The sequence below is a fragment of the Pseudomonas sp. B1(2018) genome, assembly GCF_003097365.1.
Lineage (GTDB): Bacteria > Pseudomonadota > Gammaproteobacteria > Pseudomonadales > Pseudomonadaceae > Aquipseudomonas > Aquipseudomonas laurylsulfatiphila.
In genome coordinates this window covers 1-40,932 of the sequence record NZ_PYUK01000033.1, presented here as the reverse complement: position 1 = coordinate 40,932, position 40,932 = coordinate 1, and the positions used below count along the sequence as shown (strand labels likewise).

Annotated in this window: 40 protein-coding genes and 2 pseudogenes; 27 read left to right on the top strand and 15 right to left on the bottom strand. The window is 58.4% G+C overall.

Annotated features, from left to right (window positions below):
* The coding region (locus tag C9422_RS31145) for an AMP-binding protein (RefSeq protein ID WP_165824832.1) at positions 1-595 on the bottom strand (595 nt) is incomplete at its 3' end.
* A 484-nt stretch (positions 596-1,079) separates the two neighbouring features.
* On the opposite strand from C9422_RS31145, the gene C9422_RS31135 reads away from it, so the two are divergent.
* From C9422_RS31135 to C9422_RS31095, 9 genes and pseudogenes are all read left to right on the top strand, one after another.
* On the top strand, positions 1,080-1,343 hold the full coding sequence (locus C9422_RS31135; RefSeq protein WP_116583306.1) for a DUF2790 domain-containing protein: 264 nt from the start codon (positions 1,080-1,082) through the stop codon (positions 1,341-1,343).
* A gap of 189 nt (positions 1,344-1,532) precedes the next feature.
* On the top strand, positions 1,533-1,886 hold the full coding sequence (locus tag C9422_RS31130; protein ID WP_116583305.1) for a hypothetical protein: 354 nt from the start codon (positions 1,533-1,535) through the stop codon (positions 1,884-1,886).
* Positions 1,887-2,413: 527 nt separating this feature from the next.
* Positions 2,414-3,661, top strand: coding sequence for a ribonucleotide-diphosphate reductase subunit beta (locus tag C9422_RS31125; protein ID WP_007978181.1), 1,248 nt, complete (start codon positions 2,414-2,416; stop codon positions 3,659-3,661).
* A 406-nt stretch (positions 3,662-4,067) separates the two neighbouring features.
* Positions 4,068-4,601 (top strand): Bro-N domain-containing protein, encoded by a 534-nt coding sequence (locus C9422_RS31120; protein ID WP_116583304.1) that lies wholly within the window; start codon positions 4,068-4,070, stop codon positions 4,599-4,601.
* Positions 4,602-4,717: 116 nt separating this feature from the next.
* Positions 4,718-5,431: an HNH endonuclease gene (locus C9422_RS31115; RefSeq protein WP_116583303.1), complete on the top strand. Its 714-nt coding sequence runs from the start codon at positions 4,718-4,720 to the stop codon at positions 5,429-5,431.
* A 737-nt stretch (positions 5,432-6,168) separates the two neighbouring features.
* Positions 6,169-7,143, top strand: a complete 975-nt coding sequence (locus C9422_RS31110) for a TauD/TfdA family dioxygenase (RefSeq protein WP_116583302.1) — start codon at positions 6,169-6,171, stop codon at positions 7,141-7,143.
* 11 nt (positions 7,144-7,154) lie between these two features.
* Positions 7,155-8,030, top strand: a complete 876-nt coding sequence (gene murI / locus C9422_RS31105) for a glutamate racemase (RefSeq protein ID WP_116583308.1) — start codon at positions 7,155-7,157, stop codon at positions 8,028-8,030.
* Positions 8,031-8,176: 146 nt separating this feature from the next.
* Positions 8,177-9,394 carry an MFS transporter gene (locus tag C9422_RS31100; RefSeq protein WP_116583301.1) on the top strand — a complete coding sequence of 406 codons (1,218 nt, stop codon included), beginning with the start codon at positions 8,177-8,179 and terminating at the stop codon, positions 9,392-9,394.
* A 243-nt stretch (positions 9,395-9,637) separates the two neighbouring features.
* Positions 9,638-9,808 (top strand): annotated as a pseudogene (locus C9422_RS31095) (HNH endonuclease); the annotation flags it as partial.
* A gap of 306 nt (positions 9,809-10,114) precedes the next feature.
* Here the strand turns inward: C9422_RS31095 and C9422_RS31090 are convergent.
* Both C9422_RS31090 and C9422_RS31085 read right to left on the bottom strand, forming a co-directional pair.
* On the bottom strand, positions 10,115-13,618 hold the full coding sequence (locus C9422_RS31090) for an alkaline phosphatase family protein (protein ID WP_116583300.1): 3,504 nt from the start codon (positions 13,616-13,618) through the stop codon (positions 10,115-10,117).
* Between the two features lie 151 nt (positions 13,619-13,769).
* Positions 13,770-15,536 (bottom strand): SulP family inorganic anion transporter, encoded by a 1,767-nt coding sequence (locus C9422_RS31085; RefSeq protein ID WP_116583299.1) that lies wholly within the window; start codon positions 15,534-15,536, stop codon positions 13,770-13,772.
* Between the two features lie 258 nt (positions 15,537-15,794).
* Here C9422_RS31085 and C9422_RS31080 point away from each other — a divergent pair, with 258 nt between their 5' ends.
* The 4 genes from C9422_RS31080 to C9422_RS31065 all read left to right on the top strand — a co-directional run bounded on the left by C9422_RS31080 (position 15,795) and on the right by C9422_RS31065 (position 17,919).
* Positions 15,795-16,760 (top strand): hypothetical protein, encoded by a 966-nt coding sequence (locus C9422_RS31080; protein ID WP_116583298.1) that lies wholly within the window; start codon positions 15,795-15,797, stop codon positions 16,758-16,760.
* A gap of 119 nt (positions 16,761-16,879) precedes the next feature.
* The gene (locus tag C9422_RS31075) at positions 16,880-17,197 is read left to right on the top strand and encodes a hypothetical protein (RefSeq protein ID WP_007978167.1); all 318 of its coding nucleotides are present in this window, start codon (positions 16,880-16,882) and stop codon (positions 17,195-17,197) included.
* 46 nt (positions 17,198-17,243) lie between these two features.
* Complete coding sequence (locus C9422_RS31070) at positions 17,244-17,606, top strand: type II toxin-antitoxin system RelE/ParE family toxin (protein WP_116261923.1); 363 nt, start codon at positions 17,244-17,246, stop codon at positions 17,604-17,606.
* Positions 17,599-17,919 carry a helix-turn-helix domain-containing protein gene (locus C9422_RS31065; protein WP_116583297.1) on the top strand — a complete coding sequence of 107 codons (321 nt, stop codon included), beginning with the start codon at positions 17,599-17,601 and terminating at the stop codon, positions 17,917-17,919. Before C9422_RS31070 ends, C9422_RS31065 begins: the two co-directional genes overlap by 8 nt.
* Positions 17,920-17,942: 23 nt before the next feature.
* Here C9422_RS31065 and C9422_RS31060 read toward each other — a convergent pair whose 3' ends face one another.
* The gene (locus C9422_RS31060; RefSeq protein WP_116583296.1) at positions 17,943-18,998 is read right to left on the bottom strand and encodes an MBL fold metallo-hydrolase; all 1,056 of its coding nucleotides are present in this window, start codon (positions 18,996-18,998) and stop codon (positions 17,943-17,945) included.
* A 215-nt stretch (positions 18,999-19,213) separates the two neighbouring features.
* On the opposite strand from C9422_RS31060, the gene C9422_RS31055 reads away from it, so the two are divergent.
* The 3 genes from C9422_RS31055 (at position 19,214) to C9422_RS31045 (ending at position 21,667) form a co-directional block, all read left to right on the top strand.
* Positions 19,214-19,822, top strand: coding sequence for a TetR/AcrR family transcriptional regulator (locus C9422_RS31055; protein WP_007972233.1), 609 nt, complete (start codon positions 19,214-19,216; stop codon positions 19,820-19,822).
* 156 nt (positions 19,823-19,978) lie between these two features.
* A complete protein-coding gene (locus C9422_RS31050) occupies positions 19,979-21,046 on the top strand; it encodes a diguanylate cyclase (protein ID WP_116583307.1) in 1,068 nt (355 codons plus the stop codon).
* Positions 21,047-21,127: 81 nt separating this feature from the next.
* A complete protein-coding gene (locus C9422_RS31045) occupies positions 21,128-21,667 on the top strand; it encodes a DUF1003 domain-containing protein (protein ID WP_116583295.1) in 540 nt (179 codons plus the stop codon).
* A gap of 6 nt (positions 21,668-21,673) precedes the next feature.
* Here the strand turns inward: C9422_RS31045 and C9422_RS31040 are convergent, their stop codons facing one another.
* A complete protein-coding gene (locus tag C9422_RS31040) occupies positions 21,674-22,615 on the bottom strand; it encodes a LysR family transcriptional regulator (protein ID WP_116583294.1) in 942 nt (313 codons plus the stop codon).
* A gap of 15 nt (positions 22,616-22,630) precedes the next feature.
* Between C9422_RS31040 and C9422_RS31035 the strand changes: the two genes are divergently transcribed.
* Both C9422_RS31035 and C9422_RS31030 read left to right on the top strand, forming a co-directional pair.
* Positions 22,631-23,335, top strand: coding sequence for a CTP synthase (locus C9422_RS31035; RefSeq protein ID WP_116583293.1), 705 nt, complete (start codon positions 22,631-22,633; stop codon positions 23,333-23,335).
* Positions 23,335-23,658: an antibiotic biosynthesis monooxygenase gene (locus tag C9422_RS31030; RefSeq protein WP_116583292.1), complete on the top strand. Its 324-nt coding sequence runs from the start codon at positions 23,335-23,337 to the stop codon at positions 23,656-23,658. Before C9422_RS31035 ends, C9422_RS31030 begins: the two co-directional genes overlap by 1 nt.
* 119 nt (positions 23,659-23,777) lie before the next feature.
* Here C9422_RS31030 and C9422_RS31025 read toward each other — a convergent pair whose 3' ends face one another.
* Positions 23,778-24,104, bottom strand: coding sequence for a DUF2025 family protein (locus C9422_RS31025; protein WP_116583291.1), 327 nt, complete (start codon positions 24,102-24,104; stop codon positions 23,778-23,780).
* A 211-nt stretch (positions 24,105-24,315) separates the two neighbouring features.
* On the opposite strand from C9422_RS31025, the gene C9422_RS31020 reads away from it, so the two are divergent.
* Complete coding sequence (locus tag C9422_RS31020; RefSeq protein WP_116583290.1) at positions 24,316-25,443, top strand: glycerophosphodiester phosphodiesterase; 1,128 nt, start codon at positions 24,316-24,318, stop codon at positions 25,441-25,443.
* Positions 25,444-25,690: 247 nt separating this feature from the next.
* Entirely contained in the window at positions 25,691-25,996 is a 306-nt protein-coding gene (locus C9422_RS31010; RefSeq protein WP_007974512.1) for a PepSY domain-containing protein, read from the top strand.
* Between the two features lie 52 nt (positions 25,997-26,048).
* Here C9422_RS31010 and C9422_RS31005 read toward each other — a convergent pair whose 3' ends face one another.
* Complete coding sequence (locus C9422_RS31005; RefSeq protein ID WP_116583289.1) at positions 26,049-27,674, bottom strand: methyl-accepting chemotaxis protein; 1,626 nt, start codon at positions 27,672-27,674, stop codon at positions 26,049-26,051.
* 272 nt (positions 27,675-27,946) lie between these two features.
* Here C9422_RS31005 and C9422_RS31000 point away from each other — a divergent pair, with 272 nt between their 5' ends.
* Together C9422_RS31000 and C9422_RS30995 are read left to right on the top strand one after the other, a co-directional pair.
* Positions 27,947-28,969 carry a transporter gene (locus tag C9422_RS31000; RefSeq protein ID WP_116583288.1) on the top strand — a complete coding sequence of 341 codons (1,023 nt, stop codon included), beginning with the start codon at positions 27,947-27,949 and terminating at the stop codon, positions 28,967-28,969.
* Positions 28,970-29,124: 155 nt separating this feature from the next.
* The gene (locus tag C9422_RS30995) at positions 29,125-30,735 is read left to right on the top strand and encodes an inorganic phosphate transporter (RefSeq protein WP_116583287.1); all 1,611 of its coding nucleotides are present in this window, start codon (positions 29,125-29,127) and stop codon (positions 30,733-30,735) included.
* A 122-nt stretch (positions 30,736-30,857) separates the two neighbouring features.
* On the opposite strand, the gene C9422_RS30990 is transcribed toward C9422_RS30995, so the two are convergent.
* On the bottom strand, positions 30,858-31,754 hold the full coding sequence (locus C9422_RS30990) for a LysR family transcriptional regulator (protein ID WP_116583286.1): 897 nt from the start codon (positions 31,752-31,754) through the stop codon (positions 30,858-30,860).
* Between the two features lie 122 nt (positions 31,755-31,876).
* Here C9422_RS30990 and C9422_RS30985 point away from each other — a divergent pair, with 122 nt between their 5' ends.
* The gene (locus C9422_RS30985; protein WP_116583285.1) at positions 31,877-32,635 is read left to right on the top strand and encodes an SDR family NAD(P)-dependent oxidoreductase; all 759 of its coding nucleotides are present in this window, start codon (positions 31,877-31,879) and stop codon (positions 32,633-32,635) included.
* Between the two features lie 132 nt (positions 32,636-32,767).
* Here C9422_RS30985 and C9422_RS30975 read toward each other — a convergent pair whose 3' ends face one another.
* Positions 32,768-33,202, bottom strand: a complete 435-nt coding sequence (locus tag C9422_RS30975) for a multidrug/biocide efflux PACE transporter (RefSeq protein WP_116583284.1) — start codon at positions 33,200-33,202, stop codon at positions 32,768-32,770.
* A 90-nt stretch (positions 33,203-33,292) separates the two neighbouring features.
* On the opposite strand from C9422_RS30975, the gene C9422_RS30970 reads away from it, so the two are divergent.
* Positions 33,293-34,147 (top strand): LysR family transcriptional regulator, encoded by an 855-nt coding sequence (locus C9422_RS30970; RefSeq protein ID WP_007974505.1) that lies wholly within the window; start codon positions 33,293-33,295, stop codon positions 34,145-34,147.
* A gap of 124 nt (positions 34,148-34,271) precedes the next feature.
* Here the strand turns inward: C9422_RS30970 and C9422_RS30965 are convergent, their stop codons facing one another.
* The 3 genes from C9422_RS30965 to C9422_RS30955 all read right to left on the bottom strand — a co-directional run bounded on the left by C9422_RS30965 (position 34,272) and on the right by C9422_RS30955 (position 36,345).
* Positions 34,272-35,507, bottom strand: a complete 1,236-nt coding sequence (locus tag C9422_RS30965; RefSeq protein ID WP_116583283.1) for an RNA polymerase sigma factor — start codon at positions 35,505-35,507, stop codon at positions 34,272-34,274.
* A 1-nt stretch (position 35,508) separates the two neighbouring features.
* Complete coding sequence (locus tag C9422_RS30960) at positions 35,509-35,853, bottom strand: YciI family protein (RefSeq protein ID WP_116583282.1); 345 nt, start codon at positions 35,851-35,853, stop codon at positions 35,509-35,511.
* Between the two features lie 66 nt (positions 35,854-35,919).
* Positions 35,920-36,345: a nuclear transport factor 2 family protein gene (locus tag C9422_RS30955; protein WP_007974498.1), complete on the bottom strand. Its 426-nt coding sequence runs from the start codon at positions 36,343-36,345 to the stop codon at positions 35,920-35,922.
* Positions 36,346-36,486: 141 nt separating this feature from the next.
* Here C9422_RS30955 and C9422_RS30950 point away from each other — a divergent pair, with 141 nt between their 5' ends.
* Positions 36,487-36,972 (top strand): N-acetyltransferase, encoded by a 486-nt coding sequence (locus tag C9422_RS30950; protein WP_116583281.1) that lies wholly within the window; start codon positions 36,487-36,489, stop codon positions 36,970-36,972.
* Positions 36,973-37,073: 101 nt separating this feature from the next.
* Positions 37,074-37,148: pseudogene (locus tag C9422_RS30945) on the top strand (GNAT family N-acetyltransferase); the annotation flags it as partial.
* A gap of 92 nt (positions 37,149-37,240) precedes the next feature.
* On the opposite strand, the gene C9422_RS30940 reads toward C9422_RS30945, so the two are convergent.
* The 3 genes from C9422_RS30940 to C9422_RS30930 all read right to left on the bottom strand — a co-directional run bounded on the left by C9422_RS30940 (position 37,241) and on the right by C9422_RS30930 (position 39,043).
* Positions 37,241-37,729, bottom strand: a complete 489-nt coding sequence (locus C9422_RS30940) for a GNAT family N-acetyltransferase (RefSeq protein ID WP_116583280.1) — start codon at positions 37,727-37,729, stop codon at positions 37,241-37,243.
* 98 nt (positions 37,730-37,827) lie between these two features.
* Positions 37,828-38,313, bottom strand: coding sequence for a GyrI-like domain-containing protein (locus C9422_RS30935; RefSeq protein ID WP_116583279.1), 486 nt, complete (start codon positions 38,311-38,313; stop codon positions 37,828-37,830).
* A gap of 67 nt (positions 38,314-38,380) precedes the next feature.
* Entirely contained in the window at positions 38,381-39,043 is a 663-nt protein-coding gene (locus C9422_RS30930) for a LysE family translocator (RefSeq protein ID WP_116583278.1), read from the bottom strand.
* Positions 39,044-39,182: 139 nt separating this feature from the next.
* On the opposite strand from C9422_RS30930, the gene alaC reads away from it, so the two are divergent.
* Positions 39,183-40,391, top strand: coding sequence for an alanine transaminase (alaC, locus tag C9422_RS30925; RefSeq protein WP_116583277.1), 1,209 nt, complete (start codon positions 39,183-39,185; stop codon positions 40,389-40,391).
* Positions 40,392-40,932 lie beyond the last annotated feature (541 nt).

Here is a 40,932-nt window from a genome sequence, read left to right as displayed (position 1 = left end):
TGAGCGGGATCTTCTTGCCGGCACGAATGCCTTCGTCGGCGGTGATCACCACTTTGGATTTGCAGTCGATGATGCGACCGGCCAGGGCTTCCGGCGAGAAGCCGCCGAACACCACCGAGTGAATCGCACCGATCCGGGTACAGGCCAGCATGGCGACCACGGCTTCGGGGATCATCGGCATGTAGATCGTCACCACGTCGCCGCGGTGCACGTCCTGACCACGCAGGGCGTTGGCGAACTTGCACACTTGCTCGTGCAGTTCGCGGTAAGTGATGTTGCGGCTTTCGGCCGGGTCATCGCCCTCCCAGATGATCGCGACCTGGTCGCCGCGCTCGGCCAGATGACGGTCCAGGCAGTTGTAGGACACGTTCAGGGTGCCGTCGGCGAACCACTTGATGTCGACATGGTGGTCATCGAAGGAAGTCTGCTTCACCGTGGTGAAAGGCTTGATCCAGTCGAGGCGCTTGGCTTGCTCGCGCCAGAAGCCGTCCGGGTTGACGACCGACTGCTGGTACATGGCCTTGTAGGTCGCCTCGTCGGTCAGGGTGTTGGCCAGAACCTCGGGACGAACGGGATACAGGGAAGCCGCACTCATCTTTCTTACCTCGGTGGAATAGTTGTTTTTGTATGGCCCTGTTGTAGCCGGGCCGGGCCTATAGAACCATTCGACGATGGTAGTAACAAGTCCCTACAAAATGCTCTGAAATACCCATTCACCCTGCCACGCCCGGAGCCTTGCGTCGTACCCCAAACGGGGTAGGAGCTGCCGAAGGCTGCGATCTTTTGACCTTGCTCTTAAAAATCAAGATCAAAAGATCGCAGCCTTCGGCAGCTCCTACATGCGCGCATCGCCTGGTTTTTCGGGGATTGTTACGAAATCTGTCAAAGGTGTTTATCAAAACTACGGCTATATGATCCAAAGGCCCGCGCCTAAAATCTGCCACGCCAACAAGGCAACCTGATTAACCAAGTTACAGCCCCCACGAAGGCAGTTAATCAAACACCCAGGTACTGAAGCTCCACACGCAATCTCAAAAGGATTGCGTGCCCCCTCTCGACCTTAGAAAGGTAAAACTCAAATGAAAGCTTTATTGGTTCTGGCTCTCGGCAGCGTGTGCGTAACCGCCATGGCAAGCGAGGTCCCGACTGATGTCGCGCAGCAACAACCGCCTATTGAGGAATACACTTACTCGATGAATCTGGACATCGTCAAAGTGATCTCGATGAGCGAAGCGCCGAATGTTTGTGAAGTTGTCCCCATGAAAATGGAATACGAAGATTCCAACGGTCAACGGCATATCCTGCGTTACAGCGCGATGGGCAACGGTTGCTCTAACGGCTGATCCCTGCTTCACCCCTCCCCCAATAAGGTTCGACCCACCCGCCACGATCAGGCAGATGAAGCGCCGAACCTTAATGATCTAATAATTCGATTATTTTAAGCATTTATTTGCGCTTTTTAATCGAATTAATCGGCGTAGCATCCTATTCAACCCAAGACAAACAACGCCCACGAATCCGGAGCACTGACCATGAAAACCCAACTGATCCTCGCCCTAACCCTCTCCGTCCTGGCTGCCAACTCCTTCGCCGCCGATGGTTACGACCGCACCGGTTCGGCCGCCTACACCACTGAAGCGGCTGTCGCTTCCGACGGTTACGACCACACCGGTTCAGCCTCTTTTGCCGCCGACGGCGCTGACCATGTAGGCGCCGGCAAACTGGCTTCCGACGGCGCCGACCACACCGGTGCCGCCCGCCTCGCCGCGGATGGCGCAGACCACGTGGGCGCCGGCAAAGTGGCTTCCGACGGCGCTGACCACACTGGCGCCGCCCGCCTCGCCGCCGATGGTGCCGATCACGTCGGTGCAGGTCGCCTGAGCTGATCCACCCGTGTGACTTCACAGCCCGGCTTCGGTCGGGCTTAGTTGTGTCTGGAACCTGAGAAAACCCCACAGAAACACAAGATGTAGTGAAAAAAGCCTTTTTTGGTTATTTCTTGTACAAAAAATTCCCGGGGCAAAAAATCAGGAAAAAAAATCTTCCCCCGCCAATGCCCTTCAAAGCCCTGTAAACCCTCGCTCCGACCGAAATACGGCCCCTGTCGACCGATCCGTGAGCCATTTCGCCGCACCACAGCACGCAAAACTTCCCTATAATGCGGCCTTAAACGGGCCTGCAATATCCCCTTACAGGGATGAAAAGCCAGTCTGAAGCCCCGCACAGGCGCTTGCCGCTTGCTGCGCCCATCAGTGGCTCTCGGAACCCCGTACAAAATTCTGTTTGATGCCTGCGTATAGCTGCTGCAAAAAACGATTCCTTTAGATCCAACGCGGCCAGTAAGGCCGTGTGAAAAACCAACCTATCCATTTTCACACGGGCACTCTGGCCCTCACGCAGGAGACGACACGTCATGCTGAGCTGGGACGAATTCGACAAAGAAGACACGGAAGTAGCAGTCAAGAGCGCCAACGCTGGCCACGCCACCGAAGCCAACATGGACCGTCTCGACAGCGCCGGCGGTGCCGCCGCCCTGGAAGCCCGTGCCGTGACCGCCGCTGACTCCGCCGCCGTTGCCCGCGCCAAAGCCGCTCTGGATTCCCTCGACGTCGCCGAAGGCCTCGCCGAACTCGAAGGCGCCTCCGCCCGTGTCGCCGTTGACGAAAAGCGCATGATCAACTGCCGCGCCGACCTCAACCAACTCGTACCCTTCAAGTACGACTGGGCCTGGCAGAAGTACCTGGACGGCTGCGCAAACCACTGGATGCCGCAAGAAGTCAACATGACCGCCGACATCGCCCTCTGGAAAAACCCGGAAGGCCTGACCGACGACGAGCGCCGCATCGTGATGCGCAACCTCGGCTTCTTCTCCACCGCCGACTCCCTGGTTGCCAACAACCTGGTCCTGGCCGTGTACCGCCTGATCACCAACCCGGAATGCCGCCAGTACATCCTGCGCCAGGCCTTCGAAGAGGCGATCCACACCCACGCCTACCAGTACTGCATCGAATCGCTGGCCATGGATGAAGGCGAAATCTTCAACATGTACCACGAGATCCCATCGGTCGCGAAAAAAGCCACCTGGGGCCTGAAATACACCCGCTCGATCTCCGATCCGAAGTTCGAAACCGGCACCGTCGAAACCGACAAAGAACTGCTGCGCAACCTGATCGCCTACTACTGCGTCCTGGAAGGCATCTTCTTCTACTGCGGCTTCACCCAGATCCTCTCCATGGGCCGCCGCAACAAAATGACCGGCGTCGCCGAGCAGTTCCAATACATCCTGCGCGACGAATCCATGCACCTGAACTTCGGCATCGACGTGATCAACCAGATCAAAATCGAAAACCCGCACTTGTGGGATGCTGAAATGAAGGAAGAAGCTTCGCAGATGATTCTGCAAGGTACTCAGCTGGAGATCGAATACGCGCGTGACACCATGCCTCGTGGGGTATTGGGCATGAATGCGGCGATGATGGAGGACTACCTGAAGTTCATTGCTAACCGTCGTCTGTCGCAGATCGGTCTTAAAGAAGAGTATCCAGGGACTACTAACCCGTTCCCTTGGATGAGCGAGATTATGGACTTGAAGAAGGAGAAGAACTTCTTTGAGACTCGCGTGATTGAATACCAAACCGGTGGTGCGCTTAGCTGGGATTGATTCCCAAGCTAGCCGCGATTTGACGACTTGAATCGACAAATCGAACATCTGAAAGCCCCGATCTGATCGGGGCTTTTTTGTGGGGTAGGAAAACTCTTACTCGCAATCTCAGTAGTAGTTAAACCTCCTACATGTATTCCAGCACCGTCTGTATTGAGGGCCATTCAATGCGGCCCTAAGCTCTACTGCAGGTGCCTAAGAAACGCCCAACGTAGAAAGCTAGCCAATTACACAGACGAGCAGTCACCCTTGGTGATTAATCGTACGGCTGTGTGAGGCTTTTGCTCGTTGGAGCTTCTTATGTCCACTCTACGTTGGGGTCAGGTCCGCAAAAGTCCAAACGTAGAGGTAATGGATATGCCTGAACACAACCTTCTCGTCACTCTCCGAACCATGGAGATCGACCATGTCTGATCTCTTTTCTGTAACAGTCTTCACCCGCCACAACCTCCCTCTCCATGCTCTCCTCCTGGAAAACCAACCGTGGTTCTGTGCCCGCGATATCGGTCGCTTAATGGGTTTCCATCTAAGTGAACGCATGGTCAACAAACTGGACAAGGACCAACACCGCCCGTTGTGGATTGAGTATTACCGGCAACCGGAAAAACAGCTGATGCTCAGTGAGTCCGGTGTCTATGCGCTGCTGGTCTATCACTACGCACCAGGAAATCGCTTGCTGCGTGAGTGGATAACCCATCAAGTGGTGCCGGCCTTACGTGATGCGAAGCAACCGGACAACTCGGATCGGCCGATGCTGAGTTTGTTGGACTGGCCAGAAATGTCGCTGAGCCTGCTGCATTGGCAAGATGAAGGTTGGATTCGGTTGCGGGACATGCCTTACCTGTTGCTCGATCACACGCCGCAGAGGGCGCCGGGGGTTAATCCTTGGTGGCGTAAGGTTGCGCGGGTGTTTAAGTCGTCGAAGCACTCGATGGGTTAGGTTCCTAGCATGTAGGACCACCTGCAAGAATCTTCTCTTCTTTGTGTAGGAATTTTCGTAGACAGTCGTAGTGGCCACTCAGTATCGTCCGAGGGTATTTAACCCTCGGCGATTGTATGGATACGGAAAAGAGCAACGGCGATTGGAGTGAGGCAGAGATCCAGGCTGCGGTGGATGCCTATCTCAGCATGCTGTCTCGCGAGCAGAACGGTCAGGCGATCAACAAGGCTCATGAAAATCGCGTCCTGCGCGAGGGTGCTTTGGCGGGTCGGACCAAAGGTTCTGTTGAGTTTCGGATGCAGAACATTTCTACCGTGTTGGTTGAACTCGGGCGTGATCGCATTGAGGGCTACAAACCCGCCAAAAATGTCGGCGCCAATGTTGCGAAGAGCATTCGTGAAGCACTCCATGCTCCAGGTCCAGTAACCCCCGAAGACTTTGTCCCGACAGCGGACGAAACGACGCTCGAGCAGCGAGCTGCAAAGCTTGAGCGACAACCGATCAAAGTCGAGCCGAAGGGGATTGAGAAACCAGAGCAAACTCAGTCCAGCGGAAAGTCGTATGTTCGTGATCCTGAAGTGAGAGCGTGGGTGCGCCAACAGGCTGAAGGTAAATGCGAAGGCTGTGGCAACCCTGCTCCGTTTGAAAAGTCAGGCAGGCCATTTCTTGAGGTTCATCACGTTAAACATTTAGCCCAAGAAGGTTCGGACCGTCCGAGCAATGCTGTAGCGCTGTGCCCGAACTGTCATCGACGTTGCCACCATTCGAGTGATCGGGATGAGTTCACAGCGTTGCTTTATAAAAGGGTTGGACGGTTGATTCCGGAATAGTCGCATATTTACTTTGTCCGACTCAGTCATATGACACTTCCATAGAGAAACCCAAGGTAGTTGAAACCTAAGATTTCAAAAGGTAAGGCGCTAATTCAACCGACGCAAAAATTACTTTGAACTCCCTTGCTGCAGTTCAAAAAAATCCGGATCGGATGAGTAATGCCTCCGCACTACTCAAACTGCCATGGTCTGTTGCCCACACATAAACAACCGTACCGACCAAATCGGAGCGCTTTGTTTCATCATCAGAGCGCTTTCGCACACCATGAAACGCTGATCTCTTTTGCGCCAACAATAAAACCAGAAAATTCCTACAAGCTAGAAAGTTGACTCCCCCCACCAAAATTCATACCCTATTTCGCAGTCCCCTGGGATAGCACCGTCGCTAATATTTTTCATAACAATCAACTCATAACAAAAGAAGAAAGTGCAAATCGAGTGACATGCAACACATTAAGCCACCCATTCCAACTCAACCGCCAGACACGCTTACCAACCTAATTTAAATCCGAGCAAAACCTCTGCCACTGATTTTTATGCCCACCCACAAACTTAAGGAACCGACTTCTTTTGTTAAAAAAATAACAACACAAGCAAAAGAAACACCCCAACAATATGCCTAGCTGCATGAACTTTAGCAGCGAAACATACTGCCTTATGCAAACCTCTGAGAATTTGCAAATTAAGAAAAACTTAACCACTGACAACAACCATAAATTTCATGGGGCAATACCATGGCAACATTAGTCAAAACAATAATACTTTCCAACCAAGAAAAACAACAGATTCGCGGCTTGCTCGACGAGATCATCCGAATCCCTACAATGGCGAATCAGTACAATTTCATCGAAAAGGCAGTTCTGTACGCTCAGGAGCTTCCGCGAAGAATCCGCCAGGAATTCTATGACTTCAAGCGCAATGAGGAACTTGCGGCTCTATTGATTTCCGGCAGTCCTGTGCTTCTTGACGGCGCAGGTCCAAGTCCCTCAAGGTACATTGAGTTAGATGATGACTACTGTTTAAATGACGCAAAAATTCTACATGGACTATATGGTTCACTGCTTGGCGAAGGAGTCGGATTTACTTCGCAACGTAGTGGCAGTCTCTACAACAACATTATTCCACTTAAAGAACTTAGCAAAGTTTCGAATTCGAGTAGCGGATCTGCCCTCGACTTTGGATTCCACGTGGAAGATGCCTTTCACCCCGCACGCGCCGAATACTTGGGACTCGTCTGTATGCGCAACAATGAACGTGCTGCGACCACTATTTCGTGCATCGACGGCATCAAACTTAGTGCCGAGGAGAAGCAAATACTATTTGAGCCGAGGTATAAAATCTGTCATAACCCAATCCACAGTACTACTGACATAGTAGAGGAAATCTCCCAGCCCATCCTATTCGGTCACAGCAACGCGCCATATGTCAAAATTAATGCTGCCGCATTAAATATTGATGAGTATAACGGCATCGAACGTCAAGCCTTAGAAAAACTTCTACGTCACTTTGCAGAGAACCGCAAAGCGGTCGTGCTCGAAGCTACAGATTACTTTTTCATAGATAACTACCGTTGCGTCCACGCACGAGACTCATTCAAGGCAAACTACGGCGAGGGTGCTCGATGGCTCGCAAGAATAGTATTCGCTTCGAGCCTGAGAAAATCACGCGAAATGCGAAACTCGGTAGAAACTCGCGCCATCAATGCGTAAGGGGAATGTCGATGGACGCTCACAATTCAACATTAGCAACCACCCCGAAATTCTGGCTAGGTGACGAGACGGCGTTTGATAGTGCGCAACTTATAAACTCTAATCGCCCGATTGTCGTGTTCGATTCAGGTGTGGGTGGCTTAACAGTAGCACGGCAACTGGAAAAATCACTTCCCAACGCAAACATTCTATATGTGGCGGATAACGATTGGTTCCCTTACGGTAATAAGCTTAGATCTGCGGTAGCTCAACGGGTCGAGCAGTTGCTCGATGAACTTTGTACGCAGGTAAGCCCTTCAGCGATAGTCGTAGCGTGCAACACAGCTTCTATCGCGATTATAGAGAACGGTCTCGATCAGTTTAGGCACAATTGCTTTTTTGTCACGCCACCTATAGATGAAGCGCTTGAAATTTCCGAGAGCAAAAATATTGTTTTGCTTGCTACTCCCAGCACTCTTGAAAGCAGACACATCATTCAAAAGATAACCAAAGCTAAAATGTACGCAAAAATATGGCCAATCGCGACCCAAGCGTTAGTAACACTATCCGAGACTAAATTATCAGGAGAGAATCCAAGTTTCGCTAATTTTGCTGAACTGATCGATAATCACCTTACCAAAGAGCAGCGATTATCAGTTGACACAGTTATTCTAGGCTGCACGCACTTCCCTCACTTGATCGATGACTTGCGCAAGATCTTTCCAACTGCTGGAAACTGGATTGACCCCGCCAAAAAGCTTGCTTCGCAGGTAGCATCTTTAACGGAAAAAAAAGCAGCATCCATTACCCCCCCCTTTAAAATCACCACATTCACAAGCAAGCACGGATTGACCAAATACCACAAGGCATTTTCGAATAATGGATTCAGCATAAGCCCCCATCATTAGAGATACAACTTTACAACCAAGCCATCCATCTGATCACTTAGTTACGTTTAACTACACTGTGCCATTCTCTACACAACTACCCCAGCTCATCTTACCTTTACGCAACATATCCCCACCCTGTCTTCTCAAGAATGGAGATCAAGCATATGAAAACGCTTACCAAGGAATATCGGTGGGTAATTTTAGCTATAGCCACATTAGCTCAAGCGTGCGCTTGCTTCTTTGTACAAGGATTTGGAGCCATTGCAATACATGTAAAAAATGAAATGAGCCTCAGCAACTGGCAGATAGGCATACTAGTATCAGCAGCGCAGTTCATTCCTCTTATTGGACTTTTGGTCGCTGGCGAACTGCTGGACAAGTACAGCGAACGGTTTGTTGTAGGAATGGGAACGGTGATCGTCGGTGTCGCATTGTGTGGAGCAGCGCTAGTTAATTCTTATACAGAGCTACTTATACTTCTTACAATATTGGGCCTTGGATACAGCACTGCTCAGCCTGGAGGAAGCAAATCAGTATCAAATTGGTTTGCAGGTAATCAGTTAGGATTCGCAATGGGAATCCGACAAGCTGGATTACCACTTGGCGGCGCAATTGCAGCGCTATCGCTTCCACTTATTGCTACCCGCTACTCGATTCAAGCAGCCTTCCTAACGGGAGGTTTGGTCGCCTTGTTTGGCGCTACTCTATTTATGCTCCTATACAAGTCTCCTGAGCGACAACACCGCCCCCCCAAAAAACAAGTCGACTTAAGATCAGCGATTGCATCACGTTTTATGATGGCAAAGGACCCATCCATGAGAAATATTATGCTGTCGGGCGCTAGCCTTACCGCTTCGCAGTACGCCATCTCAGTCTTTCTTGCCTTGTACCTTCATACTTCGCTTGGACTTGATAGTTTCGTTGCGACAACGATGTTCTTTGTAGTGCTTGGGGCAGGCATAACTGGAAGAATTATACTTGCAGCTTGGAGCGACCGTTGCAAGGCTGGCAGGTACTTCCCTGTGTTAACTTGTTTGGGTGCCGTCACTGTATTTCTAACACTACTGCCACTTTTGGAAACCAAAAATCTGGCGATCGTCAGTGTATTTATGGCTCTGATAGGATTTTTCGCATATGGGTGGTACGGCCCCTGGGTTGCTTATGTAGCCGAGACCGCTCCCGCTGATCGCAAAGGCTTTGCGCTCGGAATGGCTATGACAGCTAATCAGATTTCCGTCGTATTGGTGCCACCAATTATTGGTCTGTCAAGAGATAGCCTTGGAACCTTTGCTTATGGCTGGGGGGTATTGGCAATAATCTCTGCCATTGTGTTGTTTATTACCAGCAGGAGAAAAAAGGAAATAGTAATGGCCTCTGGATAGTTTTGTTTAACACTTGCGTGCCTCTGAAGATCTATGCACGGCGCATTACGTTTCACTCTTCAACAGGTTCGAGTATCTATAGGACAATAAGGCGCTAATTTGCTGGGGTAAGATCAAGGGTCACGCACCGAGCTTTCGTATCGATTCCGAACAGAAGGCCTGATTCAAGCAAGCAGATCAAGTGAAGAAGTAGCTTTTAAGGGTCAATGGAATGTGTCTGATCCGTTTGAAAAGTAGAGCAAGCCATTTCTTGAGGTTCATCACGTTAAACATTTAGCCCAAGAAGGTTCGGACCGTCCGAGCAATGCTGTAGCGCTGTGCCCGAACTGTCATCGACGTTGCCACCATTCGAGTGATCGGGATGAATTCACCGCTTCGCTTTATACAAAGGTGAAACGCCTGAAACCCGAATAACCGAGCAAAACAGAACCCGTGGCGAGGGGGCTTGCCCCCGCTCGGCTGCGCAGCAGTCGTCAATCCGCATCATTCGGTTTGTCTGATATTCCGCGAGTTACAGATTTTAGGGCCGCTTCGCAGCCCAACGGGGGCAAGCCCCCTCGCCACAAGGTTGGTGGCTAGCTTGGTTGTTGTGTTGATCTTGCGAATCGCGAGCAAGCTCGCTCCCGCAGGGGGTCGGCGGCTGGCTTGGGAACGTTGGTGTTATCAGGGCCGCTGGATTTTTCAGCGGCCCTTTTCTTTGCCCGCGATAACGCTAAAGCATCATTTCCCCAACCCACTAATCCGCCACGGACACACCGCCGCCCTCACCCCACTCGGCCCAACAATCTCCGGCGTCTGCCCCAACGACCTCGCACTCAGCACACTCCCCACCCGCTCAATCAACTGATCAAACCCCAACGTCGCATCCTCCTGATGCAACTTGCGCAGTTGTTCGACCAGGGCATAAGTGAAGGCGCCGTAGCTGTTCGATCCCACCTCATACTCATTGGCTTTTTCGTTTTCTCTCGCGGCGTAGAGCATCAGCGGCATATAAGGCCCATGGTGGCCGTAGAGTTTGCCCTGCCGCAGCAGTTGGGCTTTTTTCTCGGGGCGAAGGCCCGTGGCGGCGCCTTGGGTGGTGCGGGTGCGGGTGAGGCCGCGGGTTTTGTTGTCTTGTTCGCTGAAGTCGCGGCGGTCGGTGTCGACGGCGTAGACGCGGCGGTCCCAGTCGCCGGCGTAGGGGTCCCAGCGCAGCATGCGGTGGCGGATGTCGCTGGGTGGGGTGATGCCGCGCACGCGGCCGTTGCCGCGGGTCATGCCGCCGGCGTAGCAGCAGTCGAACATGACGGTGAGTTTGGCGCCGTGGCCGTCCGGGTCGAATGGCAGGTGGCTGTAGAACTGGCGGAACAATTTGTCGGTGAAGTGGGTGCTTTCGTCGTCCCAGTCGAAGTCGTGGAGCACCAGGGTTTCGTCCATGCAGTCGGCTTCGCCGCTGCTGCTGTACACCGGCAGTTGGGTGCCGTGGCCGGAGTAGAACAACACGCGCTCGTCGCCGGCGCGGGCGCCTTCCACCAGCCATTCGAGGCGCTCGACGAAGTTGGCCCGGGTCGCTCGGGCGTCGTGCAGCAAGCGGATGTCACCGGCGTCGTAACCGCTTTCCTGGAGCATGCGGCTGATCAGGTAGGTGTCGTTGATGCAGCCATCGAGGCGTGCGCTCGGGTCGAGGTAATCGTTGATGCCGACCACCAGCGCGCGGCGTTTGCGTTGGCCGCTGCGGGACAGGAACGCCGGCACTTCCAGTGCCCGCGCGGCCACCACGTCGCGGGCCAGTTGTGGCCACAGACCGGTCTGGCTGGTGGCTGACGACAAGTAGGCCTGGGCGGCATGATTGAGGTCGAGCAGGTCATCCCGCAGTGGCACGCTGAACTCGGTTTGCAGGTCGACCCGCGCCGAATCCGGTGAGGTGATCGGCCGGCTCAGCAGGCCGTCGTTGGGGTTGTAGAGGTGGAACCAACGGCGGATGCCTCGGCCGTTTTCGCTCAGGCGCAGGACCCGCCCGCCCCACACTTCGCGCATCACCAGCGGCAGTGCGATCGGTGAACCGAAGCTGACGAACACGCGGCCATCGATGCGCTTGAGCGCCGAACCTTTTTTCACCACTGACCGGCGCAGGGCGTCGTAGCCGATCAGGCTGCCCAGACCTTGGGCGAAGATAATCTGCGGATTGAATGCCTCGATCTTCGCCAGCAGATGTTGAGTCAACGCCGTGCGCAACTCGGCGTCTTCGATCCATTGCACGATGGCGCCCACCGTGATGCGCAACATCTGATTGACCGGCAGGCCCCAACTGCCGAAATTCTCGTCGGCCTTGCCGCTTGCGTCGGCCCTCAGCATCGCCAGGCCTCGGGTGATCTGGGCGAAGTCCGGCCCGTCCTTGAGTTGATCATCGAAAGACAGAAATTCGATGTCCTGGTCATCGATGAGCCGACCGTTCTGCGCCAGTTGATTGCGGATCAATGTGCGCCATTGCTCCTGCCAGTTCGCATCGATGCCGCCCTGCCCGCCCGTTGCCCGGCTGAACCCCACACCAGGCAGGCACAGGATGCGCAGCCGCGTTGGCGCGACTTCCGACTCTGGTTCTGCCAAGGCTTTACTGGCAGGCGCCGCAACTGGTGGAACCGCTTGCCCTTGGGCGGTAACCATCAAATCCTGCAGGCGCCGCAGTTTCGCCTCCAGGCTGTCGGCACTGGGGGCGGCGGGCGTCAGCGCGGCCTGAGCCGGATCAGCCAAGGCTCGGCTGCGGTTGCCGAGAAAGCCGCTGACCCATTGGGCGCTGCTCTTCCAGATCTGCTCTGGATCGAGGCCGTCGAGGTAACCGGTGACGCTGTCCACCACCTGCCGACTTTGGGTCGCCAGTTCGGACTCGATCAATGGCAACCCGGCACGACTTGGCACCACGGTGGCCACCAATGTCGGCGCAGCCGTGACGCCCGGTGCAGCGCGCCAGATGGGCGCATTGCCGAAGTGCTGCGCCGCGATCACCCGTGGGCCGAGGGCACTGCGTGGCAATTTGAAGTGATCGCAAAGAAACGCCAGCAGGCTGGTGTGATCGTAATGCTGCGCCTGGACGTTGCCCGTCCAGGGAATCAAGCCGGGCTTGAGCCACGGCGAAGCGAGGATCGCCGGAACACGAACGCCGAGACGGGTGAAGGGATTTTTCCAGGGCACATCGACCGTTGAACCGGTCGCCACGCAAGTCGGCGGCACCACGTGGTCATGGAAACCGCCGTGTTCGTCGTACAGCAGCACGAACAGGGTTTTGTTCCAGACAGTGGTGTTGGCCGACAAGGCGTTGAACACCTCACCGACAAACTGATCGCCAAAGCGCAGGTCCTCCGGTGGATGATGGGACACGTTTGGCCCGAGTTTACCGTTGAGCAGGCCATAGCTCGGCTCGATCCAGGACAGTTCGGGGAGTTTGTCAGCGGCGACGTCCGACTTGAAGGCCTCGATGCTCAGGTGCTGCAAACCGCCCTTGACCAGCGCCGCCAGCGGAACCGCACCGTCGGAGTAAATGCGCGCGTCGTGGCCGTTGCTGCGCAACAGCGAAAAAATACTCTCGCCGCCGAACTGTGCGATCAGGCTTTTGATGCCGGCCAGTACCGTGCCGGTCGAGGGCATCAGCAAGTGGCCATTACAACTGCCAAGCATGGCGAAAAACCGGTTCGGCCAGGTCGGGCCTGGCACCGAGGAAAACCAGCGATCACACACGGTGAAATGGCGCGCCAATCCGTGGATGGCCGGCAGCGTATCGTCGGCCGGCTTAGCGCCGAACGGGATGTAGTTCATCGCCCGTTGGGCCATGGATTGCGACCAGGTTTTGTACACCTTCAGGTCCTTGCGGGCCTTGTCGTAGGCGTCCTGGGCAAAACCATCGAGCTTGGGATTGGCCGGGCTGGTCTTGAAGGAGACGCCCAACTGCGTCTCTACGTTGACGAACTCGTGGCCAAGGTCGAAACCCTCACTGTTGCTCGGTGGTAGCGCCGGAGGCAGAGGGGGCGGCGGCGCCCACAGGTTGTAGTTTTCCGGGAACTCCGACGCCTGGGTGATCACCGTCGAATTGCCATTGGCCAGCCTCAGCGGATTGGTGCTGGGCGCGTTGCGGTTGATACCGTCACACGCAGGGTTGATACGGGTGTAATCCCCCAGCAAATGATCGAATGATCGGTTTTCCATCATCAATACGACAACGTGCTCAATTCCGTCGGGCCAGTTGTTCGGCATGGTGCGCTCCTTGATGTGAAGTCTCGATTTCGACCTCTCGGGTTTCACCGCAATCAAGGCTTGGATGGCTGGACAATATGGGGTATGCGGCGATTCGATCTGCCAGACAACGCTAGTCAGGCGATGGGGGGTTGTCCAATGGCGGGGGCACCTATCCTTTCAGCCAATCCACCGAATACATCGCCACATAACTATCCACCGCCGTCCCAATCGTAGGAAAAAACGCCGTCTCCCCCAACCTCGCAAACAACCCAAACCGCTTCAGCTTGTCCTTCACCGGGTCCTTCATCTCGGCAATGCACAACTCGATTCCCGCCGCGTGCAGGGTGTCGTCCAGTTCGGCGAGCATGTCGGCGGAGGTCACGTCGACGCTGGTGACCGGTTCTGCGGCGACCACCAGCCAGCGCACGGGTGTGGGCGATGCCGCGACTGCGTCGAGCACGCGGTCGCTGAACAGTTCGGCGTTGGCGAAGAACAAGGGGGCATCCCAGCGAAACAGGACCAGGCCGGGGATCAGGGACGCGTCGGGATAGCGTTTGATGTCGTGGTAGCCCTTGACCCCGTCGGCGCGGCCCAATACGGCGGAGTACGGGCGCCAGGCGTCCCAGAGGAATTCGATGATCGCGATCACGATGGCCAGGCCGATACCCTCGATTGCGCCGAAAACGGCCACGCCGACCGTACAGACAATCGATAGCCAGCATTCCCAGCGCTGGATGCGATAGATCCGGCGCAGATCGGTGATTTCGATCAGGCCAATGGCCGAGGCGATCACGACCGCCGCCAGGGCGCTGGACGGTAGATGCTGCAGCAGGTCCGGTGCCACCACCAGCAGCAAGGCAACCGCGAGTGCGCCGACGACGCCGGTCATTTGGGTCTTGGCGCCGGCAGCTTCGGCCACGGGCGTGCGTGACGAGCTGCTGCTGATCGGGAAGCCCTGGAAAAATCCGGCCGCCAGGTTGGCGATGCCGAGGCCCATCATTTCCTGGTTCGGGTTGACGTAGGTTCGGGTCCGCGCCGCATAGACACGGGAGAGCACGCTGGTGTCGGCGAACGAGACCAGTGCGACGGCGCACCCACCGATCACCACCGGGACGATGTCGGCGCTGGTGATCCAGGGGATGGCGAACCCGGGCAAGCCTTGGGGGAGCGAACCGAGGACCGACACACCGGCGCGCGTCGCCAGGTCGAGGGCACCCACGGCGACCGTCGCGCCGACCACGGCGATCAGGATGCCCGGCAGTCGCGGCCATCTTTTGAGGAGCAGGATCACCGCCAGGGTGAGCCCGCCTACGGTGAAGGTGGTCCAGTTGGCCTTTCCTTCCATCAGCGCCGAGGCGATGGCCCAAATGTTTCTCAATGGGCCGTCGGACTCAATGGAAAAACCGAACAGCTTGGGCAACTGGCTGATCAATACGGTCAGTGCGATGCCGTTCATGTAACCGTAGCGGATCGGTTTGGACAGCAGCTCGGTGATAAACCCCAGGCGCGCCATACCGGCCAGGATGCACACCGCTCCCGAGACGATCGCCATCATCCCCGCCAGGGCGACGGCACGCTGCGGGTCGCCGCCGGAGAGTGGAATGATGACGGCCAGGATGACGGCCACCAGGGAGGAGTCCGGCCCCATCACCAGGATTCGGCTGGGGCCGAACAGGGCATAGAACAGCAGCGGAACGATGGTCGCGTAGAGGCCATAAATGCCGGGCACGCCCGAGGCCACCGCATAGGCGATACCGACGGGCACCAGCATCGTGGTCAGCACCAGGCCGGCCACGATGTCATAACGCAGCCACGCCCATTGGTATTCGCGCAGCACGCCCAATCCCGGCAGCCAGCGGCGCCAACCGGTCTGTTCGTCCCGGCGGGCTATGCGGCCGGGCTCCGGGAGAGGAGGCGAAGTATCTGAATGGCTCATTAACCGCCCTCGTTGTAATGCTGTTCATTAAAAATTATGTAGGAGCGAGCTTGCTCGCGATGGACTCAAGAGCGCCGCGTTTAGTCAGTAAACACGCGGCATCGTTAACGACCATCGCGAGCAAGCTCGCTCCTACAATGGAGCATTCCCTCGTTGATGGCTGTGCAGGCTCGGCGATATCGAAGTGATCTCAGTGTAGCTATTGCTTCGAATGCGCCATCACTGGAAGCTGTTCACCTAAAGGATTTGGAAGCCGACATGAAATTCGACCTCGCCTACTGCCTCAGCCTCAACGACAAGTTGTCGATCTACGACGTTCGGGATCTGAATTTCGACGAGACGATGGATTTCGACTCCGCCCGGGAACACTTCCAGTGCCCCAACGATGCCTGTCGCCTGGCGTTCGATGCAGCCAACGAGTTGGGCACGTTCAACGCCAAGAATGTGAATTACGTACGCACCCCGCACTTCAAGAACCTGCCGAGTACGCGGCATATCGAGGGCTGCCCTTATGTCAGCCTGAAGACGCCGGCGTCGGGTGTGGACGAGGCGGAAACGGATGACAGCCGCGAGGAAAATTTCCCGTCGGAATTGTTACTGACTCGGCGTGAGTACGTGCGTAAGCCGTCCATTCCGAAGGTTGCGGCGGACGGGGTGCGGGATGAGCCGCCAACGCCTTCGGTGCCCCGTAACGCCGAGCAACCGGGCCGGGAATCGGCCCCGGACAAGACCAGCGTCTTCGCCCATCCGGTGGAGTGTTTCGTGTCGAACTTCGACGACAAGGATTTGCTCAAGCGCGTGCCGCTGAAGATTGGCGAGCACACCGCGCCTTATGGCTCGTTTTTCAAGAAGATCGAATACCTGCAGGACAACAAGGGGCTGATTTACTGGGGCAAGGTCAAGGAGATCAAGGACTACACCCAGAGCTTTCGCATCGATTTCGAGAAGAAGGTCTGGTTCGAAAAGAGGCCTTACTCGGTCAATGTCTACCTGAGCAAAAAGCTCATCGACAGCTACCGCAAGCGCAAGGCCTTCCTCGAGGAAATCAAGCACGCCATCGAGAGCGGGCGGGAATTGTACTGCTTCTTTTATGGCGTGACGCCTGAGCTGAAGCAGGTGCCGAGCAAGAAAAACCCCGAGCAGACGTTCGGGGTGTTCAGCGCCAACATCGAGAATCTGGATCACTTTATCGTGCGGGAAGCGCCGGGGTTGGCGGACAAATAAGTGCAGTGCCGTTCGTCTGCCTGAAAAGAATAATCAAAAATTGCGTTTGATCCGGGCTCAAAACAACTGTACAAAAACACAGTATATTTTGACCAACACTCTCGAGCCCGGAGAACACCATGGCCTCTCAAGCGATGAAAATCACCCTGGAACGTATCGCCCTCTTCCAATTCACCCCGGCCCACTGCGCCCAGGCCCGAGCGATGCTGGGCTGGAGTGTGGAAGAGCTGTCGCGCGAGTCCCGAGTCTCGGTGGAGGCCATTCAACGCTTCGAGGCACGCCAGGAGGTGCTGGATGTCACGCGCCTGGCGCTGGCCTATCGGTTCGAATCGGAAGGGTTGGTGTTCTTCCCCGGGTTTGCGCCGGGGCGGGGGATGAATGTGAAAGGGTCGACGCCGAATCCGGTTGGGCGGGCGGATTTTGCGATGGTGGAGTGAGCCAATTCATTGATTGACGATTATCCCTAAATAGGTATATTTTCACATGAGTACAAGGAAGCCACTCCTGTGGGTTAGCAGCAGCAAAAAAGATCTCAAGCAGATGCCCGCAGATGTACAGGACGTTTTTGGCCACGCTCTTGATCTGGCACAAAGCAGCAAGAAGCACCCAGATGCAAAACCACTGAAAGGCTTTGGTGGTGCCGGAGTCCTTGAGTTGATTGAGGACTTCGATACGAACACCTATCGCGCCGTTTATACGGTTCGTTTTGGCAATGCCGTTTATGTTCTGCACTGTTTTCAGAAAAAGTCGACTACGGGAATCAAAACCGCGCAGTGCGACATCGATTTGATCAGGAAGAGACTTCAAGCGGCGCAGGAACACGCAAAAGGATCAGAACATGATTGAAATCGAAGAAAGCAGTGGCAACGTCTACGAAGATCTCGGGACACCCAACGCCAATGAAATGCGAGTCAAATCCCAGTTGGCCGCAAAAATTGGCGAAATCATCAAAGCCCGCCATTTGACCCAGGTTCAGGCGTCCGAAATTTTAGGTCTGTCACAGCCCAAGCTATCTGAAATGTTGCGCGGAAAATTTCGTGGGATCAGTGAGGCCAAGATGATGGAATGCCTGTTACTTCTCGGACGGGATGTGCAAATCGTGGTCAAGTCGGCCCCGCGCTCACGCAAAGAGGGCCGAATTGAAGTGTTTTTTAGCTGAGGCCTACAACTCAACCAATCACTCTACGCGTTCTGCACCACCCGCTCACTCTCCCCTTCCACCGCCAGCCACCACGCACCACAACGCTGCGGATGCATCAAATTGAACGCCTCTCCCATCTGCGGAGTGGTGATCGATACGTTGCGCTCCCAGGCCAGGGCCAGGATGCGGTCGAAGGGTTCGTACCAGGCGTGCATCGACAGGTCGAAGGTGCCGTTGTGGATCGGCAGAAGCCAACGGCCCTTGAGGTCGATATGGGCTTGCAGGGTTTGTTCGGGTTGCATGTGCACGTGCGGCCAGTCGACGTTGTAGGCACCGGTTTCCATCAGGGTCAGGTCGAATGGGCCGTACTGTTCGCCGATGCGTTTGAAGCCGTCGAAGTAGCCGCTGTCGCCGCTGAAGAAAACGCGCGTGTCACCGTCGATCATCACCCACGAGGCCCAGAGGGTGCTGTTGCTGTCGAACAGGCCACGGCCGGAGAAGTGCTGTGATGGTGTGGCGATGAACCGGATGCCATCGACTTCCGTTCCTTGCCACCAATCCAGTTGGCGGACTTTGCTGGGGTCGATGCCCCACTTGATCAGGGTGTCGCCTACGCCCAGCGGGGCGAGGAAGTGTTTGGTCTTGTCCGCGAGTTTCAACACCGCCGCATGATCCAGGTGATCGTAGTGGTCGTGGGACAGGATTACCGCTTCAATCGGCGGCAATGCTTCCAGGCTGATCGGTGGCTGGTGGAAACGCTTGGGGCCGGCCCATTGCACGGGCGAAGCGCGCTCGGCGAAGACCGGGTCGGTGATCCAGAATTTGTCGCGCAACTTGAGCAGCACCGTGGAGTGGCCCAGGCGATAGACGCTGTGATTCGGTGCTGCGATCAGCGCGGCTTGCGTCAGGGCTTGCACCGGGACGGGGGCGCTCGGGCGGGTGTTTTGCGGTTTGTGGAACAGCGCGTTCCACAGGATGCCCATGGTTTTGCCAAAGCTTAAACGTTGAACCGGCGTGAAGTTCTGATATTGGCCTTGAGCCTGTCGGGACGCTTCAGGTGTGGAGGCGTTGTCCGCCGGGGAGTTTGAATTGGCCATGACTGAGTGACTCCAGAAAAACCGCGTTTGACGCGATTTACCTCTTTGGGACGATAAATGGCCAAGGCACGCACGCATCAGCCGGACTTTCTATTTTTACCGGGCAGGATTAACAAAACATTACACTGCACAGTGTAGTTTCTAGGTTGCATCAAAGTCGATGACAAGTAAACTGCTGAGTGTAGTTTCCCTTTTCTTCCTGCCGAAGCGTACTTATGACAGCTCCACAGCGCCTCACCGACCGAAAACGCCAAGCGATCATTCAAGCCGCGATCATCGAGTTCCGTGACAACGGTTTCGAGATCACCAGCATGGACAGGATTGCGGCCACTGCCGGCGTGTCGAAGCGCACGGTGTACAACCACTTTCCCAGCAAGGAAGAGTTGTTCGCCGAGATCCTCAATCAACTATGGATCCGGGTGACGGCAGAACAGGAAACGGCCTACCGTCCCGACCTGCCGTTGCACGACCAATTGCGCGTGTTGCTGATGGCCAAGCTGCAAATGTTGGGTGATGACAATTTTCTCGATCTGGCTCGGGTGGCGATAGCAGCGACCATTCATTCCCCGGAGCGGGCGCAGGATATGGTGGCGCGAATGGGCGAACGCGAAGAAGGGCTGACGGTGTGGATTCGGGCCGCACAGGCCGATGGCCGATTGAAAGCCGTGGCGCCTGAATTCGCCGCTCAACAGATCCATGGCCTGCTCAAGTCTTTTGCATTCTGGCCGCAGATTTCCATGGGCCAACCCAGCTTGTCAGCCGAGGAGCAAAACACGGTGGCGGATTCCGCTCTGGCCATGTTCCTGGGCTATTACCAGCTCTAGTCCAGCCATCTACAGCACTTGCCGACATTAAATGGCTTCGAAGGACACTGATTAATCCGGCTGGAATAAATGACAATGTGCACCGCTTTTACCGATGAGCGGTAATTCCGCCCCCATGCAGTAAAGTGTTTCAGAATGAATCTGGTGCAGGAAATTATGGATAGACAACACGGCAAGGGTTTGTCATTTGCCAAACGCATCTACATGCCTCGAACCATTGGCTTGGGCATCGGCAGTTTGAGTGTGGCCGCCGCTCTGTATCCGTTGCACTTGCCGGTCTGGGTCTGGGTTTTGTTGGCACTCAATGGTTTTGTCTGGCCGCATCTCGCTTATCGACTGTCGAGCCGTTCGGCCTTTCCCTACAAGGCCGAACGCCGGAATCTGCTTTACGATTCGCTGTGCGGTGGCTTTTGGGTCGCGACGTTCCAGTTCAATCCGCTTTGCACCGTGACCATTCTGGCGATGATGGCGATGAACAATGTCGCCGCCGGCGGCCATCGGATGTTCCTGTTGGGCAGCCTGAGCCAAGCGGCGGGCGTGCTGATTGCCTGGTCGCTGTTCGGTGCGGCATACACCCTGTCGACCACGCAATTGCAGGTGTGGGCGTGCTTGCCGATGCTGACGCTCTACCCGTTGGCGTTGGGCATGGTCTGCTACCAGTTGGCGATCAAGCTTTCAGAACATAAACGCACCCTGAGCGCCCTGAGCCGCACCGACAGTTTGACCGGGTTGCTCAACCACGGTGCCTGGAAGGACTTGCTGCAACTGAAGTTTCGCGAGTGCAGCCAGCGTCATGAGCAGGCCGTCATTGCACTGATCGACATCGACCATTTCAAGGCCATCAATGACACCTACGGTCATCTCATCGGTGACTCCGTGCTGCGCCAGTTGAGCGTCGAGCTCAAGTGCAACCTGCGCGAATGCGACCTGGCCGGCCGCTATGGCGGTGATGAGTTTTGCGTGATTCTGCCCAACATGCCGCTGGATCAGGCCGTGGACGTGATGGAGCGTTTACGCAGCGTGCTGCAAGACTATCGGCATGGGGAAGTGCCCGAACTGCGGGTCAGCCTGAGCATCGGTCTGGCGGCCTACCAACCGTCGTTCACCGATGCAACGGCCTGGCTCGATGACGCTGACAAAGCCCTGTACACCGCGAAAAATACCGGACGCAACAAGGTCAGCGTCAACACGAGCAACACCGGCCTGGAAACGTCGAACACATGATGTGATCGCTTGGCGATTACGCTGCTCGAATGACGCTGGGGCTATAGTGAGCCTCAGTCCCAGCGCCCAGCAGAGAGCACCATGAACACCACGCCAACAGACAACGCCACCGCAGCCCCCGTCGATCACCTGCGCTTCCATCGCCATCACGCCCATCTGGCGCCGACCTTTGGCAATGACAAGTTTGCCCTGCGCGCCGAAGCCTTTGCGCGGTTCTTCGGTACCCCGACCTTTCTCGGCGCCCAAACGCTGATCGTGGTGGTCTGGGTGTGCCTCAACGTGTCCGGAGTCACCCACTTCGATGTGTACCCGTTCATCCTGCTCAACCTGGCGTTCAGCCTGCAATCGGCCTATGCCGCGCCACTGATTCTGTTGGCCCAGACGCGTCAGGCCGCACGCGACAAAGCCCAATCCGATGCCGATGCACAGCACCGTGAAGCGCTGGCGACAGCCAACAGTGAGCGGCAGGCAGAAGCCGCGAAAAACACCGCGCAACTGCTGGAACTGCTCGAGCAGAACACCCGCCTCACGGAGATGACCAAGGCCCTCACCGAGCGCATCGAAAACCTGACTTCGGAAATGCATCAACACTTCGTGCGCAAGGATGAGCCACAGGCCTGAACGGTTTCACGGCAGTTTCAGCGCCCGCCCCAGCTCATCGAACAAGGTGACCACCGAGCGCAAGGCTCGGCAGTCGGGACGGGTCAGCAGCCACAGCGCGGTGTCGTATCCGTGCAAGGGCTCGCCCAATGGACGCAATCCCTCGCCGATCAAGAAGTCCGGCAACGCTGCGACACCCAGCCCCGCCCTGACCAGCTCGGTAACCGACAGCATGCTGTTGCAACGGTAACCCGGCGTTACGCCCGGCAAGGTCTGGCGACGCCAGATCACGGTCGGGTGATCCGGCAGGAAGTCATCCGGGGCGATCCAGGTCAATGAGGCCAGCTCTGTGGTGTTGACCGATTGCAGGTATCGCTCGCTGGCGCAGACGCGGTAGGCAATATCCGCCAGTCGCCGTCCTACCAGATGCTCCGGTGGCGTGCGGGTCAGGCGCAGGGCGATATCGGCATCCCTGCGGCTGAGGTTGGCAAAGTCATTGGAGGTGCTGAGTTCGAGCGCCAGCGCCGGATAGTTCGGCATGAACTGCGCCAGCGCCGGCAACAGCAAACCTTGCAGGACCGAATCGGTACAGGTCAGGCGCACGATGCCGCTGATCACTTCACCGCCCTGCTCCACACCGATGCGCGCCGCCTCCAGCGCCTGTTCAGCGCGCTCGGCCTGCTCGGCCAGTGACTGCGCCAGGGTGGTGGGCAGGTAACCGGCGCGGCTTTTTTCGAACAATTGCTGACCCAGCGCAGCCTCCAGCCGGCGCACCGCTCGAAACACCGTCGAGACGTCCACCTTCAACAACTGCGCGGCCCGGGCCAGAGAGCCGCCGCGCACTAATGCGAGGATCAGGGCCAGGTCCGGGTAGTCCAGTCGATAGTGCGTGGCTGCATTGATCACTTGGGAAAACGCCAATATTGAGTGCGTGAACGCCAATCTATAGTGGGCCTCAGGAATCAACAAGTGCAGAGCCCCCTCATGGAAAACCCTCCGATTCGCATCGCCCTGATCGGCGACTACGACCCGCAAGTCACCGCCCACCAGGCCATTCCCGTAGCCCTTGAAATGGCCGCTGAACACAGCGGCCTGAACGTGCAATGGCAATGGCTGGCCACCGATGAAATCCACGCTGGGACACCGCTGCACCCCTTCGATGGCTTCTGGTGTGTACCGGCCAGTCCGTATCGCAACATGGACGGTGCTTTGCTGGCGATCCGTTTTGCCCGCGAACAACGGCGACCGTTCCTCGGCACCTGCGGTGGTTTTCAACACGCGGTGCTGGAATATGCGCGCAATGTGCTGGGCTGGTCGGATGCCGAACACGGCGAGACGGCACCCGATGCAGCACGGGCGCTGCTGACGCCACTGTCGTGTGCGCTGGTCGAGGCCGTCGATTCCATTCATCTGGCTGAAGGCTCATTGATCGCACAGGCGTACGAAAGCGCCGAGATTCGTGAAGGCTATCGCTGTCGCTATGGGGTGAATCCGCAGTTCGAAGGGGAGCTGCTCAAGCGCGAGCTGCACGCCGTCGGCCACGACTCGGAACAGGGACTGCGCGCGGTCGAACTCAGCGGCCATCCGTTCTTTATCGCGACCTTGTTTCAGCCCGAGCGGGCGGCACTCGGGGGCATCTTGCCGCCGCTGGTTGGCGCCTTTGTCCAAGCCTGTGCGGGGCGCTCGTGATGATCGCCGATACACCAACGGCGCCTTATTACGCGGTGATCTTCACCTCGCTGCGCACCGAGGGCGATCAGGGTTATGCCGAAGCGGCCGCACGGATGCTGGAACTGGCCCGTGAACAGCCGGGGTTTCTCGGAGTGGAATCGGCTCGGGGTGAGGATGGATTGGGAATAACCGTGTCGTATTGGGTCAGTGAGGCGGCGATTCTGGCGTGGAAGCAGCATCCGGAGCATACGGCGATTCGCGAGCGTGGGCGTTCGACCTGGTATGCGCGGTGTCATACAAGGGTGTGTCGGGTTGAGCGGACCTATGGTTTCAGTCTGTAAAGGATGCGGTGTTTTTGAGGCCGTCTTCGCGGGCCGCTCCCACAGGGATTGATGGCAGCACACGAAACCTGTGGGAGCGGGCTTGCCCGCGAAGAGGCCCGAACAGTCACCACAAAAACTCAACCCTGAACCAGACTGCGAACCGCCGATATCTCCGGCACTTCCCGCCGATTCATATACACCCGCAACGGCTCGGTGATGTTGATCCGGTCATCAATATTCTGGTCCAGCAACAACTGGATCAATTCGCGCTTGAGCGTCATGGCCTGCCCGGGCCCCGCACCCCAGACAAACTCGCTGGTCGGGATGATGCCGTCGTCCGCCACGTCCATGCCGAATGAGTCTTCGCTGAAGCGAACGAGGTAGTGGCCGGTCTTGCGGTTGAGGCCGACGAAGCCTTTGAGTTGGTCGGCCGCCTGGCAGATGAGCTGGGAAGTGATGCGCATGGTAAACCCCGCAATGGTGATCGTTGGTTTACACGCAGGGCCTGCGTTTCCCTCTGCCGGGGAAATTGCAGGGCGCCAGCGTACTGCAAACGGGCGCACAAAAACGCTGACGAAAATCAGCTTCAGGCAGATTTATGTCGGTCTCGTGATAGCGCCTGCAAAGATGAGTTGTTAAAAGGGACCGCTCACTCATTGCGAAAGGATCTCGACCATGCCCGCAACCTTCACTAAAAGCGCCCTGTTGTTGAGCCTGCTGCTAGGCCTCGGCCACGCACAGGCAGCCAGCGAACCCGGTCCCACGGAACTGGCTGCCCGTTTGGGCATTCCGCACCCGGCTGTGATCGCCCACCGTGGCGCGTCGTTCGATGCGCCGGAATCCACCGCCGCGGCCTACAAGACGGCCCGCGACTTGGGCGCCGACTACCTGGAACTGGATCTGCAGCGCAGCAAGGACGGCGTACTGTTCGCCCTGCACGACAACAACCTGCAACGCACGACCGACGTCGCCAGCAAATTCCCCGAGCGCAAGGACAGCCCGGCCAATGCCTTCACCATGGCCGAACTGAAAACCCTGGATGCGGGCAGCTGGTTCAATGCCGCCTACCCGGATCGCGCGCGTCCCGCCTTCGCCGGCCTGAAGATTCTGACCCTTGATGAAATCATCGACATCGCCGAGGGCAGCGTCCAGCACAAGCCCGGGCTGTACATCGAGACCAAGGAGCCCAAGCAGTTTCCCGGCATCGAACACGACCTCAAGGAAAAACTTCAGGCCCGTGGCTGGCTGAACCCGAGCGAATCGAAACCGGCGAACAGCGCGCTGGCGGTTGGCCAGGGCAACGGCAAGGTGGTCCTGCAGACCTTCGAGAAGAGCAGTCTCGAACTGCTGCAAAAGGAAATGCCGAAGGTGCCGAAGATCCTGCTGTTGTGGGTCGGTGAAGGCAGTATCGAGCCCAAGTCCAAGGTGACCTTTGCCGAATCCGGCGCCAAGGACAAGGCCGCTTACTACGCCGCACAACAACCGAAGGACAAAGCCGAATTCCAGCGCTGGGTCGACTACGCCAAGGCCCAGGGCGCCATCGGCACCGGCCCGTCCGCCGCACTGACCCAGGGTGGCGACCAGAGCTACTCGGACCTGGTGCAACCCTGGATGAACCAGTACACCCACGATCAGGGCCTGCTGGTGCACGTCTACACCATCGACGATGCGGTGGACTACCAGAAAGTCATGGACGCCGGCGTCGACGGCATTTTCACCAACCGCGCCAGTGAGTTGTTGAAGTTCTATAAACGTCCGGCGGCGGCAAGTGTCGCGCAGTTGCTACAGAACAACGGCTACTGATCCAGAGTCGCGCAAAACCTGTGGGAGCGGGCTTGCTCGCGAAAGGGCCATCAGCTTCAACATCCACGTTGACTGACACTCCGCATTCGCGAGCAAGCCCGCTCCCACAGGTTATGTATTTGTGTTTGTATGTTCGGGCACAGTCCAGCAGGAATTGATGCGGGACATGTAGAGGGTTTTAAGGGTGGCTTAAGTTACAAAAGCTAACCTGATCTCACTTGAACAGATCACCCAAGGAAAGAAGCCCATGAAGACTCTGACTGCTTTGTTTACCGCTGCAACCCTGACTCTCACTGCCGGTCTGGCCCAAGCCGACGTGCGCGTGGATGAGATCCCGCAGCTGGTCAAGGACGGCAAGATCAAGCCCCTGGAAGATCTGAACAAGATCGCTCTGGATCTGCACCCAGGCGCAACGATCACCAAAACCGAGCTGGATAACCACTTCAATGGTTACGAATATGAGATCGAGTTGCGCGACGCCAAGAACGTCGAGTGGGATGTGGACATCGATGCCTCTAACGGCAAGGTCCTGAAAAACAAGCAAGACAAGTAATCACAACACCCACAAAAGCCGCACGCTCTGACGATCGTGCGGCTTTTTGCGTTTAAGCGCTCAAGCGCGCCGTCACCTCGTTCAACTGCCCCGACAAACCGTGCAGGTTGTTGCTCGCCGCTTCGGTGCGCTGCACGTTGTCCAGGTTGGTGCTGGCGATGCTGGTGATCTCGGTGAGGTTGCGCGAGATGTCTTCGGCCACCGAGGTCTGTTCTTCGGCTGCGGTGGCGATCTGCCGGTTCATGTCGCGGATGGCTTCCACGGCCAGGGTGATGCGTTCGAGCATGGCGCCCGCCTCGGTCACTTGCTGCACGCTTTCTTCGCTGCGCGACTGACCGCTTTCAATCGCCTGGGCCGCTTCGATTGCACCGGTCTGCACGGTTTGAATGATCTGGTTGATCTCGATGATCGACGCCGCCGTGCGCTGGGCCAGGCTGCGGACTTCATCGGCCACCACGGCGAAACCGCGCCCGGCCTCACCGGCGCGGGCCGCTTCGATGGCCGCGTTGAGCGCCAGCAGGTTGGTCTGTTCGGCGATACCGCGAATCACTTCCAGGACCTTGCCGATGCGCCCGCTGTCGGTTTCCAGTTGGCGGATGACCGTGGCGGTGTTGGCGATTTCGCCACGCATCCGGGTGATGGTGTGGATGGTGCCCTGCATGACTTTTTCGCCCTGCTGGGCGGACTGGTCGGCATCGTCGGCGGCCCGCGCCGCTTCGGCGGCATGACGCGCCACTTCCTGTGCCGTGGCGGACATTTCGTTCATTGCCGTGGCCACCTGATCGGTGCGGTTGAACTGCTCGTTGGTACCGCCGGCCATCACGGTGGCAATCGAGTTCAACTCACCGCTGGCGCTGTCCAGGTCCGACGCGCTGCGTTGCAAACGGCTGAAGGTTTCGGCGAGGAAATCGCGCAGGGTGTTGGCGGCGATGGCCAGTTTGCCCAACTCGTCCTGACGGGTGCTGGCCACGCGCTCGGCAAGACGACCCTGGCTGAGTTGCGCCACGTAGTCGATCAGTTTGCGGATCGGCTCGACCAGGTGGCGGTTGACCAGCCACAGGCTCAGCAGGCCGATCAACAACCCCGACACCAGCATCACGACCAGCCCCAGCAGCACCGTGCGATCGGCCGCGGCGCTGATCAAGGTCGACTGCTCGGTACCCTGTTTGCGCAACTCGCTGACCAGTTCGCTCATCTGATCGCTGGTCGCGCGGTCTACGCCTTTGACCGCAGTATCGCCCGCCGTCGGATCACCGCCGGCGGCCACGAACGCGTCCCGCCCCTTCTGATACGCCGCGCCCAACTGACGATGTTCGTCACGCAAGCGCTCGATGCGGTTCTTGAATGACGGCTCGATGCCCTTCTGCGCGGCCAGCTCGCCGAGGATGTTTTGCACATCGCGCTGACGGTCTTCGAATTGCCCCCAGTACTTGCTCAAGTCCGCCGGTTGCTTGCCGCGCAACAAGATGTTTTTCCACTCTTGCACCTGCACCTTGAATTGCAGGTTGGCTTCATCGATCAATTGCGAGGTATGCAGCGGGCCCTCGATCAGATTGGCGTAGCTCTGCACGCCACTGGACAGGAAGTGAAAGCACGCCAGAGCGATCAACAGCATCGCCAGCAGGCTGCCACTCAGCAGGGCGAGAATTTGTGCTCTCAAGGACTTTTGCAAAAGCATCGACAGGTACTCATGACAGGAATGAGGCACGCCCCGAAAAGGCGTGGAAGGTGTCCGGACATCCCTGTCTGCGGTCTCGGCCGAGGCCTGCGGCGCGCAACTTAACCCAAGCGTGATCGGCGTGCCAGAGCGGTTCTTGAGAACATTCCGACCGCCGGTAGGGCATTCATTTGCGTTATTTTCCTGTCACAAAAACGTCATCCCGGCTTGCGATGATGCCGCTCAAGTGAACCTGTAAAACACGTGACAGGCGCCTCCCCTTGCGAGTCCTCATGAACCACAGCATCGATCAAAGCCATCGCGACACGGATCTGTTCGGCCTGCTCTACGGTTTCAGTTTTCGCCCCGGTGAGGCCGGTCGGGAAATCAACTCCGCCGAAGCCTTGCAGTACCTGCAACAACCGGAAAGCGACGAACAGTTTCTCTGGCTGCACCTGAACCTCGCCCATGCCGCGTGCGAGCGCTGGATGAAAAGCCATCTGGAATTGCCCGAGGAATTTTTCGAGGCGCTGCACGAAGGCTCGCGCTCGACCCGCATCGAGCATGTCGACTCGGCGTTGCTGGCGGTGGTCAACGACGTGGTGTTCAACCTCAGCAACCTGGTCTCGTCGGATGTCTCGACCTTGTGGGTGTGCGCCCGCAGCCGGCTGATCATCAGCGCCCGTCTGCAGCCGCTGCACTCGGTGGACAAGTTGCGCTCGTCGGTGAAGGCCCGGGAATGCTTTCGCTCGCCGCTGGAGCTGCTGGTGCATCTGCTGCGCGACCAAGGTGAAGTACTGACCCAGATCGTGCGCAAGACCAGCCAGAGCGTGGACCAGATCGAAGACGAGTTGCTGTCCTCGAGCCTGTCGACCAACCGCGCCGAGCTGGGCGCCAATCGCCGGGTGCTGGTGCGTTTGCAACGGCTGCTGGCGCTGGAGCCAGGCTCGTTGCTGCGCCTGCTCAACCGGCCGCCGCAATGGCTGCAAAAGGAAGACGTGAAGGAGCTACGCAAATCCACCGAGGAGTTTGCGCTGATCATCAACGACCTCACGGCGCTGGGTGAGCGGATCAAGCTGTTGCAGGAAGAGATCGCCGCCAACATCAACGAACAGACCAACCGCACGCTGTTCACCCTGACAGTGGTGACGGTGCTGGCGCTGCCGATCAACATCATTGCCGGTTTTTTCGGCATGAACGTCGGCGGCATTCCACTGGCCGGTGACCCGGAAGGTTTCTGGATCCTGGTGGCGCTGGTCGCGACCTTTACCGTGATTGCCGGGCGCTGGGCGTTTCGAAAGCAGCAGGATTATTAAGATCAAAAGATCGCAGCCTGCGGCAGCTCCTACAGGCCAACGGTGATCCTTTGTAGGAGCTGCCGCAGGCTGCGATCCTTTGATCCTGAGCAGTCTCCCTGTAACAATTAGCAACGATTATCACCGGTACACCTCCCTCCTCAGGAATGTCCGTGATGGCTACGCCCTCCTTCACCGCCCCGGCACCGGCCAGTAGCGCCAGACCGCAACTCGACAAGAAGCCCGGTCTGATCACCCTCGTGGTGTTTTTTGCCGTGCTGGCCATCGGCTTGTTGTTTACCGCCTACAGTCTGATGCACGACATGAACGAACTCGGCACGGTGGTGACCACTTGGACGCCGTTCCTGCTGCTCGGCGTGGCGCTTTTGATCGCACTGGGCTTTGAGTTCGTCAACGGCTTCCATGACACCGCCAACGCGGTGGCCACGGTGATCTACACCCACTCGCTGCCGCCGAACGTGGCGGTGGTCTGGTCCGGCTTTTTCAACTTCCTCGGGGTGTTGCTGTCCAGCGGCGCGGTGGCGTTCGGCATCATCGCCCTGCTGCCCGCGGAGCTGATTCTGCAAGTCGGCTCGTCTGCCGGTTTCGCGATGATCTTCGCCCTGCTGATCGCCGCGATCCTGTGGAACCTCGGCACCTGGTGGCTGGGGCTGCCGGCGTCGTCCTCGCACACCCTGATCGGCTCGATCATCGGTGTCGGCGTGGCCAACGCCCTGATGCACGGCCGCGACGGCACCAGCGGCGTGGACTGGGCGCAAGCGACCAAGATCGGTTATGCGCTGCTGCTCTCGCCCCTGGTCGGCTTCGGCTGTGCCGCGCTGCTGTTGCTGGCCCTGCGCGCGTTCGTCAAGAATCGTGCGCTGTACAAGGAGCCCAAGGGCGAGACCCCGCCGCCGTGGTGGATTCGCGGCCTGTTGATCGTCACCTGCACCGGCGTGTCCTTTGCCCACGGTTCGAACGACGGCCAGAAAGGCATGGGCCTGATCATGCTGATTCTGGTGGGCACGCTGCCCATGGCCTACGCACTGAACCGCACCATGCCGGCCGATCAGGCCTTGCAGTTCGCGGCGGTCGCCGAAGTCACCCAGCAAGCCTTGGTCAAAGCTGCCCCGCTGCCAGCGCCAGCCGACCCGCGCTCGGTACTGTCCGATTACGTGCGCAGCAAGGAAGCGACCCCGCAACTGGTGCCGGCGCTCGCCGCACTGACCGGCAGCATCGGCGCCCAGGTCAAGGGTTACGGTTCGCTGTCGAAAGTCCCGGCCGAGGCCGTGGGCAACGTGCGTAACGACATGTACCTGACCAGCGAAACCATTCGCCTGATGGACAAGAACAAGGTCGGCAATTTCGACGCCGACACCAGCGGCAAGCTGCAACTGTTCAAGCAACAGATCGACAACTCCACGCGCTTCATTCCGTTGTGGGTGAAGATTGCCGTGGCCATAGCCCTGGGCCTGGGCACCATGGTCGGCTGGAAACGCATCGTGGTAACCGTCGGCGAGAAAATCGGCAAGACCCACCTGACCTACGCCCAGGGCGCCTCGGCGGAAACCGTGGCGATGCTGACCATCGGCGCCGCCGACATGTTCGGCCTGCCGGTGTCGACCACCCACGTGCTGTCCTCGGGCGTGGCCGGGACCATGGTCGCCAACGGCGGCGGCCTGCAGATGAAGACCATCCGCAACCTGCTGATGGCCTGGGTGCTGACCTTGCCGGCGGCGATCCTGCTGTCGGGCAGCCTGTACTGGTTGTTCACTCAACTCTTCTGAACACCGCAATACCCCTGTGGGAGCGGGCTTGCTCGCGATGAGGTCATGACATTCAACATCACTGTTGACTGAACCACCGCCATCGCGAGCAAGCTCGCTCCCACAGGGACCCCGGGTCGGTCTCAGGTTTCCGAGCGGATCACTTCCCCCAGCCAATCCATGAACACCCTCACCCGCAACGGCAAATGCCGCTGCCGGGCATAGAGCAGCGACGCCTCCATGGACGGCGCATTGAACGGCGACAACACCTCGACCAGTTCACCGCTTTGCAGGTATTGCTGCATGCCCATTCTCGGCGCCTGAATCAGCCCGAAACCACCCAGGCAGGCGGCCTCATAGGCATCGGTGCTGTTGACCGTGACACTGCCGGCCATCGGCAGTCGCTGCACCTGCCCCTTGTCGACGTACACAAAGCCTTCCGAACGCGCGCCCAAAACGCCGACGTAGTGCACCAGCCGATGCCGCGCCAGATCCTCCAGTCGCTCGGGCACGCCATAGCGCTGCAGATACGCAGGGCTGGCGCAATTGACCATGGTGAAGTCACACAGGTGTCGCGCCACCACCGATTGGTCCGGCTGGGCGCCGATGCGCAGCACGCAATCGAACCCTTCGGCGAGTAGATCGACCCGGCGGTCGGTGCTGCTGATTTCCAGCTCAAGCAGCGGGTGCTGCGCCATGAACGCCGGCAGGCGCGGCATCACCACGCGACGGGCGAGAATGTTCGGCAGGTCGATGCGAATGCGCCCCACCAGCGACGCCTCGTCCTGGCGAAACAAGCCCTCGATTTCGTCCATGTGCGACAACAGGTCCTTGCTGCGCTCATACAACACCAGGCCATCCTGGGTCGCCTGGACCTTGCGCGTGGTGCGTTGCAACAGCCGGGTGCCGAGCAATGCCTCCAGCGCCTGCACATGCTCGGAAACCGTGGATCTGGGCAGCCCCAGACTTTCTCCGGCGAGGGTAAAACTCGACATCTCGCTGACCCGGACAAAGGTGCGCAACAGTTCCAGTTTGTTCATCAGCCTGCTCTTTTATTGTTCGGATTATCCGACCAGTGATTCCGCTTTCACTCTGTTTATCACCCCCGCCCGGATAAATAAACTTCCTCACATCAACCGCCCACTGCACCTGAGGAAGTCCCATGAACCGTAAAATCGCACTGATCACCGGCACCAGCCGCGGCCTCGGCAAAAACGCAGCCCTGCATCTGGTCGCCCAAGGCATCGACATCATCGGTACCTACAACAGCCGCGCCGATGAGGCGCAGGCACTGGTGACCGAGATCGAAAGCCTGGGCGGTCGCGCCGTCATGCTGCAACTGGACGTTGCCCGGAGTGAAAGCTTCAGCGCCTTCGCCAGCGAAGTCACGAAGGTCCTGCACAGCCTCTTCGAGCACGAGGGTTTCGATTTTCTGATCAACAACGCCGGGATCGGCCTGCACGCCAACTTCGTCGACACCACCGTCGAGCAGTTCGACCAGTTGGTGAACATCCAACTCAAGGGGCCGTTTTTCCTCACGCAAAGTTTGTTGCCATTGCTCAATGACGGCGGGCGCATCATCAACATTTCCAGTGGCCTGACCCGCTTCAGCCTGCCGGGCCACAGCGCCTACGCGGCGATGAAAGGCGCGATGGAAGTGTTGACCCGCTACCAGGCCAAGGAACTCGGTGCGCGCAACATCGCGGTGAATATCCTCGCACCCGGCGCGATTGAAACCGATTTCGGCGGTGGCGCCGTGCGCGACAACCCCGGGTTGAACACCCTGGTGGCGAACAACACCGCCCTGGGTCGCGCCGGTTTGCCGGATGACATCGGCGCCGCGATTGCGCTGCTGCTGGCGCCAGGCAGCCAGTGGATCAATGGCCAGCGCATCGAGGCGTCGGGGGGGATGTTTTTGTAAACGCCTAACAACGGCTGTTGGAAAACCCTGTGGCGAGGGAGCTTGCTCCCGCTGGAGCGCGCAGCGGTCCCAAGCTTTACGACTGCTGCGCAGCCGAGCGGGAGCAAGCTCCCTCGCCACAAAAAACGGTACTTAGCAAGCCTCGCGAGTCATCACCACCCGCTCCCGAACCACGTCATACACCCAGTGGTACACGTAGGTGTACGGCAGGAAGAACAGCAACACGCCGATATCCAGCAGGAACGCCTGCCACAGGCTGACATTCAGCCACCAGGCAATCAGCGGCACGCCAAGCGCGACCAGACCGCCTTCGAACAACAACGCATGCACCACGCGGACCCAGGCGTTGTGGGCGATGGCGAGGCGCTTGAGCACCCGGTCGAACATACCGTTGAAGACCACGTTCCAGGCCAGGGCCAGGGCGGCGATGAGGACGGTGACCATGCCCATTTCCAGCATCGGCTTCTTCATGATCCAGGCCAGCAGCGGGGTACAGATCAGGATGGCCAGCAGTTCGAAACCGATGGCCTGGAAAATACGTTCAGTAATGGATTTGTTGGCGCTCATGGCCGTACTCCCTTGAGTGACTGTGGTTGCCATGATCTGTCATCACACCGATACTTCATAACCAATAACCATCGATCAAGGCGATAGTTCATGGCCTCTCACGAAGTGTTGCTGGCGTTTGTCGAAGCGGCGACCCAAGGCTCGTTTTCCGCCGCCGCGCGCAAGCTGGGCCGCAGTCAGTCGACCATCAGCGCGGCGGTGGCCAGCCTGGAAATCGACCTCAACCTGACATTGTTCGACCGCAGCAGCCGCAAGCCCGGGCTGACCCCGGCCGGACGCGTCATGCTGCAACGGGCCGAAGACATCCTGGCCGCCAGCAGTCGTCTGGAAATGACCGCCCGCCAACTGTCCCAAGGGGTGGAAGCGAAGCTGACAGTGGCGCTGTCCGACACCTATCAATCGGACCGTTTCGAGGCGTCGCTCAGTGCCTTCGAGCAGCGTTACCCGGACCTTGAACTCGAATGCCTGATCGCCGAATGCGATGACCTGGTGTCGCTGGTGCAAAGCGGCCGGGCGCAGATTGCCTTCGCCGAAATGCAGGACAGCTACCCGCCGGACCTGGTCAGTTCGACGGTGGACGAGCGCACGGAAATCGCCCTGTTCGTGTCCCCTACCCACCCGCTGGCAAGGCTGGACGACGTCGATCAGGACGTATTGCAGCTACACCGTGAACTGCGCCTGGCGACCATCATCAATCCCTATGAAAGTCGGGCGAAGGGTCGCGTCTGGTCGGCGCCGAGTTATCTGATGCTGCTGGAAATGGCCCAGGGCGGATTCGGCTGGGCGCCGTTGCCCCGCTGGCTGGTGGAGCGCTTCGGGCCCGGTACCTTGCAGGAACTGGTGGTGCGCGGCTGGCCGAAAACGGTGTCGGTGGATGCGTTGTGGTCGCGGCTGAATCCGCCGGGGCCGGCGGGGAGCTGGTTGCTGGGCAAGATGCTGGAATGAAGGTCCTTCGGCCCTTATCGCGAGCAAGCTCGCTCCCACAGGTTATTGTGTCGGTCACAAAATTTGTGTGCACCACTGCCCCTGTGGGAGCGAGCTTGCTCGCGATGAGGCCAGTACAGCCGCATCAATCCAGTGCCTTGAGCCGCGCCTCGATAAACCGCCGCTCCGGCTCTTGCCGGGTCAACGCCAGTGCCCGTTCCCACGCCGCCCGCGCCTCTTGCTTGCGACCCAGTTGCCGACAAAACTCCGCCCGCGCCGAATGCGCCAGGTGGTAATCCAGCAACTCGCCCCGCGCCAGAATGGCGTCGACCAGCGTCAGCCCCGCCTGCGGTCCATCGCGTTGGGAAATCGCCGCCGCACGATTCAACTCGATCACCGGCGACGGCACCGCCCGCAGCAGCACGTCATACAGGCCGACAATCTGCGGCCAATCGGTTTCCCCCGCCGTCGAGGCTTCGGCATGCACCGCCGCGATGGCCGCTTGCAGGCAATAGGGCCCGAATCGCCCCAGGCCCAGCGCGTGCTCGATCAGCGCGCAGCCTTCCGTGATCAACCCGGCGTCCCACAGCGAACGGTCCTGCTCGTCGAGCACAATCAACTCGCCGCTCGCCGAAGTCCTGGCCGGGCGCCGCGACTCGTGCAGCAGCATCAAGGCCAGCAAGCCCATCACCTCCGGCTCCGGCAACAACTCCACCAGTAACCGGCCGAGACGGATCGCCTCGCGGGTCAATTCCTCGCGGACCAGTTCGGCGCCGATAGACGCCGAGTAGCCCTCGTTGAACACCAGGTAGATCACCCGCAATACGCTGTCCAGGCGCTCGGGCAACTCAGCCAGCGTCGGCACTTGATAAGGGATTTTCGCGTCGCGGATCTTCGCCTTGGCGCGCACGATGCGCTGGGCGATGGTGGCCGGGGCCGAGAGAAAGGCCCGGGCGATTTCTTCCGTGGTCAGGTCGCAGACCTCCCGCAGCGTCAGAGGCACTTGCGCGTCCGCCGCCAGGGCCGGGTGGCAGCAAGTGAAGATCAGCCGCAGGCGATCGTCTTCCACGTCTTCATCACTCCAGTCTGCCTGTTCCAACGCCTCCAGCTGCGCGATCAGCAAGGGCTGCGACGCGGCAAAACGGGCGCGCCGACGCAAGGCATCGATGGCCTTGAAGCGCCCGGCGGACACCAGCCAGGCCCGCGGATTGTCTGGTACGCCGTCACGCTGCCAGCGTTCGACCGCGATGAAAAACGCCTCGTGCAAGGCTTCTTCGGCAAGGTCGAAATCACCGAGCAAACGAATCAGGGTCGCAAGAATGCGCCGCGACTCTTCGCGATAGACCCGCTCGACCTGCGCCTGAACCGGCAGCCCTGGCATCTTAAGGATTCAACTGCCGAACGGGGCGCACTTCGACACTGCCGACCCGGGCCGCCGGAATATTCCCGGCGACCTGGAGGGCTTCGTTGAGGTCCTTGGCATCAATCAGGTAAAAACCGGCCAACTGCTCCTTGGTTTCAGCGAATGGGCCATCGGTGATCGACAGCTTGCCGTTGCGCATGCGCACGGTGGTAGCAGTCTGCACCGACTCCAGCGCCTCGGCGGCGACCATCCGGCCACTGCCCTGGATCGAATCGGCATAGGCCATGCACTCTTCGTCCTTCGGGCTTTCCGGCAGCGAATGCAGCAGGTGCTCATCGCTGTAGACCAGGCATAAGTACTTCATCACACTCTCCTTATCGAACGAGCAACTATGGTCGCTGATTGGCATTCCGGCTCGGCTTCCCGACGATCAGGGCTTGAGGTCGAACAGCGTCGCGCCGCTGGTCATGTCGAACGGTGCCGACCAATGTTCGTGGACGATCTGCCACAGCCCGGCTTCCTGTCGATAGCACTGCGAGACACGCATCCAGCAAGCCTGGGTTTCGCCCTTGTCGTTGGTGCCACCGCAATGGGCCAGCCAGTGAGCGAAAGCGATCTCCTGGGACGGCTCGATGGTGATTTCGTGGAATTCGAAAATGTGCGGGCCGGGGCACATTTCCATGCAGGCTTGCCAATGCGCGCGGTACGCCGGCTTGCCTTTGAATTGCAGGGCCTTGACCGCGTCGAAGGAGACGATGTCATCGGCATACAGGGCCATGACTTTTTCAATGTCCTTGGCCATGACCGCCTGGCGATAGTTCTCGATGAGGTTCTGGATCTGGGTTTGCGAGTTCATGGTGGTTCTCCGTGGTTTTTATTGGAAGACACCCTTAGTCGTCTGGCGATCCGGCGAATCGACAGAAGAAATAAAAATAATCCAAACGGCCAGAATCGCTAGAATCCGAGGTTCTATTCATGTTGGAAAAAGGACACTCCCGTGACAGCTCGACTCGTGCCTTACGAAAGCCTGAATGCGCAGCAGCGCCAACAGGTCGAGGCCATCGAAGTACATCCGGAGCAGATAAAGTTCTCCGGTGATATCCACGGTGCATTGCACACCCTGCTCTCCCGCCCCGGCCCCGGCGTCAAGGGATTTGCCCTGCTGGCCGAAGACATTCCCGTGGCCTTCCTGCTGCTCAAACGCCCACCCGTATTGCCTGCGTGGGCCAATGAACACAGCGCCACCCTGCATGCCCTGCAAGTCGATCAGCGCGCCCAGGGCAAAGGCTACGGCAAGGCCTGCCTGCAAGCGCTGCCCGAAGCGGCGCGCCTGGCCTGGCCGGAAATCCGGGGGCTGGAGCTGTCGGTGGATGCCGACAACGAAACTGCTATCGCCCTGTACGCCAGGTTCGGCTTTGTCGACAGCGGCGAAGCGTACAAGGGCCGGATCGGCTATGAGCGGCGGATGGGCCTGTTTTTTTGAATCCCCCTGTAGGAGCTGCCGAAGGCTGCGATCTTTTGATCTTGATTGTTGGAAAAGCAAAGTCAAAAGATCGCAGCCTTCGGCAGCTCCTACAAGTCGAGTTCGGCTTTGTCGACAGCGGCGAAGCGTACAAGGGCCGGATCGGCTATGAGCGGCGGATGGGCCTGTTTTTTTGAATCACCACAACCCCTGTAGGAGCTGCCGAAGGCTGCGATCTTTTGATCTTAAAAAAAGATCGCAGCCTTCGGCAGCTCCTACAGGGATTGTGTTACAGCTTCAGAATCATCTCATGCCAAGCCATGCCGCCATGGTCCGACGCCGATGGTTTGACGTAGGCAAAGCCGAACCCTGCATACAACGGAATATGCCGCTCCTTGCACATCAGGTTGATGCTGACCTTGCCCATCGCACGCATACGCTCAATGAATTCGCCCATCAAAAGCTTGGCCAGGCCCTGCCCCTGATAATCCGGGTGCACAACCACCGACATGATCACCACGTGCGGCCCGGCCGGGTCGTGGCCGATCAGTTCCTTGAACGCTTCGTCCGACATTTCCACCTGAAACGCCGCACCGGAGTTGATGAAACCGGCGACGACGCCGTCCACTTCAGCAACGATAAATCCCTCGGGCCAGGTGGCGATGCGGGTGGCGATCTTCTCGCGGGTCGCGGCTTCGTCGCCTTCATAGGCAAGGGTTTCGATAGCAAAGCAGCGGTCCAGATCGGCGGGGGTGACGTTGCGGATGACGGTGTTCATGGCGGCTCGGGATCAGCATGGGAAAGGCTGGGGATGATAAATCAGCCGCCGTGGGACATCGAGAGACGAATCGGCTGATCCGCCTCTCGCTGCAGGTGTCATGCCTTGATCGGCAGCCAGAGTTCCAGCTTGCCGGTGTTGAGCTTGGGGTTGAAGTCTTCGCTGTAACGCTCGAACTCCGGCGCCGCCAATAGCTCGTGGCCGGACTGCGGCAGCCACGTGCCATGGATGTACTGGAAGGTTTGCGGCAGGGTGTCCAGCGGCCCCTTGTGCTCGAACACCGCGTACAGCTGCGGCTGAACTTCCACCCACCGGTAGGTTTCCGGCAAATCGTCGAGCTTGCTGATCTCGACCCCGGCGATGTAATCGAAGCCGCCCTTGCCGTCGAAATTGCAGCAGACGCCGTAGGTGACTTCGCCTTTCTGGCCCGGGATAAGGCCCAGATGCGGGATGAATTTCTCCCAGAGTTCGGGAATGCCCTGGGTGGTTTGCTGGGTGAATGTTCCGCCCAGCCCTGCAATCAGCAGGAAGTGCCCGTGTTCGAAACGCGGTTGCGTCAGTTCGACGCGTGCTGACTCATCCATGACTCGACTCCTGACGCATAAAAATGGGTTCGGCTGGGAGTATAGAAGCCAAACCCGATTCGCCCAGTTACAGGGCGTGCAACGGCTCGACCGCACCGGCGCCAACGAACTCGTTGTAACCCGATAGGATCACGTAGACCGCGAAATAACAGAAGATCGCCGCCGATGCCATGTAGGAATAACGCAGCAACTTGTCGCCGAGCAACTTGCCGCCGTGGCTTGCGGCAAAGCACAGCCCGACACACCAGAGAATCCCCGCGCAGAGAAAACCGCCGAGAAACAATGCGGAGCTGAGGGCGCCACCGCCGCCGGAACGGGCGATCAGCGTGCCTCCCACGGCGGCGAACCAGAGAATGGCGCTAGGCGACGACATGGCCAGGAAGATCCCACGGAAAAATTCTTTGCGATGGGAGTTGTGCCCCACCTCGGCCGATTGCGCCAGCACCGCTTCGTGGTGAATCGCCGAATAGATCATCTTCGCCGCGAAATACACCAACAGCGCCGAGCCACCGATCCACAACACCCAACGCACGCTTTCGTATTGCAGCAACACGGTCATGCCGGCCAGCGCCAGTACCGCGTAGATCAGATCGCCGACACAGGTCCCGAGGCCCAGGGCAAAGCCCTGGAAATAGCCGCGCTGCATGGCCAGGGTGATCATCGCGATGTTGGCCACGCCGATATCCAGGCACAGTGAAAGGCTCAGCAAGAAGCCGCTGGTAAATTCCATCGAACCCTATCCTTCGGAAAAATTTGTTTACTTTGAGGCTGGACAGTCTGCCACAGCAGCCCTTACATTCCGCCACAGGTCACCGCAGTGACCAGCGTCGCTCGGACGGTTCCGGGCGCTTACGTTATCCGAGGCAACAATGGCCGAACAAGGTTCGCCGCGCCGCTTTGCGCGCATCGATCGACTCCCCCCTTACGTTTTCAACATCACTGCCGAGCTGAAGATGGCCGCCCGTCGTCGTGGCGAAGACATCATCGACTTGAGCATGGGCAACCCCGACGGCGCCACGCCGCCGCACATCGTCGAAAAACTCGTCACGGTGGCCCAGCGCGAAGACACCCACGGCTACTCCACCTCCAAGGGCATTCCGCGCCTGCGCCGGGCGATTTCCAATTGGTACAAGGACCGCTACGAGGTCGACATCGACCCGGAAAGCGAAGCCATCGTCACCATCGGCTCCAAGGAAGGCCTGGCGCACCTGATGCTGGCCACCCTGGATCAGGGCGACACCGTGCTGGTGCCCAACCCGAGCTACCCGATTCACATCTACGGTGCCGTGATTGCCGGCGCCCAGGTGCGGTCGGTGCCGCTGGTGCCGGGCGTGGATTTCTTCGCGGAGCTGGAGCGGGCCATTCGCGGTTCGATTCCGAAGCCGAAGATGATGATCCTCGGCTTCCCGTCCAACCCGACCGCCCAGTGCGTGGAGCTGGATTTCTTCGAGCGCGTCATCGCCCTCGCCAAGCAGTACGACGTGCTGGTGGTGCACGACCTGGCCTACGCCGACATCGTCTACGACGGCTGGAAAGCCCCGTCGATCATGCAGGTGCCGGGGGCCAAGGACATTGCGGTGGAGTTCTTCACCCTGTCCAAGAGCTACAACATGGCCGGCTGGCGCATCGGCTTCATGGTCGGCAACCCGGAACTGGTCAACGCCCTGGCACGGATCAAGAGCTACCACGACTACGGCACCTTCACCCCGCTGCAAGTGGCGGCGATTGCTGCCCTGGAAGGCGATCAGCAATGCGTGCGCGACATCGCCGAGCAGTATCGGCAGCGCCGCAACGTCCTGGTCAAGGGCCTGCATGAACTGGGCTGGATGGTGGAAAACCCGAAAGCGTCGATGTACGTCTGGGCCAAAATCCCTGAGGCTTACGCGCACCTGGGTTCGCTGGAGTTCGCCAAGAAACTGCTGGCCGAAGCCAAGGTGTGTGTCTCGCCGGGCGTCGGGTTTGGCGAGTACGGCGATGATCACGTGCGCTTTGCCCTGATCGAAAACCAGGACCGGATTCGCCAGGCCGTACGCGGGATTCGCGGTATGTTCCGGGCGGATGGGCTAGTCACCAAATAACACGATCCCCTGTAGGAGCTGCCGAAGGCTGCGATCTTTTGATTTTGCTTTTTAAAAACAAGATCAAGAGATCGCAGCCTCGTTTCACTCGGCAGCTCCTACAGGTTTTTTGTGTCTGTCGGCCCACCACCGCGAGTACGGCGACGATCGACTACCTGTAGGAGCTGCCGCAGGCTGCGATCTTTTGATTTTGCTTTCTAAAAACAAGATCAAGAGATCGCAGCCTCGTTTCACTCGACAGCTCCTACAGTTTTTTTGTGTCTGTCGGCCCACCACCGCGAGTACGCCGACGATCGACTACCTGTAGGAGCTGCCGCAGGCTGCGATCTTTTGATTTTGCTTTTTAACAACAAGATCAAAAGATCGCAGCTTCGTTTCACTCGGCAGCTCCTACAGGGTTTTGCATGACCCACAAAAATGTATGGTCAGCCCATCTCCTGCAACCTCTTTGGCTGTTTTCGGTAAAGCTGGCTTGCGCTAATGTATTCGGGCTCGTTGTGAGCGTTGCTGTAACAACGCTCGGCCCTCGATGAGTAGCCGC

Bases quoted from the DNA above. Each gene is read 5' to 3' on its own strand.
- C9422_RS31135 (WP_116583306.1), top strand. From the start codon at position 1,080: ATGAAAGCTTTATTGGTTCTGGCTCTCGGCAGCGTGTGCGTAACCGCC.
- C9422_RS31130 (WP_116583305.1), top strand. From the start codon at position 1,533: ATGAAAACCCAACTGATCCTCGCCCTAACCCTCTCCGTCCTGGCTGCC.
- C9422_RS31125 (WP_007978181.1), top strand. From the start codon at position 2,414: ATGCTGAGCTGGGACGAATTCGACAAAGAAGACACGGAAGTAGCAGTC.
- C9422_RS31120 (WP_116583304.1), top strand. From the start codon at position 4,068: ATGTCTGATCTCTTTTCTGTAACAGTCTTCACCCGCCACAACCTCCCT.
- C9422_RS31115 (WP_116583303.1), top strand. From the start codon at position 4,718: ATGGATACGGAAAAGAGCAACGGCGATTGGAGTGAGGCAGAGATCCAG.
- C9422_RS31110 (WP_116583302.1), top strand. From the start codon at position 6,169: ATGGCAACATTAGTCAAAACAATAATACTTTCCAACCAAGAAAAACAA.
- murI (WP_116583308.1), top strand. From the start codon at position 7,155: ATGGACGCTCACAATTCAACATTAGCAACCACCCCGAAATTCTGGCTA.
- C9422_RS31100 (WP_116583301.1), top strand. From the start codon at position 8,177: ATGAAAACGCTTACCAAGGAATATCGGTGGGTAATTTTAGCTATAGCC.
- C9422_RS31090 (WP_116583300.1), bottom strand. From the start codon at position 13,618: ATGCCGAACAACTGGCCCGACGGAATTGAGCACGTTGTCGTATTGATG.
- C9422_RS31085 (WP_116583299.1), bottom strand. From the start codon at position 15,536: ATGAGCCATTCAGATACTTCGCCTCCTCTCCCGGAGCCCGGCCGCATA.
- C9422_RS31080 (WP_116583298.1), top strand. From the start codon at position 15,795: ATGAAATTCGACCTCGCCTACTGCCTCAGCCTCAACGACAAGTTGTCG.
- C9422_RS31075 (WP_007978167.1), top strand. From the start codon at position 16,880: ATGGCCTCTCAAGCGATGAAAATCACCCTGGAACGTATCGCCCTCTTC.
- C9422_RS31070 (WP_116261923.1), top strand. From the start codon at position 17,244: ATGAGTACAAGGAAGCCACTCCTGTGGGTTAGCAGCAGCAAAAAAGAT.
- C9422_RS31065 (WP_116583297.1), top strand. From the start codon at position 17,599: ATGATTGAAATCGAAGAAAGCAGTGGCAACGTCTACGAAGATCTCGGG.
- C9422_RS31060 (WP_116583296.1), bottom strand. From the start codon at position 18,998: ATGGCCAATTCAAACTCCCCGGCGGACAACGCCTCCACACCTGAAGCG.
- C9422_RS31055 (WP_007972233.1), top strand. From the start codon at position 19,214: ATGACAGCTCCACAGCGCCTCACCGACCGAAAACGCCAAGCGATCATT.
- C9422_RS31050 (WP_116583307.1), top strand. From the start codon at position 19,979: ATGGATAGACAACACGGCAAGGGTTTGTCATTTGCCAAACGCATCTAC.
- C9422_RS31045 (WP_116583295.1), top strand. From the start codon at position 21,128: ATGAACACCACGCCAACAGACAACGCCACCGCAGCCCCCGTCGATCAC.
- C9422_RS31035 (WP_116583293.1), top strand. From the start codon at position 22,631: ATGGAAAACCCTCCGATTCGCATCGCCCTGATCGGCGACTACGACCCG.
- C9422_RS31030 (WP_116583292.1), top strand. From the start codon at position 23,335: ATGATCGCCGATACACCAACGGCGCCTTATTACGCGGTGATCTTCACC.
- C9422_RS31025 (WP_116583291.1), bottom strand. From the start codon at position 24,104: ATGCGCATCACTTCCCAGCTCATCTGCCAGGCGGCCGACCAACTCAAA.
- C9422_RS31020 (WP_116583290.1), top strand. From the start codon at position 24,316: ATGCCCGCAACCTTCACTAAAAGCGCCCTGTTGTTGAGCCTGCTGCTA.
- C9422_RS31010 (WP_007974512.1), top strand. From the start codon at position 25,691: ATGAAGACTCTGACTGCTTTGTTTACCGCTGCAACCCTGACTCTCACT.
- C9422_RS31005 (WP_116583289.1), bottom strand. From the start codon at position 27,674: ATGCTTTTGCAAAAGTCCTTGAGAGCACAAATTCTCGCCCTGCTGAGT.
- C9422_RS31000 (WP_116583288.1), top strand. From the start codon at position 27,947: ATGAACCACAGCATCGATCAAAGCCATCGCGACACGGATCTGTTCGGC.
- C9422_RS30995 (WP_116583287.1), top strand. From the start codon at position 29,125: ATGGCTACGCCCTCCTTCACCGCCCCGGCACCGGCCAGTAGCGCCAGA.
- C9422_RS30990 (WP_116583286.1), bottom strand. From the start codon at position 31,754: ATGAACAAACTGGAACTGTTGCGCACCTTTGTCCGGGTCAGCGAGATG.
- C9422_RS30985 (WP_116583285.1), top strand. From the start codon at position 31,877: ATGAACCGTAAAATCGCACTGATCACCGGCACCAGCCGCGGCCTCGGC.
- C9422_RS30975 (WP_116583284.1), bottom strand. From the start codon at position 33,202: ATGAGCGCCAACAAATCCATTACTGAACGTATTTTCCAGGCCATCGGT.
- C9422_RS30970 (WP_007974505.1), top strand. From the start codon at position 33,293: ATGGCCTCTCACGAAGTGTTGCTGGCGTTTGTCGAAGCGGCGACCCAA.
- C9422_RS30965 (WP_116583283.1), bottom strand. From the start codon at position 35,507: ATGCCAGGGCTGCCGGTTCAGGCGCAGGTCGAGCGGGTCTATCGCGAA.
- C9422_RS30960 (WP_116583282.1), bottom strand. From the start codon at position 35,853: ATGAAGTACTTATGCCTGGTCTACAGCGATGAGCACCTGCTGCATTCG.
- C9422_RS30955 (WP_007974498.1), bottom strand. From the start codon at position 36,345: ATGAACTCGCAAACCCAGATCCAGAACCTCATCGAGAACTATCGCCAG.
- C9422_RS30940 (WP_116583280.1), bottom strand. From the start codon at position 37,729: ATGAACACCGTCATCCGCAACGTCACCCCCGCCGATCTGGACCGCTGC.
- C9422_RS30935 (WP_116583279.1), bottom strand. From the start codon at position 38,313: ATGGATGAGTCAGCACGCGTCGAACTGACGCAACCGCGTTTCGAACAC.
- C9422_RS30930 (WP_116583278.1), bottom strand. From the start codon at position 39,043: ATGGAATTTACCAGCGGCTTCTTGCTGAGCCTTTCACTGTGCCTGGAT.
- alaC (WP_116583277.1), top strand. From the start codon at position 39,183: ATGGCCGAACAAGGTTCGCCGCGCCGCTTTGCGCGCATCGATCGACTC.